Source organism: Micromonospora sp. NBRC 110009 (assembly GCF_030518795.1).
In the GTDB taxonomy this organism is placed as follows: domain Bacteria; phylum Actinomycetota; class Actinomycetes; order Mycobacteriales; family Micromonosporaceae; genus Micromonospora.
On sequence record NZ_CP130427.1, the window covers coordinates 6153977 to 6210642 of the forward strand.

At 73.2% G+C, this 56666-nt stretch carries 50 protein-coding genes, 7 tRNA genes and 1 pseudogene (2 of these 58 running past the window's edge); 18 read left to right on the plus strand and 40 right to left on the minus strand.

What is annotated here, in order from left to right; all coding sequences use genetic code 11:
* Window positions 1-2227: the 5' portion of a discoidin domain-containing protein gene (locus tag Q2K19_RS29045; protein ID WP_302765305.1), read on the minus strand. Its footprint begins 2 nt before the window's first position; the window shows 2227 of its 2229 coding nt (coding positions 1-2227); its start codon is at window positions 2225-2227; only part of the stop codon is in view: it crosses the left edge, with 1 base visible at window position 1.
* A gap of 690 nt (window positions 2228-2917) precedes the next feature.
* On the opposite strand from Q2K19_RS29045, the gene Q2K19_RS29050 reads away from it, so the two are divergent.
* The 4 genes and pseudogenes from Q2K19_RS29050 (at window position 2918) to Q2K19_RS29065 (ending at window position 6281) form a co-directional block, all read left to right on the plus strand.
* Window positions 2918-3949 carry a glycoside hydrolase family 3 N-terminal domain-containing protein gene (locus Q2K19_RS29050; RefSeq protein WP_302765306.1) on the plus strand — a complete coding sequence of 344 codons (1032 nt, stop codon included), beginning with the start codon at window positions 2918-2920 and terminating at the stop codon, window positions 3947-3949.
* A gap of 227 nt (window positions 3950-4176) precedes the next feature.
* A pseudogene (locus Q2K19_RS29055) lies at window positions 4177-4299 on the plus strand (PhzF family phenazine biosynthesis protein); the annotation flags it as partial.
* 166 nt (window positions 4300-4465) lie between these two features.
* On the plus strand, window positions 4466-5311 hold the full coding sequence (locus Q2K19_RS29060) for an alpha/beta fold hydrolase (RefSeq protein ID WP_446839748.1): 846 nt from the start codon (window positions 4466-4468) through the stop codon (window positions 5309-5311).
* 208 nt (window positions 5312-5519) lie between these two features.
* Window positions 5520-6281, plus strand: coding sequence for an SDR family oxidoreductase (locus tag Q2K19_RS29065; RefSeq protein WP_302765308.1), 762 nt, complete (start codon window positions 5520-5522; stop codon window positions 6279-6281).
* 148 nt (window positions 6282-6429) lie between these two features.
* Here Q2K19_RS29065 and Q2K19_RS29070 read toward each other — a convergent pair.
* The 8 genes from Q2K19_RS29070 to Q2K19_RS29105 all read right to left on the minus strand — a co-directional run bounded on the left by Q2K19_RS29070 (window position 6430) and on the right by Q2K19_RS29105 (window position 8531).
* Window positions 6430-6502 (minus strand) — tRNA-Arg (locus tag Q2K19_RS29070).
* 30 nt (window positions 6503-6532) lie between these two features.
* Window positions 6533-6605: transfer RNA gene (locus tag Q2K19_RS29075), tRNA-Leu, on the minus strand.
* A gap of 130 nt (window positions 6606-6735) precedes the next feature.
* A tRNA-Arg gene (locus tag Q2K19_RS29080) sits at window positions 6736-6808 on the minus strand.
* A 39-nt stretch (window positions 6809-6847) separates the two neighbouring features.
* Entirely contained in the window at window positions 6848-8047 is a 1200-nt protein-coding gene (locus Q2K19_RS29085) for an RtcB family protein (protein WP_302765309.1), read from the minus strand.
* A gap of 28 nt (window positions 8048-8075) precedes the next feature.
* Window positions 8076-8149 (minus strand) — tRNA-Gly (locus Q2K19_RS29090).
* Window positions 8150-8177: 28 nt separating this feature from the next.
* A tRNA-Glu gene (locus Q2K19_RS29095) sits at window positions 8178-8250 on the minus strand.
* A gap of 32 nt (window positions 8251-8282) precedes the next feature.
* Window positions 8283-8355: transfer RNA gene (locus Q2K19_RS29100), tRNA-Pro, on the minus strand.
* A gap of 104 nt (window positions 8356-8459) precedes the next feature.
* Window positions 8460-8531 (minus strand) — tRNA-Trp (locus Q2K19_RS29105).
* A gap of 350 nt (window positions 8532-8881) precedes the next feature.
* Here Q2K19_RS29105 and Q2K19_RS29110 point away from each other — a divergent pair.
* On the plus strand, window positions 8882-9490 hold the full coding sequence (locus Q2K19_RS29110) for a DUF6058 family natural product biosynthesis protein (protein WP_302765310.1): 609 nt from the start codon (window positions 8882-8884) through the stop codon (window positions 9488-9490).
* On the opposite strand, the gene Q2K19_RS29115 is transcribed toward Q2K19_RS29110, so the two are convergent.
* Together Q2K19_RS29115 and Q2K19_RS29120 are read right to left on the minus strand one after the other, a co-directional pair.
* Window positions 9471-11474, minus strand: a complete 2004-nt coding sequence (locus tag Q2K19_RS29115; RefSeq protein ID WP_302765311.1) for an elongation factor G — start codon at window positions 11472-11474, stop codon at window positions 9471-9473. The two genes, Q2K19_RS29110 and Q2K19_RS29115, sit on opposite strands and share 20 nt — an antisense overlap.
* Window positions 11475-11854: 380 nt before the next feature.
* Entirely contained in the window at window positions 11855-12247 is a 393-nt protein-coding gene (locus Q2K19_RS29120) for a hypothetical protein (protein ID WP_302765312.1), read from the minus strand.
* 205 nt (window positions 12248-12452) lie between these two features.
* On the opposite strand from Q2K19_RS29120, the gene Q2K19_RS29125 reads away from it, so the two are divergent.
* Window positions 12453-13229: an alpha/beta hydrolase gene (locus Q2K19_RS29125; protein WP_302765313.1), complete on the plus strand. Its 777-nt coding sequence runs from the start codon at window positions 12453-12455 to the stop codon at window positions 13227-13229.
* An 85-nt stretch (window positions 13230-13314) separates the two neighbouring features.
* Here Q2K19_RS29125 and Q2K19_RS29130 read toward each other — a convergent pair whose 3' ends face one another.
* Window positions 13315-13821, minus strand: a complete 507-nt coding sequence (locus Q2K19_RS29130; protein WP_302765314.1) for a DinB family protein — start codon at window positions 13819-13821, stop codon at window positions 13315-13317.
* Window positions 13822-13923: 102 nt separating this feature from the next.
* On the opposite strand from Q2K19_RS29130, the gene Q2K19_RS29135 reads away from it, so the two are divergent.
* Window positions 13924-14961 carry a M4 family metallopeptidase gene (locus tag Q2K19_RS29135; RefSeq protein WP_302765315.1) on the plus strand — a complete coding sequence of 346 codons (1038 nt, stop codon included), beginning with the start codon at window positions 13924-13926 and terminating at the stop codon, window positions 14959-14961.
* 39 nt (window positions 14962-15000) lie between these two features.
* On the opposite strand, the gene Q2K19_RS29140 is transcribed toward Q2K19_RS29135, so the two are convergent.
* The 4 genes from Q2K19_RS29140 to Q2K19_RS29155 form a co-directional block, all read right to left on the minus strand.
* Entirely contained in the window at window positions 15001-15834 is an 834-nt protein-coding gene (locus Q2K19_RS29140; RefSeq protein WP_302765316.1) for a M15 family metallopeptidase, read from the minus strand.
* A gap of 81 nt (window positions 15835-15915) precedes the next feature.
* Window positions 15916-17226 (minus strand): D-alanyl-D-alanine carboxypeptidase family protein, encoded by a 1311-nt coding sequence (locus tag Q2K19_RS29145; RefSeq protein ID WP_302765317.1) that lies wholly within the window; start codon window positions 17224-17226, stop codon window positions 15916-15918.
* A 100-nt stretch (window positions 17227-17326) separates the two neighbouring features.
* A complete protein-coding gene (locus Q2K19_RS29150; protein ID WP_302765318.1) occupies window positions 17327-18970 on the minus strand; it encodes an MFS transporter in 1644 nt (547 codons plus the stop codon).
* Window positions 18964-19659 carry an SDR family NAD(P)-dependent oxidoreductase gene (locus Q2K19_RS29155; RefSeq protein ID WP_302765319.1) on the minus strand — a complete coding sequence of 232 codons (696 nt, stop codon included), beginning with the start codon at window positions 19657-19659 and terminating at the stop codon, window positions 18964-18966. The genes Q2K19_RS29150 and Q2K19_RS29155 overlap by 7 nt, the downstream gene beginning before the upstream one ends.
* 216 nt (window positions 19660-19875) lie before the next feature.
* On the opposite strand from Q2K19_RS29155, the gene Q2K19_RS29160 reads away from it, so the two are divergent.
* On the plus strand, window positions 19876-21087 hold the full coding sequence (locus tag Q2K19_RS29160) for a low temperature requirement protein A (protein WP_302765320.1): 1212 nt from the start codon (window positions 19876-19878) through the stop codon (window positions 21085-21087).
* Window positions 21088-21117: 30 nt separating this feature from the next.
* Here Q2K19_RS29160 and Q2K19_RS29165 read toward each other — a convergent pair whose 3' ends face one another.
* The 6 genes from Q2K19_RS29165 to Q2K19_RS29190 form a co-directional block, all read right to left on the minus strand.
* Entirely contained in the window at window positions 21118-21840 is a 723-nt protein-coding gene (locus Q2K19_RS29165; RefSeq protein ID WP_302765321.1) for a polysaccharide deacetylase family protein, read from the minus strand.
* Window positions 21837-23045, minus strand: a complete 1209-nt coding sequence (locus Q2K19_RS29170) for an MGDG synthase family glycosyltransferase (protein WP_302772822.1) — start codon at window positions 23043-23045, stop codon at window positions 21837-21839. Before Q2K19_RS29170 ends, Q2K19_RS29165 begins: the two co-directional genes overlap by 4 nt.
* A 51-nt stretch (window positions 23046-23096) precedes the next feature.
* Window positions 23097-25442: a lysylphosphatidylglycerol synthase domain-containing protein gene (locus Q2K19_RS29175; protein ID WP_302765322.1), complete on the minus strand. Its 2346-nt coding sequence runs from the start codon at window positions 25440-25442 to the stop codon at window positions 23097-23099.
* A gap of 165 nt (window positions 25443-25607) precedes the next feature.
* Window positions 25608-26882 (minus strand): D-alanyl-D-alanine carboxypeptidase family protein, encoded by a 1275-nt coding sequence (locus Q2K19_RS29180; protein ID WP_302765323.1) that lies wholly within the window; start codon window positions 26880-26882, stop codon window positions 25608-25610.
* A 135-nt stretch (window positions 26883-27017) separates the two neighbouring features.
* The gene (locus Q2K19_RS29185) at window positions 27018-27452 is read right to left on the minus strand and encodes a protein-tyrosine phosphatase family protein (protein WP_302765324.1); all 435 of its coding nucleotides are present in this window, start codon (window positions 27450-27452) and stop codon (window positions 27018-27020) included.
* A gap of 84 nt (window positions 27453-27536) precedes the next feature.
* Window positions 27537-28766 (minus strand): glycosyltransferase family 4 protein, encoded by a 1230-nt coding sequence (locus tag Q2K19_RS29190; RefSeq protein ID WP_302765325.1) that lies wholly within the window; start codon window positions 28764-28766, stop codon window positions 27537-27539.
* Between the two features lie 147 nt (window positions 28767-28913).
* Between Q2K19_RS29190 and Q2K19_RS29195 the strand changes: the two genes are divergently transcribed.
* Complete coding sequence (locus tag Q2K19_RS29195; RefSeq protein WP_302765326.1) at window positions 28914-29468, plus strand: arsenate reductase/protein-tyrosine-phosphatase family protein; 555 nt, start codon at window positions 28914-28916, stop codon at window positions 29466-29468.
* On the opposite strand, the gene Q2K19_RS29200 is transcribed toward Q2K19_RS29195, so the two are convergent.
* Window positions 29449-30906 carry a tyrosine-protein kinase domain-containing protein gene (locus Q2K19_RS29200; protein ID WP_302765327.1) on the minus strand — a complete coding sequence of 486 codons (1458 nt, stop codon included), beginning with the start codon at window positions 30904-30906 and terminating at the stop codon, window positions 29449-29451. The genes Q2K19_RS29195 and Q2K19_RS29200 overlap by 20 nt on opposite strands.
* 478 nt (window positions 30907-31384) lie before the next feature.
* On the opposite strand from Q2K19_RS29200, the gene nhaA reads away from it, so the two are divergent.
* Window positions 31385-32704 carry a Na+/H+ antiporter NhaA gene (gene nhaA / locus Q2K19_RS29205; protein ID WP_302765328.1) on the plus strand — a complete coding sequence of 440 codons (1320 nt, stop codon included), beginning with the start codon at window positions 31385-31387 and terminating at the stop codon, window positions 32702-32704.
* 20 nt (window positions 32705-32724) lie between these two features.
* Here the strand turns inward: nhaA and Q2K19_RS29210 are convergent, their stop codons facing one another.
* From Q2K19_RS29210 to Q2K19_RS29245, 8 genes are all read right to left on the minus strand, one after another.
* Entirely contained in the window at window positions 32725-32928 is a 204-nt protein-coding gene (locus Q2K19_RS29210) for a hypothetical protein (RefSeq protein ID WP_302765329.1), read from the minus strand.
* A gap of 168 nt (window positions 32929-33096) precedes the next feature.
* The gene (locus Q2K19_RS29215) at window positions 33097-33684 is read right to left on the minus strand and encodes a TMEM165/GDT1 family protein (RefSeq protein WP_302765330.1); all 588 of its coding nucleotides are present in this window, start codon (window positions 33682-33684) and stop codon (window positions 33097-33099) included.
* A gap of 240 nt (window positions 33685-33924) precedes the next feature.
* Window positions 33925-34890, minus strand: coding sequence for an L-histidine N(alpha)-methyltransferase (egtD, locus tag Q2K19_RS29220; protein ID WP_302765331.1), 966 nt, complete (start codon window positions 34888-34890; stop codon window positions 33925-33927).
* 38 nt (window positions 34891-34928) lie between these two features.
* A complete protein-coding gene (gene egtC / locus Q2K19_RS29225) occupies window positions 34929-35678 on the minus strand; it encodes an ergothioneine biosynthesis protein EgtC (protein ID WP_302765332.1) in 750 nt (249 codons plus the stop codon).
* 33 nt (window positions 35679-35711) lie between these two features.
* Window positions 35712-37049 carry an ergothioneine biosynthesis protein EgtB gene (gene egtB / locus Q2K19_RS29230; protein ID WP_302765333.1) on the minus strand — a complete coding sequence of 446 codons (1338 nt, stop codon included), beginning with the start codon at window positions 37047-37049 and terminating at the stop codon, window positions 35712-35714.
* Window positions 37046-38281 carry an ergothioneine biosynthesis glutamate--cysteine ligase EgtA gene (egtA, locus tag Q2K19_RS29235; RefSeq protein ID WP_302765334.1) on the minus strand — a complete coding sequence of 412 codons (1236 nt, stop codon included), beginning with the start codon at window positions 38279-38281 and terminating at the stop codon, window positions 37046-37048. Before egtA ends, egtB begins: the two co-directional genes overlap by 4 nt.
* Window positions 38282-38452: 171 nt before the next feature.
* Window positions 38453-39181, minus strand: coding sequence for a hypothetical protein (locus Q2K19_RS29240; protein WP_302765335.1), 729 nt, complete (start codon window positions 39179-39181; stop codon window positions 38453-38455).
* A 16-nt stretch (window positions 39182-39197) separates the two neighbouring features.
* Complete coding sequence (locus Q2K19_RS29245) at window positions 39198-39839, minus strand: RNA polymerase sigma factor (protein WP_302765336.1); 642 nt, start codon at window positions 39837-39839, stop codon at window positions 39198-39200.
* Window positions 39840-40397: 558 nt separating this feature from the next.
* Between Q2K19_RS29245 and Q2K19_RS29250 the strand changes: the two genes are divergently transcribed.
* On the plus strand, window positions 40398-41768 hold the full coding sequence (locus tag Q2K19_RS29250; RefSeq protein ID WP_302765337.1) for a serine/threonine-protein kinase: 1371 nt from the start codon (window positions 40398-40400) through the stop codon (window positions 41766-41768).
* Between the two features lie 116 nt (window positions 41769-41884).
* Here Q2K19_RS29250 and Q2K19_RS29255 read toward each other — a convergent pair whose 3' ends face one another.
* The 7 genes from Q2K19_RS29255 to Q2K19_RS29285 form a co-directional block, all read right to left on the minus strand.
* Window positions 41885-44365, minus strand: coding sequence for an ABC transporter permease (locus Q2K19_RS29255; RefSeq protein WP_302765339.1), 2481 nt, complete (start codon window positions 44363-44365; stop codon window positions 41885-41887).
* A 5-nt stretch (window positions 44366-44370) separates the two neighbouring features.
* Entirely contained in the window at window positions 44371-45135 is a 765-nt protein-coding gene (locus Q2K19_RS29260; RefSeq protein ID WP_302765340.1) for an ABC transporter ATP-binding protein, read from the minus strand.
* A gap of 147 nt (window positions 45136-45282) precedes the next feature.
* Window positions 45283-45948 (minus strand): response regulator, encoded by a 666-nt coding sequence (locus Q2K19_RS29265; RefSeq protein WP_302765341.1) that lies wholly within the window; start codon window positions 45946-45948, stop codon window positions 45283-45285.
* Complete coding sequence (locus tag Q2K19_RS29270; RefSeq protein WP_302765343.1) at window positions 45945-47159, minus strand: sensor histidine kinase; 1215 nt, start codon at window positions 47157-47159, stop codon at window positions 45945-45947. The genes Q2K19_RS29265 and Q2K19_RS29270 overlap by 4 nt, the downstream gene beginning before the upstream one ends.
* 31 nt (window positions 47160-47190) lie before the next feature.
* The gene (locus Q2K19_RS29275; RefSeq protein ID WP_302765344.1) at window positions 47191-47631 is read right to left on the minus strand and encodes a hypothetical protein; all 441 of its coding nucleotides are present in this window, start codon (window positions 47629-47631) and stop codon (window positions 47191-47193) included.
* A 75-nt stretch (window positions 47632-47706) separates the two neighbouring features.
* Window positions 47707-48375, minus strand: a complete 669-nt coding sequence (locus tag Q2K19_RS29280; RefSeq protein WP_302765345.1) for an HAD family hydrolase — start codon at window positions 48373-48375, stop codon at window positions 47707-47709.
* A 190-nt stretch (window positions 48376-48565) separates the two neighbouring features.
* The gene (locus Q2K19_RS29285) at window positions 48566-49147 is read right to left on the minus strand and encodes a type 1 glutamine amidotransferase domain-containing protein (protein ID WP_089011398.1); all 582 of its coding nucleotides are present in this window, start codon (window positions 49145-49147) and stop codon (window positions 48566-48568) included.
* A 240-nt stretch (window positions 49148-49387) separates the two neighbouring features.
* Here Q2K19_RS29285 and Q2K19_RS29290 point away from each other — a divergent pair, with 240 nt between their 5' ends.
* Window positions 49388-50230, plus strand: a complete 843-nt coding sequence (locus Q2K19_RS29290; RefSeq protein ID WP_302765346.1) for an aldo/keto reductase — start codon at window positions 49388-49390, stop codon at window positions 50228-50230.
* Between the two features lie 253 nt (window positions 50231-50483).
* Here Q2K19_RS29290 and Q2K19_RS29295 read toward each other — a convergent pair whose 3' ends face one another.
* Window positions 50484-50960, minus strand: a complete 477-nt coding sequence (locus Q2K19_RS29295) for a DUF2267 domain-containing protein (RefSeq protein ID WP_302772823.1) — start codon at window positions 50958-50960, stop codon at window positions 50484-50486.
* Window positions 50957-51640, minus strand: a complete 684-nt coding sequence (locus tag Q2K19_RS29300) for a TMEM175 family protein (protein ID WP_302765347.1) — start codon at window positions 51638-51640, stop codon at window positions 50957-50959. Before Q2K19_RS29300 ends, Q2K19_RS29295 begins: the two co-directional genes overlap by 4 nt.
* 73 nt (window positions 51641-51713) lie before the next feature.
* Here Q2K19_RS29300 and Q2K19_RS29305 point away from each other — a divergent pair, with 73 nt between their 5' ends.
* The 6 genes from Q2K19_RS29305 to Q2K19_RS29330 all read left to right on the plus strand — a co-directional run.
* Entirely contained in the window at window positions 51714-52016 is a 303-nt protein-coding gene (locus tag Q2K19_RS29305; protein WP_302765348.1) for an alcohol dehydrogenase catalytic domain-containing protein, read from the plus strand.
* Between the two features lie 330 nt (window positions 52017-52346).
* Window positions 52347-53231 carry an SRPBCC family protein gene (locus Q2K19_RS29310; RefSeq protein ID WP_302765350.1) on the plus strand — a complete coding sequence of 295 codons (885 nt, stop codon included), beginning with the start codon at window positions 52347-52349 and terminating at the stop codon, window positions 53229-53231.
* Window positions 53232-53242: 11 nt separating this feature from the next.
* Window positions 53243-54418: a zinc-dependent alcohol dehydrogenase gene (locus Q2K19_RS29315; protein ID WP_302765352.1), complete on the plus strand. Its 1176-nt coding sequence runs from the start codon at window positions 53243-53245 to the stop codon at window positions 54416-54418.
* 102 nt (window positions 54419-54520) lie between these two features.
* Window positions 54521-54703: a hypothetical protein gene (locus Q2K19_RS29320; RefSeq protein WP_302765353.1), complete on the plus strand. Its 183-nt coding sequence runs from the start codon at window positions 54521-54523 to the stop codon at window positions 54701-54703.
* Window positions 54704-54859: 156 nt separating this feature from the next.
* A complete protein-coding gene (locus tag Q2K19_RS29325; protein ID WP_302765354.1) occupies window positions 54860-55768 on the plus strand; it encodes a hypothetical protein in 909 nt (302 codons plus the stop codon).
* Window positions 55769-56325: 557 nt separating this feature from the next.
* Window positions 56326-56666: the 5' end (the start) of a mechanosensitive ion channel family protein gene (locus Q2K19_RS29330; RefSeq protein ID WP_302765355.1), read on the plus strand. Its footprint extends 670 nt past the window's final position; the window shows 341 of its 1011 coding nt (coding positions 1-341); it begins with the start codon at window positions 56326-56328; its stop codon lies beyond the right edge, outside the window.

Sequence of the window (56666 nt, forward strand, 5' to 3'; positions counted from 1 at the left end):
AGCCTTGGCGCGTCGTAAATATCGCGGCGGCGCCGGCCGGCAGGCGGTAGGCGTAGGTCGTGTCTCCCCACGGCACATCGAACGCGGCGACCGAGCGGCCCGAGTTGTACACGACGAGAAGCTGTGTGCCGTCGGGCAGCACGGCCGTCTTGCGCTGCACGTCGATGTCCGAGCCTGCCGCCACGCTCGTCAGACCGGCGGGCCCGAGCACGTTCAGCTCGTGGATCGACCACCAGTTGCCGGCATCGCCCTGGTTCACCACCCGGATGTAGCGGCCGGTGACCTGCGGAATGAGAATCTTGGCCACCGGGCTGCCCGGTCCGGTCGCGATCGGCTGGCCCCAGTTCGTGCCGTCGTTGGACACAAAGAGCTCGTACCCCCGCGGGGAGTCGCCGCTGCTTCCGGTCGTGTCCAGAACGACCTGGTTGAACGTCTGCTGCGAGCCGAGGTCGACCTGGAACCAGTCACCGGACTCCATGCCGCGGCCGGTGCTCCACCGCGTGGCTGGGTCGCCGTCGATCGCACTGTCGGGTGGTTCGGTGGCATTGCTCGCCGACGCCGACACCGTCCACGCGTCGCGCGGCAACGGCACCGCGGACGTCGGCGGGGTGAGCGACGCGCCGGCGGGGAGCGTGTAGCCGAGCCACTGGTTGCCGACCCGCACCTGAGCCTGGTGCGCCAGCATTCCAGCGTCGTAGCTGATCAGCGCTCGGGTCCCGTCCGGGTTCTCGAGCGGAACGTCAACCGTGCCGATTGCGGCTGGGTCCACGGTGCCATGCTGGGTGCCGGTCCAGGTGAACGTGGCTGCCGCCCCGCCTGCGAGGCGGTAGGCGAACCACTTGTTGCCCCACTGCACCTGGAACGTCTTTGGTCTGTTCGCGGAGTTGAACGCGATGAGCGCCGTGGAGCCATCGCGGTTGACGAAGGCGACGTCTTGCACGTCACCGGCGCCAAGTGAGTTGGACGCCACCCGGCGAGCGCCCGGGCGTACGAACTTGCTGGCGTGACCGAGCGCCCAGTAGTCGACGGTCTTGGTGTACGACCAGTGGCCGGCTGCGTCCTGCGCGACCGTCACCACGCCGCGGCAGGTCAGGCAGCCACCGTTGGTCGGTCCGTTGTTCTGGTCCAGCGCCATGTTCCAGCGGATGACACCCTTTGCCCAGTCACGGGTGCTGTTGATGACCAGGCCCAGCGCCGCGGCGAAGCCGGCCTGCTCGTCGCCCTCCCACGTGCCGCCCGAACACTCCGTGTGCCACGCCGGCTTGTTGGGGTAGTCGTTGTGCGACAAAGCCTGGGCCCGCACGTCACCGCCGTAGCAGTGCCACGCCGTGCCCGCCACGAACCCAGTCGCGGCCGGGTCGGCGTACATGGTCTCCGGGTAGCTGACGACATCCCAGTTGTGGTCGTAACCAAGGATCCCGGTATGCAGCTTGCGGTCGCGTAGTGCCGGACCGAGGTAGTTCTTGATCAGGTTGTTCTGCTGCTCGGCGCTGAGCGACATACCCGGATATCCGGAGGGCACGTAGAGCGGCTCGTTCTGCGGGGTGATGTAGCGGACCGGAATCCCCGCCTCCGCGTAGCCTTCGAGGAACTTCGTGAAGTAGTCGGCCAGCGGCTGGTAGGCGTCCGGCTTGAGCGTCCCGCCGATCATCGAGTCGCTGGTCTTCATCCAGCCCGGCGGGCTCCACGGCGACGCCATCACGGTCAGCGCCGGGTTGAGCTGACGGGCTTGCTTGAGCACCGGGATGATGTACGCCCGGTCGTGGTCGATGGAGAAATGGGCGAGCGTCGGATCGGCCTGGCCCGCTGGCATGTCGTCGTACGAGTAGTTTCCGTTCACCGCGAAGTCACTGGAGCCCATCGGCTGACGCAGGAAGCTCAAGCCGATGCCCTGGCGGCTGAACAGGTCGCGCATCACCGCGTCGCGCTGTGCGCTGTCGAGGCGGGTGCCGACGAGCCAGGCGGAGGAATCGGTGAACGACGCCCCGAAGCCGGTCATCTCCTGATACCGCCGCTGGCTGTCGACGGTGATTGTCGGTCCCTGCGGGGCCTGCCCGCCATGCCACGACACGTCGGACTGGCGCGACAGGTAGGTCTTGGTGCCGAGGTCAGTGAGAAATACCGAAACCCCCGCCGGCGCGCTTGCTGCGGCGGGCGCATCGGCCGGCCAAAGCACGAGTAGGGACAGTGCAGCGGCCAGCCCGACGCCGAGCCCTCTTCGTAACACCTCGTGATCCCTTCGTTGCCGGCCTCGGCGGCGCCCGAACGGAACGTTCCGGGCGCAGCGCGAGGATTCAGGACTTCATTCAAGTGTCGAATTATTTACACATTTAATTTATGGCACCGTCAAGGGCCCTGACTGAGCGCCGCGTGTCCGACGGCGAGCGCGACCCCGTCGGTGCAGGTCAGGGAGCCGGGTGGCGAAGGCTTAGCCGAATGGCCGCGTAAGGCGATGATGTGGGCGACTAGTCACCGACGTATCTCCCGCACATACTGCTGATAGAGCCGCCGCACGGGGTCCGGTGACACAGGCAGGCGCAGCGCTGGCGATCGCCGCCGGAGCGGATGCACCGTACGTCGTCGCCGGCGGATGAGATCGGAACGCCGCAGACCGGTCACCGTCGACTGATCGTCGGGTCCCGTCAGGCGCACCGGGATCGGTGCGGGCTACGCGGAGGTGGTCATGTACTCGGCGGCGAAGGTTCGCACCATTCTGGCGATCGGGGCTCTCGGCCTTGCGATGGTCGCCTGCCAGTCCTCGCACACCCCCACGCCCGGGCGGTCCGCCCCTGATGCGGCACGCTCAACCTGGTCCGCGCCCGGTGGGTCGGGTGGCGGACGGGTGGCATCGCCGTCCATATCGACCGCCCCGCGGCCTACGAAGGCCTCGCCCACGTCACCCGCGCCGGTACCGTCCGTGCCGGCGCCGACCAGGTCGGCCGGCCTGACCAGGTGGCAACTGGCCGGGCAGCGGATCATCTACTCCTACCCCGGGTTGACACCACCGGCGAGCCTGTTGAGGATCATCCGCGCCGGTGAGGCCGCCGGGGTGATCTTCTTCGGGGAGAACATCGCCAGCACCGCCCAGATCAGCTCGGTGATCGCCCAGTTGCGACGAGCCCAGGCGCAAAGCCCGGTACAGGTGCCGCTGCTGCTGATGGTCGACCAGGAGGGGGGCCTGATCCGGCGGCTGCCGGGGGCGCCCGCGCTGTCAGAGAAGCGGATCGGCCAGTCCGCCGATCCGGTGGCCGCGGCGGCCGCGGCGGGCACCGGAGCCGGCCGCACCCTCGCCGCAGTGGGCATGAACGTCAACCTCGCCCCGGTTCTCGACGTCTACTCCACTGCGGGCAACTTCATCGACCAGTACCAGCGCTCCTACAGCAGCGACCCCGGCACCGTCGCGACCCTGGGGCGGGCGTTCATCAGCGCCCAGCAGCGCACCGGCGTGGCCGCCACCGCCAAGCACTTCCCCGGACTGGGACGGGCGGCAACGGCCCAGAACACAGACACCCGGCCGATCACCCTGTCCCAGTCGCTGGCCACGTTGCGCGGCACCGACGAGCTCCCGTACTCGGCCGCCGTCGCCGTCGGCGTCGACCTCGTCATGGTGTCCTGGGCCATCTACCCGGCGCTGGACCCGAACCGCCCGGCCGGCCTGTCGCCGACAGTGGTCAGGCAGGAACTGCGCGGCCGCATCGGGTTCACCGGGGTGACCGTCACCGACGCCCTGGAAGCCGGTGCGCTGGCTCATTACGGCAGCACCGGCCAGCGCGCGGTCGCCGCCGCAACCGCCGGCATGGACCTCATCCTCTGCTCCGCCCGTGACGTCAGCCAGGGCGAAGCCGCCACCGCCGCCCTGGTCAACGCCCGGACCGGGGGCCAACTCGACGCCGCCGGCTTCACCGCCGCGGCGGATCGGATCGCCGACCTGCGGGCCCGTCTCCACTGACCGCCTATCGCGACCGCACCTGGACCCCCACGGTTGGCCGGGTCAGTCTGCCTAACCCGGCCTGCGGCACGAAGCGAGCGATCCGACAATGGGTACGGACGGTGCGAACCCCTCGCGCAGGCCGCGCCTGGTCGGCGGCAGATGCCAGGGGTACGGGGCTGCTCTTGCGGCCGCGAGGGGTGGAGTGGCACTCGGACTTGGTGAGCTTCCGCCCTAGGATCGTGATCATGGGGATCCTGCGGTACGCCGCGTTCAGTGCCGATCCGGCTGGCGGCAACCCGGCTGGTGTTGTGCTGGATGCCACCGGGCTCAGCGACACGGAGATGCAGCGGGTGGCGGCCGAGGTCGGATGACGCGGGTCGTGGAGTCCTTCCCGCGTTCGCCCGATCCGGCCCATGGTTTACGCACTGCCGTCTAACATCGGGTAAAGCCGACATCGCGGGCGCGACCTGCGGCACCCTCTCTCGCAACATTTCGGCGGTCCTACTGCCCGGCGGTCCGTCCGGCATGCCGACCATGACGAATCGGAAGGGCAGCGGCATGAGCTACATCACCGCTAAGGACGGCACCGAGATCTACTACAAGGACTGGGGTGCAGGCTCGGTTGTCACTTTCTCCCATGGCTGGCCGCTGAACGCCGACGCGTGGGACGGGCAGATGCTGTTCCTCGTGCAGAACGGTTTCCGGGTCGTCGCGCACGACCGCCGTGGTCACGGCCGGTCCAGCCAGGCCTCCGGCGGCAACGACATGGACGGCTACGCCGACGACCTCGCGGCGGTCATCGAGGCGCTCGACCTCACCGACGCCACGCTGATCGGGCACTCGACCGGCGGTGGTGAGGTCGCGCGCTACATCGGCCGCCACGGGACAGGTCGGGTCGCCAAAGCCGTTCTCATCTCCGCTGTGCCGCCGATCATGGTGCAGACGCCGGACAACCCCGAGGGTCTGCCGATCGCCGTCTTCGACGAGATGCGCGCCAACCTGATGAAGGACCGGTCGCAGTTCTACCAGGACCTGGCGCAGATGTTCTACGGCGCCAACCGGCAGGGGGCGACGGTCTCGAAGGGAATCCTCGACCAGTTCTGGCTGTGGAGCATGCAGGCCGGCCTGTGGAACGCGTACGAGAGCATCAAAGCCTTCTCCGAGACGGACTTCCGCGACGATCTCGCCAAGTTCGACATCCCCACCCTGGTGCTGCACGGCGAGGACGACCAGATCGTCCCGGTCAAGGACTCGGCGAGGAAGACCGCCCAGCTCATCGCGAACGCCAAGGACATCTACTACCCGGGCGCGCCGCACGGCATCACGTCCACTCTCCAGGACCAGGTCAACAAGGATCTGCTCGCGTTCCTGAGGAGTTGACCTCAGGCGACCTAGCCTTTGGGTTCCCGAGCTGGCCAGACCCGACCCCTGCCCCACCCCTGACCAGATCCCGCCCGGCGGGCTGATGGCGTGTGCTTACATGCGGGACATGCGGCGGGCGGCGGGGCGGCGGGGCGATGAGCCATGCCAGGCTGACTGTTGCGCGGAATGGGAACCTGATGTCCGCATTGTGCAAGGAGATGCCAGCATGCGAGTAGCCGTGGTCGGGGCCACCGGGCGGATCGGATCTCTGACCGTCGCCGCTCTGCAGCGCGACGGGCACGACGTCGTGCCCATAAGTCGGACTCACGGCGTGGACGTCGTCGCGGGCACCGGACTCGACGAAGCCCTGGCCGGGGTAGATGCGGTCATCGACACCACCAGCATCAACGCCGCGACCGACGCCGAGGCCGTCGGCTTCTTCACCACCGCCGCCGCCAACCTGCTCGCCGCCGAACAGCGCGCCGGGGTCGTCCACCATGTCGTGCTGTCCATCGCCCGGGTGCGCACGGTGCCCGGCAACCCCCACATGGCGGGCAAGCGCGCCCAGGAGGCCGCCGTCGAGGCCGGGCCGATCCCGTACACCATCGTCCCCGCGACGCAGTTCTACGACTTCCCGGCGATGGCCGCCGGGTGGGTCGAACACGACGGGGTCGCGCAGCTGCCGCCACTGTTGATGCAGCCAATCGCCCCCGCCGACGTCGCCGACATCCTTGCCCGGGTCGCCGTTGGCGCCCCGCAGGGCCGCCACCGCGACATCGCCGGACCCGAGCCGCAAGACCTGATCGACATGGCTCACCGCACGCTCGCTGTCCAAGGCAAGAGCATCCGGCTCGTGCCGACCTGGCATGGCGGTATCTTCGACGAGACCGCGGCCGGAGACGCCCTGCTGCCCGCGGCCGACGCCGAGATAGCCCCCACGACCTTCGATGAGTGGCTGGCGGCTCAACGTGAAGTCAGCGGGGGTTGAGGTGGCCACGATGGCGCCGTGACGTGGCGCAGCGGGTGCGTGGTTGCTGGTTGCCGGGGTTACGGAACGCGTAGGCGTCGCGCGCAAGGTCGCCCGGTTCTGCGGACCGTTCCCTGGCCACTCGGGACTCGATCGTTGCTGGCACCAGTGCCCCCGGCTGGATTCGAACCAGCGGCCTTCAGGTTCGGAACCTGATGCGCTCTCCGCTGCGCCACGGGGGCATGAGCGGCGCGAGATCGTCCCGCCGTCCGTACCCGGGGTGCGATTCGAACGCACACTGACCGCTCCCTGAAAACGGTGCCTCTGCCGTTGGGCTACCCGGGCCTGAACACGTGCGTGCCCTCGGCGCGATTCGAACGCGCACTGCGCGGCACCTCATGCCGCTGTCTCTCCCTTCCAGAGAGGGACGTGCTGCCACTTGCACCAGCACGCATGGGATCCGCACCGCGGACCGTGCCCCGACCAGGATTCGAACCTGGGCTCTCCGGTTTCGTAGACCGGCGCGCTCTCCGCTGCGCCACCGGGGCGGGCGACCGGCGCCCACCCCCCTCGGGGCGCCGGTCGGTTCAACCCTTCACGCAGACGACCTGCTTGAGGTGGGCGACCACCTCGACCAGGTCTTCCTGCTGCGCCATCACCTTGGTGATGTCCTTGTACGCGCCGGGGATCTCATCGACCACGCCGGCGTCCTTGCGGCACTCCACACCGGCCGTCTGCCGGGCCAGGTCCGCGGTGCTGTACGTCCGCTTCGCCTGCCCCCGCGACATCCGCCGCCCGGCGCCGTGCGACGCCGAGCAGTACGCGTCGAGGTTGCCCTTGCCGCGCACGATGTACGAGCCGGTGCCCATCGAGCCGGGGATGATGCCCAGGTCGCCCCGGCCGGCGCGGATGGCGCCCTTCCGGGTCACCAGCACGTCCACCCCGTCGTAGGTCTCCTCGGCCACGTAGTTGTGGTGACAACTGATCGGCTCACCGAACGAGACCTGCGGGAACTCGTCCCGCACCACCCCGCAGAGCAGGGCGAGCATGACGGCCCGGTTGCGGCGCGCGTACTCCTGCGCCCACCACAGGTCCCGGCGGTAGGCGTCCATCTCCGGGGTGCCGGCGAGGAACACCGCGAGGTCCCGGTCGGGCAGGTCGGTGTTGTGCGGCAGGCCGCGGGCGACCGACATGTGCCGCTCGGCCAGTTCCTTGCCGATGTTGCGCGACCCGGAGTGCAGCATCAGCCAGACCTGACCGTCGTCGGGGCCGCCCTGCTCGAGGCAGACCTCGATGAAGTGGTTGCCGCCGCCGAGGGTGCCGAGCTGCCGCTGGGCCCGGGTCTCCAGCTGCGCCACCTTCCGGTCGAGGGTGCCGAAGCGCCGCCAGAAGTCGTCCCAGCCGCCCTGTTCCAGGCCACGGATCCGGCGCGGGTCGACCGCGTCCTCGCGCTTGGCGAAGCCGACCGGGATGGCCGCCTCGATCGCGGCACGCAGCGGCGCGAGGTCGTCGGGCAGGTCGGCCGCGGTGAGCGAGGTGCGGACCGCCGACATGCCGCAGCCGATGTCGACGCCGACCGCCGCCGGCGAGACGGCCTGCCGCATGGCGATGACCGAGCCGACGGTGGCGCCCTTGCCGAAGTGCACGTCCGGCATGACGGCGACGCCCTGCACCCAGGACAGCGCACCGATGTTGCGCAGCTGCTTGGCCGCCTGCTCCTCGATGGTCCAGGGGTCGGTCCAGACCCGGACCGGCGCCCGGGTACCGGCCAGCGGGGTGAAACCCATCGTCGTCTCCTTGTTCGTGGGATGTTCGAGCGGTTGGCCGGATTCGAACCGGCGGTCTTCACCGTGGCGAGGTGACGCGCTGCCTGACTGCGCTACAACCGCGAGGTGGTCCCGGGGCCGGGACCGGGCGTAGGCCGTACGGGACTCGAACCCGTAGCCTCCCGGGTGAGAACCGGGTGAGCTGCCAATTGCTCCAACGGCCCGTGCGGGACGGCGGATCGCCGTCGCCGCGGAGTCCGGGACCGCGGAATCGAACCGCGTGTCTCTCGCGCCCAAGGCGAGCGGGTCAGCCAGCTCCCTCGTCCCGGATGCCGGCCGGGCGCGCGGGGCGCCGGCCGGGATCGTGCTCATGCCGTCCACTGTGGAGTTGAGAAGGAGCGACGTCGCCGGCGGAAAGCCGGGACGGGTGAGGCAGGGGCGGCAGGATTCGAACCTGCGACCGTCGGGTTTGGAATCCGGTGCTCTTCCGTTGAGCTACGCCCCTCGGGCGCCGGTGACGAAAAAGCCGCCCGGTCCCTGATTGCGGGGCGGGCGGCTGCGCGGGTGTCGCGCCGGCGCTAGACGCGCCACCACCCCGGTTGCCACCGCTGCCGTCGGCAGCTGCCCAGGCCGCGTTCGGCCAGCAGGGCACCGCCGCGCGGCGTGGGCCGCGGGGCCTGGGTGCGGTTCTGCTGCGACACGGTGTGCTCCCTGGGTGGAACCGGTTGACGTTGCCCGTTCACGGTAGGGGCAGCGGGGAGGGCACCGCAATGGATATTCGCGAGGACGTTTCGGCGGCCCCCGAACGGTGCCGGCCCTAGCCTTGTCGGCGGCACGGGAGAAAGGGGGGCTGGCATGGAGTTGCGGCGACGGGTGGCGGAGCGGTTTCGCGAGGTCAACGGGGTGCACCCGATGACGGCGGCGGACGACGCGTACGTCAGCGCGCAGTTCGTGGTGCTCGACGAGTTGTGCGCGGCGACCGGGCGGGACCCGGACGACGTACGCGGGTTGATGCTGGACCGGCGGCTGCCGCTGCCGGGCTATCTGCGCTCGGACGGCGCGGAGATGGTCCCGGCGGAGCTGTTCGCGCTGGCCGAGCGGGCCGGCGGGGTGGCGCGGCTGGTGGACTGGTTCGTCGGGTGCTGGGCCGACCCGGTGCGGGGCGCGGCCGAGTGGGACGCCTACCTGAGCGGGCAGTACGTCTGCCTGCGCACGGTCACGCCGGAGACCATCCGGCGCAAGGACGAGCTGACCGCGGCGATCGAGGCGGCGCCGGCCGCGCCGGACGCCGGGTCGGCGGCCTGGCTCGACCGGCTGCACGCGCTGGTCGACGATTTGGACGCGCTGGAGCCGGCGTTCACCGGGTACGACCGCCTCCGGTTCGGCGGCCCGACCTCGCGGGACACCTGTGTCGACGAGGTGCGGGCCCGGTATCCGCGACCGGTCAGCCCGGTCGAGGGCTGACCCGACGGGCGACGGCCAGCAGGTACTCCTTCCGATGCAGCGGGTCGTGGTCCCAGCGAGGGCGGGTCGGCACGGGTCCGCGTACCGGCCGGTAGTGGTCGAACTCGGATTCGAGGGTGCCCTCGCCCCGGGTGAGGGACGGCAGGCGCTGCTCCAGGGCGTGCACCCGGCCGGCCGGCACCTCCCCGTCGAGCAGGTACGACCCGCCGCGCAGGGTCGCCGTGCCGGGCACCGCGTCCAGGGTGGCCAGCACGGGCAGCACCGTGCCGAGCAGATCGGCCGGCAGGTCGAGGCGGAACCGGTGGAGCGGTTCGTGGACCCGGGTGCCGGCCTGGCCGAGCGCAGCCATCAGCACCAGCGGGGTGAGGTTGCGGAAGTCGCCGGCGGTGCTGGACATGCTCTTGTCGAACACCCCGTGGGCGTGACTCTGCCGGGCCCAGTAGCCGCCGTGGGTGAGGGTGACCACGCAGTCGACGACCTCCCAGCCGTGCAGGCCCTGGCGCAGGGTGTCCCGGACGGTCTCCTCGATGGCCTTGAGGAAGGCCAGCGGCATCGAGCCGAGCTCGATGCCCAACCGGAACTCGACGCCACTGTCGATCGGCGCCGGCTCGATCCTCAGCCCCACCGTGCCGAGGAACGGGTTCGGGTCCTTGCCGATCCACTCGACGGCGGCGCCGACGCCGACCGGCCGTTCCACGCAGACGGTGGTGGTCTCCCGGAAGGTGACCGGGACGCCGTACTCGTCGGCGAGGGTGGCCTGGATGACCTCCTTCTGCACCTCGCCGTAGAGCGACACGGCGATCTCCCGGCGCAGGTCGTCCTGGCGCAGGTTGATCAGCGGGTCCTGCTCGGCGAGCTGGGCGAGGGCGGCGTGCAGCGCCGGCCGGTCGACGGCCCGCACCGGTTCGACCACCGTCTCCAGGGTGGGCGGGGAGAAGTGGTGCCGCGCGCCGGGCCGGTCGGGTGGGGTGCCGAGGGGGTCGCCGACGCGGACGTCGGTGAGGCCGTGCAGGCGGGTGATCCGCCCGGCACCGACGGAGTCGCTCGGCCCGGCGTCCCCGCCGTCGAAGACGTCGATGGCGGTGACCTTGGCCTCGTGGTCGCCCCGGTAGCGGATCCGGTCGCGGACCCGCACGCTGCCGGCGTGGATCCGGGCGTACGCGATCTTCTCGCCGGCCGGGCCGCGTTCGACCTTGAAGACGGTGCCGGAGAGCGGGGCGTCGTCGTCCCCCTCGGCGGCCGGCAGCAGCTCGGTGATGGCGGTGATCAGGTCGTCCGCCCCGGCACCGGTGATGGCCGAGCCGGCGTGGACGGGGTGCACCCGGGCCCGGGCCGTCTGCGCGGCGAGCGCCGCCCGCAGCCGGGCGCCGGTCAGCGAGCGCTCGTCCTGGACGTACGCGGCGAGCAGCGTGTCGTCGTGCGCGGTGAGCAGGTCGACCAGGCGGGTGGCGTGGCCGGGGTCGTCGGGCAGGAAGGGGCGCCAGCGGGCGGCCGGGGTGCCGGCGGCCTCGACCCGGCCGAGGGCGATCACGTCGGGGCTGAGCCGGTCGGCGATCTGGCGCAGCACCCGGTCCGGGTCGGCGCCGACCCGGTCCACCTTGTTGACAAAGATCAGGGTGGGGATGCCGAGCCGCTGCAGGGTGCGGGCCAGCACGCGGGTCTGGGCCTGGACGCCCTCGACGGCGGAGACGACAAGCACGGCACCGTCGAGCACGCTCAGCGCCCGTTCCACCTCGGCGATGAAGTCGGGGTGGCCGGGGGTGTCGATCAGGTTGAGGGTGATCCCGGCGACGGCAAAGGAGACCACGGCGGAGCGGATGGTGATGCCACGCTGCCGCTCCAGCGCCATGGTGTCGGTACGGGTGCTGCCGTGGTCGACACTGCCGAGTTCGTCGATGACGCCGGCGCTGTGCAGCAGCCGTTCCGTCAGGCTCGTCTTACCGGCATCGACATGGGCGAGGATTCCGAGATTGAGGGTCTTCACGCAGCGTCATGTCCTTCAGGTAGGCGATCGTTCCCTTCTGCTGGGACATGGACGCAGCTCGCATCGTGGTGCTCCTCCACTCGTGGATGTCGTTGCTCGAATTGCAGCAACCGGCGGAAGCGCCGGCAACCGATTAACCCGGACGGGTGACGGATGGCTGCGGGGCAGGATGTTGCCGCGCGGCAGCGCCGGAACAGGGTGGTCCGGACCGGGCCGCGCCTCAGGCGCGTGCGGGTCACGGCGGTTCAGCCGCCGGACGGATACGGCGTCAGCGGCGCGGGAACGTGCCCCGCGCGGTGGCGGTCTGCCTGGGGCCGGTCGGGTTCGGGTCGGCGCACCGGCTCAGCCGATGGCCGGGTCAGACACCGGCAGGACGGGGCCTAGCCGGCGTGGGCGACCGGGCGGCGCTTCATCTCCTCCATGAAGGGGAACCGCGCGGTCAGCTCGGCGACGGTCGTCCCGGCCCGCCACGCCGCGGCCACCTGGGCGACCTGGAGCAGGTCGGTGGCGTCGCCCCGGGCCTGGACCTCGCCGGAGACCCGCAGGTCGATCATGAAGTAGCGGGCCTGGGAGCCGAGGCCGACGCAGACCACGCCCCGGGGGGAGGTCAGCTCCGCACAGGTGAAGCGGGCCCGCCCCTGCTCGGGGGCGGTCACCTGGCCGACGTCGAGCTGGTGCCGGGCCGCCGTGTCGCTGAGCGCGGGGGCGAGACCGCCCTGCTCGACCAGGTCCGGGTAGAGGCGCACACCCAGCGCCGTCGACACGTCGCTCATGACTGACTCCCACTTCCTCGTGACAGAGACCAGCAGCACGCAGGTTACGGGGATGTTTCCGGCGCGCATGGTCATCCTGTCCCTCGGCCGGCCGCACGGCAATAGGAACCGTCCATTCGGCCTCGTTCGGAGGACCTTTCCTGCCCCCTGGAAGCGCCGAACTGCGCCCGGGCCGCCGAGCTGCACCGGCGTACGATCCAGCGTCATGGCGCGGACCCGGTGTGACTTCTTCTCCGAGGCGCTCGGCCTGGGCACGTCGATGACCGTGCTGCTGCCCGAGCGGAGTTCGTCCGGGATCGGCATGGCGGCCGGCGCCGTCGCCGGCGACCCACCGGTGCTCTACCTGCTGCACGGGTTGACCGACGACGACACCGTCTGGACCCGGCGCACCTCGATCGAGCGGTACGTGGCGCCGCTGGGACTCGCGGTGGTGATGCCGCAGGTCCAGCGGAGCTTCTACACCGACGAGACGCACGGCAACCGGTACTGGAGCTTCCTCAGTGAGGAACTGCCCGAGGTCTGCAAGTCGTTCTTCCGCCTCTCCGACCGCCGCCAGGACACCTTCGTGGCCGGCCTGTCGATGGGCGGCTACGGGGCGATGAAGTGGGCGCTGCGCCACCCGGACCGGTTCGCGGCGGCCGCCAGCCTCTCCGGCGCACTCAACGCCGCCCACCGGCGGAACCACCCGACCAGCCCGATGGATCCGGCGGTCTGGCACACCGTCTGGGGCGACCGGGAGACGGCGGGCGCCGACGACGACACGGTGGCGCTGCTGGAACGCGGCGACGACCTGCCCGCGCTCTACGTCGCCTGCGGCACCGAGGACTTCCTGTACGAGGACAACACCCGCTTCGTCGCGGCCGCCCGCCGGCGCGGGGCGCCGCTGACCGTGGACTTCTCCCCCGGCGACCACGACTGGGCGTACTGGGACGCGAAGATCCAGAACGTGCTGGCCTGGCTGCCGCTGCGGCGTGACCGCTGATTTCTCCCTCCACGCTGCTCGGGTGACGGGCCGTCGGGTTGGGCCTCCGTCGGGCTTCGGACACCCGGGCGCGGGCCGGCGACCCTCAGACGCCGACGGTGCCGTCGACGGCCTCGCGGAGGAAGTCCGCGTGACCGTTGTGCCGGGCGTACTCGTGCATCATGTGCAGCATCACCAGGCGCAGCGAGACGTCCTCCGCCCAGCGCGCGTTCCACGCGGTGACGTCGAGGGACTCCGCGTCGCGCTCGATGCGGCGGGCGTGCTCCACCTCGCGCCGCCACGCCTCGAAGGCCGTCGCGACGTCGGCGGTCCCCGCGTCGTACGCCTGCTGGAAGTCACCGGTCTCCGACCAGACCAGCGGGATGTCCTCGCCGTTGATCACCCGGCGGAACCACTGCCGTTCCACCTCGGCCATGTGCCGGACCAGGCCGAGCAGCGACAGCGTCGACGGCGGGGAGGACTGCCGGCGAAGCTCCTCGTCGGACAGCCCGTCGCACTTGAGTTCCAGGGTGGCCCGGTGGAAGTCGAGGAAGGCCCGCAGCATTTCCCGCTCCCCGGCCACCAGCGGCGGCCCGATCCGTTCGGTCTCCACGTGGTCCTTCCTCGCCGGCCGCCCGGCCTGCTCGTGGTTGCTTGGCAGTGATCCCGGCCGAGCCTAGTCTCAGCCCATCGATCCACCTCCGAAGGGATCTTGATGAACCCCCACATCCGACGCTCCGCGCTGGTCGCCTCGGCGGTCAGCGCGGCGCTGGTCGCCGGCGGCACGACCGTCCAGGCCGCCGGCGATTCCTACGACCACACCGCCACCGCGACGGTCTTCGCCCCGAACCCGGTGCAACAGCTCGGCGACGAGTCGCTGACCGACCAGAAGGACGCGGACTACCCGGCGCTGGCCGGCGCGTACCGGTCGGTGCTGCTGACCAACCTGGACGGCTCCGGCACCCTCACCGGAAAGTACGTCGTGGTGAAGAGCGAGACCGGCTCGCCGGCCCGCGCGGTCGACGGGTCCTTCCCGGCCTGGCACCGGGACGCCGACCAGTTCGAGCAGGTCATGGGCTACCACTGGGTCAACACCGCCCAGGCGTACCTGCAGTCGTTGGGCTTCGGCAGCACGCTGCGCCCGGTCAACCAGCGGCAGATCGAGCTGCGGGTCAACCAGTACGGCGGGGACAACTCGTTCTTCCGCGAGGACAAGGCCAACATCACCGTCGGCAAGGGCGGGGTGGACGACGCCGAGGACGCCGAGGTGATCGTCCACGAGTACGGCCACTCGGTGCAGGACGGCCAGGTGCCCGGCTTCGGCACCACCCTGGAGTCCGGCGCGATCGGCGAGGCGTTCGGCGACTACCTGGCGGTCGCGGTGACCAGCTGGGCGACCGGGGTGCCGACGAAGACCCCGGAGGCCTGCGTGGCCGACTGGGACTCCGTCTCCTACACCCGCAGCGCCCCGCACTGCCTGCGCCGCCTGGACGGCACCAAGGTCTACCCGGGCGACCTGCGCGGCGAGGTGCACGCCGACGGCGAGATCTGGTCCCGCGCGCTCTGGGACATCCGCAGCGCGCTCGGCGACCGCAAGGCCACCACGCTGATCGTGGAGGCACAGTTCGCCTTCGCCAAGGACACCACGTTCCGGGACGCGGCGCTGGCCACCGTGGCCGCCGCGCAGCGGCTCTACGGCACCCAGGCCGCCGCCGCCACCCGGGCCGCGTTCGCCGCCCGCGGCATCCTCTGACCGCCGCCGGTGGGCGCCGCCGCCGGGCGGGGGCGGCGCTCACCGGAGCGAGGACCGGGCCACCGGGAAGTCGAAGTACGTGTCCGGGTACGGCTCGTCGGTGTAGCGGTAGTGCCACCACTCCCGGGGGTAGTTCTCGAACCCCTGCGCGGTCATCAGCCGCTTGAGCAGCTGCCGGTTGTCCCGCGCGGCGCCGGTGATCCGGCTGTCGGCGGTGTGCGCGCGCGGGTCGAAGCAGTCGAATCCGGTGCCCATGTCGACGGAGTTGTCGGGGAAGCGGTGCCCGGCCGCCGCGGTGCACGGGACCAGCGGCTGCCCCGGCAGGTAGGCCGGCTGGTCGGGGGTGGGCACCGGCACCAGCGTGAGGTCGAGGGTGCTGCCCCGGCTGTGTGCGGTCGGCGCCCCGATGTAGCCGTCGGCGAAGAGCCGGGTCTTGGGCTCGTCGGGGTAGAACTCCCCCTTCATCTGCTGCTCCCCCGGCAGCTTCGCCCAGGCGACGAAGTCGTCGACCGCCCGCTGTGGGCGGTAGCAGTCGTACACCTTGAGGCTGCGGTTCTGGGCGAGTGCGGCGGCCTGCACCCGGTGCAGCGCCTCCGCCGCCTTCCTGGTCAGCAGGCAGAGCGGTGCCGGATAGCCGGTGACCGGCCGGCCGACGAAGTTGTGCGCGGTGGCGTACCGGATCTCGGTGCGGATGCTCGGGTCGGCGGCGGCGAGGTCGACGAAGTCGGCCGGGGCGCGCGGTCCCGGCGGGGTGGCGGACGGCGCGGCCGACGTCGGGGCCGGCGGCGGGCGGGGCGCGGGCCGCTGGCAGGCGGCGGCGAGCGCCGTGGCCAGGACCGCCAGGACGGCTGCGGCTCGTCTCCCGCTCCCCACCCTGCCGTGTCTACCAGGCTCGCCCGGTCGCCGGGACGGCAACCGGTCAGCCGTCGAGCGCTGACCCGACCGGCCGGCCGCTCAGCCGTCCTCCGGACGTTTCGCGGCCGGCGGGCCCGCCGGCGGCGGCATGGCGGCGAGGGCGGTGGCGTGCCGGCGGCGGCGCGCCAACAGCACCGCTCCCCCGGCCACCAGCACGACACCGACCCCCACCGACGGGGCGGTGCCCGGCCAGCCGCCGCCGGCCCCGGAGGCGGTCCCGTGCAGCCCGGCGCCGCCGGCGAGCGCCGACGCCGCCACCGTCGGCGCCGGGCTGGCCGAGCTGAGCTCGCCGGGTCCCACCAGCCGGCCGACCGAGGCGTTCCGGGGCAGCCCGAAACCCCAGTCGAGCAGGGCGGCGCCCTGCTGCCAGCCGCGCTGGATGGGGATCTCCGCGCCGAGCAGGGTCACCACGAGCCGCCGTCCGCCCCGCTCGGCCGCGCCGACGTACGTGTGTCGGGCCAGGTCGGTGAAGCCGGTCTTGCCGCCCAGCGCGCCCGGGTAGTGGGTCAGCAGCTGGTTGTCGTTCTGGATCTGGAACGGCTTCTCATGCAGTGCCAGCTGGCCGGGGATCTCCGCCGTCCGGGTGGCGGTGTAGCGCCGGAAGGCCGGATCGGCGAAGCAGGCGCGGGCGATCAACGCCAGGTCGTACGCGCTGGTGAACTGGCCGGGCGCGTCCAGGCCGGACGGGGTGACGGCGTGGGTCTGCAGCGCGCCGAGCCGGCGGGCCTCCTCGTTCATCGCGCGTACGCCCCCGGCCTGCCCGTCCGGGCCGCCACCGAGCCGGGCCAGGGCGTTGGCCGCCTCGTTGCCGGACTTGAGCAGCAGGCCCAGCCAGATCGTCTCGATCCGGTACCGCCCGCCCTCGGCCAGCCCGACCGCCGAGCTGCCCGGCTCGATGGCCAGGTCCTCGGCGGTCACGGTCACCTCCTGGTGCGGGTTGAGCCTCGGCAGCATCGTCGCCGCCAGCAGCAGCTTCTGCACGCTGGCCGGGACCCCGTACTCGTGCGGCCCGCAGCCGCCGAGCACCGCGCCGCTGTCCAGGTCGGCAACCAGCCAGGAGGTCGCGGTGACGGCCGGCGGAGCGGGCGTCGCCGGTGGGACGACCAGCCCGTCGGTGGCCAGCGCCGCCCCGCCGACGGCCCGCGCCGCCGGGTCGGCCGGCGGCGGTGGCTGCGGCGGAGGGGTCGCCGGTGCGGGCACGTTGGGGCAGGGCGGCGGGCCGGCCGGCAGCCCGGTCCGGCCGCTCCGGGCGGTCGACGCGCCGGCCCGGGCCGCCGCCAGGGCGGGCGTCGGGAGGGCCAGCGCCGCCACAAGCAGGGCGGCGGCGAGCGCCGTGGGCAGGCCTCTCATGTCCCCGGAGGCTAACCAGGCCGACCCGATCGGGTCGCCTGCTCGGGCGTTCACGTCCGGTGGCCGGAGGCGATCGCTAGGCTGCCCGAGGCCGCCGGGATCACCCGGAGCCCGGCATCGGCGAACCGGCGGCGGCCGTCCACTCGGCGGCGGCCGGCAGCAGGTGCCGCACCGCCGGGGTGCACTCGGACAGGTCCCGCGCCCGCTCCTCGGCCCGCTGGTCCGCCTCGGTCAGCCGGCCACCGTGCTGGCGCAGATGCTCGTCCCAGGACGGCACCAGGTAGACCTCGGTGAACTCGTCCGGTGTCTCGCCGGCACGGAACAGCCCCCAGCGCATCGCCCCGGTACGCTGCCGCGCCCCCCGGACATGCTCCATCGCCTCCAGGAACTCGGACTCCTGCTGCGGCTGGATGGTGTAGGTGACGGTCACCAGCACCGGCCCGACCCGGGGATCGGGCTGCAGCGCCAGCGAGAGGGGCGGCCGGTAGGCGGTCGGGTCCTTGACCATTCCCCGCAGGTCGGGCAGCGGCCAGATCTGCGACGTCACCGCCCCGACGAGCATCAACGCGGCCGCCACCAGGAAGGCGCCGACCAGCCCGCCGACGTCGGCGACCACACCCCAGATCAGGGCGCCGACGGCCTGCCCCCCGCCCTGGACCACCTGGTAGACGGCGAGACCGCGGGCGCGTACCCAGCCGGGCAGGAAGAGCTGGATCTCCGCGTTGACGTTGGCGAGCACGGTCACCCAGGCCACCCCGGCCGGCAGCAGCGCGACCAGCACCACCGGGACGCTGCGGACCGAGGCCACGACGATCAGGGTCACCCCGTACATGGCCCCGGCCAGCAGCAGGAACCGGTTCGGGCTGATCAGGGTGCGGATCCGCGGCATCAGCAGGGCACCCAGGATGGCGCCCACCCCGAGCGCGGCCAGCAGCAGGCCGTACCCGCTGGAGTTCAGGCCGAGCCGGCGGCTCGCCACCAGCGGCAGCAGTGCCCACAGCGCGCTGGCCGGGATCACGAAGACCAGCGCGCGGCGCAGCAGCCGGCGCACGATCGGCGAGTGCCGCACGTAGCGGCCACCGGCGCGCAGCGCCGCGGTGAACCGCTCCGGCACCTCCACCGTGTTGGCGTCCCCAGGCCGCCACCGGACCAGCGCCAGCGCGAAGACCAGGAACGCCACCGCGTTGAAGCCGAACACCGGGGCCACGCCCACCTGCGAGATGAGCACACCGGCGGCGGCCGGACCGACGGCCCGGGCCACGTTGACGCTGATCGAGCCGAGCGCCGACGCCGCGCGCAGCTGCGCGCGTGGCACCAGCTCCGGGATCACCGCGGCCCACGCCGGCAGGGTGAGCGCCTGGCCCACGCCGAAGGCGAAGGTGAGGGTGAGCAGCAGCGCCGGCGGCATCCGGCCGGTCGCCGTGAGCACGGTCAGCCCCGCGGCCACCGCCACCAGGAACAGTTGGACGGCGATCAGCAGGTGCCGGCGGTCGAAGGTGTCCGCCAGCGCACCGGCCGGCAGGGCCAGCAGCAGCATCGGCAGCAGGCTGGCGGTCTGCACCAGGGCGACCAGGGTGGAGGCGTTGGCCTGGTGCACCAGCAGCCACTGGGCGCCGACCGTCTGCATCCAGGTGCCGATGTTCGCCGCGAGCAGGGCCAGCCACAGGCTGCGGTAGGTCGCCGTGCGCAGCGGCGACCACGCCGAGACCGAGGGCTCGGCGCCGGGGTCGACCGCGGTCACCATCGCCCGTCCGCGCGCAGCACCTGCTCTCCGGAGACGTAGAGCGCGTCGGGGGCCAGCCGGAGCAGTCGTACGACCTCGGCGGCGACCTGCTCGGGCAGGGCGTACACCTCGTCGAGGAACCGGTCGCCGACCCGCTCCTGCAGCCGGGTCGGCATCGGACCGGGATGCAGCTGCATCACCTTGATCCGGTTGCTGTGCTGCGCCTCGGCCAGGGACTCCACCAGGCTGTTGCCGTAGCTCTTGGTGGCCCGGTAGAGCGGGATGCCGGGGCGCGGCTTGGTCACCGCCAGCGCGCCGACGTAGACGACGTTGCCGAAGCCCTGCCGGTGCAGGTGGTGCAGCGCCTCCCGGAGCACGTACGTGGTGCCCAGCGCGTTGACCTCGACCACCCGGCGGATCCGCTCCGGGGACAGCTCGGCCAGGTCACCGCCGCCCCACATTGAGGCACAGTCGGCCACCCCGTCGATCCCGCCGTGGCGCTGCACCACCTCGGCGAAGGCGTCCCGGACCTCTGGATAGAGGGAGATGTCGCAGGCGATCCCGGTGCAGCCGAGGTCGTCGGCCGTCGCGGCCACCTCGCTCGCCACGTCGCCGAAGATCACCACCTGGTCCTCCGCCACGAGCCGGCGGGCGACCTCCTGACCGAGGCCGCTGGTTCCCCCTACCACGATGAACGTCCTGGCGCCCATGCCTCCCCCAACGTCGTGGCGCACGAGCGGTTCGCGGGTGCGTTGCGCCGCCTGGCTACCCGCTGACGTCGGCGCCACACCAGGGCGTCGGGACCGGGCCGAGCCGGGCCGGCGAGTTCCGCTCGTGCCGGGTGCGGGCAGAAGCTCCCCGGCCGGCCCCGCTGGACGTAGCGTCCAGACCGTGGACAGCGGTGGCCGGAGGGGGGGTGACGTGCCATGTCGGACGGGGCTGGCGGCCGACGCCGCCGTGGGCTCCGCTTCCCGGTCAGCCCGACCGGCGAGGGCCAGACCGTGACCCGGTTCGAGCTGCTGTTCGACCTGGTGTACGTCTTCGCGATCACCCGCGTCTCCGAGTACATGGCGCACGCCCACAGCGCGCCCGGGCTGGTCCAGGGCCTGCTGCTGCTCGCCTTGCTCTGGTGGACCTGGTCCGGGTACAGCTGGCTCGGCAACCAGGCGCGGGCGGACCAGGGCCTGCTGCGGGCGGCCATGTCGGTGGCGATGGCGGCCATCTTCGTCGTCGACCTGACCATCCCCGAGGCGTGGCACGACGCGCCGGGCGGCCTGTACGGCCCGCTGGTGCTCGTCTGCGCCTACCTCATCGTCCGGTGCGTACACCTGGTCGTCTACTCGGTGGCGGCGGCCGGCGACCCGGGCCTGCGCCACCAACTCGCGATCACCTGGGTCCCCACCGCGGCCGGTGCCGCCCTGCTACTGGTGGGGGTCCTGCTCGGCGGCTGGCGGCAGACGCTGTTCTTCGCCGCCGCACTGGCCGTCGACTGGGGCGTCGTCTACCTCACCTCCCGCCGCGGCAACTGGCGGATCCACAGCGCCACCCACTGGACCGAGCGGCACGGGCTGTTCGTCATCCTGGCGATCGGCGAGTCGATCCTCGCCCTCGGGGTCGGGGCCACCAACCAGCCGGTCAGCACCCCGATCCTGGTGGCGGCCGTGCTGGGCATCGCCGTCGCCATCGGCCTGTGGTGGCTCTACTTCGACCTCGTGTCGCCGGCCTACGAGCACCGGTTCCGGGAGGCGCAGGGCCAGGCCCGGACGATCCTCGCCGCCGAGGCGTACACCTACGGTCACTTCCCGATCGTGGCCGGCATCGTCCTCGCGGCGCTCGGCGTCGAGGGCGTGCTCGCGCACGCCGGCGAACACCGACCACTGGGCGTCTTCTACGCCGCCGCGCTGTGCGGCGGAACGGCGCTCTACCTGGCGGGGCACCTGGCCTTCGCCAACCGCATGCACTATGCGCTGCACGTCGGGCGGTTCGTCACCATGCTCGCGCTGCTGGCCTGGCTGCCGGCCGCCGCGGTGCTGCCACCGCTGGTCGGGCTCACCGGCCTGGCGCTCATCCTCGCCGCGCTGATCGTCGTGGAGACCATCCGGTACGCCGACATCCGGCCGTCCCTGCGGGGCGAATGAGCCGCGCGCGGCGCGGCGCCACCGCCCGGATCACCGGGCGGGGTCCCGGTGCTCGCCGAGCGGACCGACCGTCCAGCCCTGACGGTGGCACTCGGACAGCAGCCGTGGCAGGGCGGCCAGCGCGGCCCGCCAGGCACCCGGGACGGCGGTGCACGAGGAGTCGTGCAGCAGGATGGTGCCCCCGCCGGAGAGGCCGGCCCGGACCGTCCCGTACACCGTGTCGCCGGTGGCCGACCGGGTCCAGTCCCGACCCCAGCAGCTCCACAGCACCGGCTCCAGCCGCAGCCGGCGCGCCGCCACCAGCGTCGCCCCGGTGAGCACGCCGTACGGCGGACGCAGGAAGCGGGGCGTCCGCCCGGTCACCTCGGTGATCACGGCCGTGGCCCGGCCGAGGTCGCGTACGGTCGCCACCGGCCCGCGCAGCAGCAGGTTGCGGTGCTCCCAACCGTGCACCGCCACCTCGTGACCGGCGTCGGCGAGCCGGCGGCCGAGGTCGGGTGAGCGGCGCAGCATCGCGCCGAGCAGGAAGAAGGTGGCCCGCACCCGGTGGGCGGCGAGCACCTCCAGGAACCGTGGCGTGGACTCCGGGTCGGGCCCATCATCGAAGGTGAGGGCGACCCGGTCCGGCCGGCCGAGGCCGTGCAGGCCGGGCAGGAACCGCGCCCGGACCGCCGGCACCGCGGTCAGGGCCGGCGCCAGGTGCAGCAGCGGAAGCGCCAGCCCGCCCAGGGCCCAGCGGGAGCCACGGTTCACCGGAGTCCGCCGGTGGACTGGAGCAGCGCGGCGACCACGGCCACCGCGTCGCCGACCGAGTCGACCAGGGCTCGGCGGTTGCGTTCGTCCACGCCGGCGCTGCCGGCCCGGCTCGCCGCCTCCGCGACGAGGTGTGCCGGATCGGCCCGCTCGCCGCCCGCATCCACGGTGTGCGGCGTCCGGCCGTCCACCCGGCGGGGGCGATCGCCCGGGCGGCCGTCGCCGACCAGCGCGGCCAGCACCGAGCCCAACTGGTCGGGCCCGGACACCCATCGGGTGAGGCCGGACCGGGCGAGGATCGAGGCGTTCGCCCGGCCGTGCCCGGGCAGCGGCCGGTAGGTCACCACCGGCACGCCGCAGGCGAGCGCCTCCTGGCAGGTCAGGCCGCCGGCGTTCTCGACCACCACGTCCACCGCGCGCATCAGCGTCGGCATGTCGTCCACCCAGCCGAACACGTGCTCGTGGTGGGCCCGCAGCCGCTGGTGGAGCTCCGCGTTGCGCCCGCACACCACGACCGGGCGGACGCAGCCGGTCGCCCGGATCTCCGCGACCGTCCGCTCGACGTCGCCGGTGCCCCAGGCGCCCGCCACGATCAGCGCCAGCCGGTCGTCCGGGGGCAGGCCGAAGCGCCGCCGGGCGCGCCGGCGGTCGGTGGCGGCCGGGACGGCGAAGGCCCGGGAGACCAGCGGCTGCACCACGGTGACGTCGATGCCGTCGGCCGGTTCCGTCTCGGCGTGCCGGATCGCGCAGTAGACGTCCACGCCCGGGGAGAGCCAGGTGGGGTGGACGACGAAATCGGTCACGTAGGTGATGACCGGGACGGCCAGCCGTCCCTGCCGGCGCAGCGGTCCGAGGAGCTGGTTGGCGAACGGGTAGGTGGTCACCACCGCCCGGGTGTCCGGGGGGATCGACCGGCGCATCCGGCGCCGAACCGGCCGGAGCAGCATACGGAGTACCGATACGGACAACCGGGACCGGCGGGTCAGCACGAAGAGCAGCTCGTAGCCCCACGGCAGCCACCGCAGGACGCCCCGGTACGCCTCCCTTATCGCCCGGTGCGCCGGGCGCGGCAGTATTTCCAGCAGGTTCATCCGGTCCACCAGGAAGCCCCGGCCGCGCAGCCGCCGCGCCAGCTCGGCGGCGGCCGCGTCGTGGCCGGCGCCGATGTCCGCGGAGACGACCAGAATGCGTCCCGGGCACTCCATGCCGCGGCGCTTACCCGAGGTCACGGCATCCACGCTTGGCCGGTTCCGCCCTCAGACGGCGTGTCGACGCACCAGCCCGCGCAGCGCCACGTAGCCGGGCAGCACCGGCAGCCAGAAGGTGGCCAGCCGGTAGACCAGCACGCCGGCGACCGCGGTCTCCGGCCGCACGCCGTAGAGCAGCAGGCCGGAGACCAGGGCCGCCTCGGTGGCGCCCAGGCCGCCGGGGGTCGGCGCCGCCGTCGACAACCCCTCCCCCACTATGCAGACCAGCACCACCGGCGCGATCAGCGCCGGGTCGGCCGGCAGGCCGACGCCGAGCAGGGCCAGCCAGAACGCCGCGGCGTAGGCGAGGGTGAGCGCCACGCTCACCGCCAGCAGCGGGACGATCCGACCGCTGCGGGCGAGCGCACGCAGCGCCTCCACCGCCTGCCGCCGGGCCGCGCGCACCCGGGTCCGCCACCGGGGTACGGCGAACACCACGGCGGCCAGCAGCAGCACCGCCAGCACGGTCAGCAGCACGGCCAGCCCGCGCCCGGTCGCGGCGCTCGCCAGATGGCGGCGGGTGCCCCGGGCGAACGGCAGCAGGACGGGCAGCAGCAGCGCGACGCCGAGCACGCCGGCGACCCGGTCCACGGCGACCGCGGTGGCCGCGGCCGGCACCGTCAGCCCCTGCTGGCGCAGATAGCGGACGGTCAGCGCCGCACCGCCGAGCGCGCCCGGGGCGAGCGGGTTGACGAAGGACGCGGCGAACTGGACCGCGAGGGTCCGGCCCGGCGGCAGCCGGCTGGCGGCGGCGAGCCGCAGCGCCTCGGCGCTGAGCAGGTAGGTGGCGGCCGAGGCGAGCAGCGCACCGGTCACCGCGAGGGGGTTGGCATGCAGGACCGCGTGCAGCGCGGCCCGTACCGCGCCGATCTGCGGCAGCAGGAAGTGCACCAACAGGCCGAGCATGACCAGGAGGAACACGTCCCGCCGGGTGATCCGGACGACGCGGGCGAGATGGTCGGACCGGCCGGGGCAGCGCCGGGCGATCTCGTCCCGCAGGTCGTCGAGGAGGCCGGGCCGGCTGTCGGCGAGCGCCCGGCCGGCGCGGGACAGCAGGGCCGGTTGCAGCCAGGGCAGGGTGTCGGCCACCGGGCCGGTGCCGAGCTGCCCGGTCGCGGCGTCGACCGCCGCCGGCACACCGGCCAACGCGGCCAGCGTGACCAGCAGTTCCACCAGGTCGCGGGCCCGCTGGTCGGCGGTGGCCTCGTCGGTGCCGTGGCTGAGGCCGACCAGCCAGGCCGTAGCACCGGCGACCAGCAGGTTGGCCGCCCGCAGGTCCCGGTGGGCCAGGCCGGCCCGGTGCAGCCGGGCCACCTGCCGGCAGACGTCGTCGAGCGTGTCCCGGTCCAGTTCGGCCGGGTCGAGCGCGTCGAGCGGCCGGCCCGGCGCGAATTCCTGCACCAGCAGGGCGTCCCCGCCGGGGTCGGTGGCGGTGGTGACCAGCCGGGGCGTACGCACGCCGGCCCGCTCGGCGCGCATCAGCAGGTACGCCTCGTGCGTGCACTTCTGCTTCGCGGTCAGGTACGGTGGCTCGTCGGCGATGCCCCGGTAGCGCAGCCGGCGGTAGAGCGTGTAGAGCCAGTCCGCGTCCCGCTGGCTGCCGCCGGTGACCTTGACGAAGCGGCGCCGCCCGCCGGTGGTGGTGACCTGCCAGGGGCGGGAACCCCGGGCGTCCCCGGCGACCGGGGTCAGCTCGGCCGCCTCGATGCCAAGGCCGAGGAGAACCTGCCGCAGCCGCCCCGCCGTGCCGCGGGGGCCCACGTCTCCGACGGCCACCCGGGTGAGGCTGGCGGCGAACCAGCCGGCCAGGAAGCCGCCCAGCACGTCGACGGGCAGGTGCGCGCCGACGTAGAGCCGGGCCGTCGCGACGAGGGCCACCGCCAGCCACAGCAGCCCGCGCAGCCGGCGGGGCACGGCCGGGGCGAGCACCACCGCCAGCGCGGTGGCCACCGCCACGTGGCCGGAGGGGTAGCCGAAACGCCCGCCGACGGCCTCGTGGAACCGGACGTCGGCCAGGAAGCCGGCCGGGCGGGCCCGGGCGACCAGCAGCTTGGCGAGCGCGGCCGCCCAGTAGGCCAGGTTGCCCGCGATCAGCAGGTCGCGGGCCAGCCGCCACTGCCGGGCGGCCACCGCGCCGACCGCCGCGACCAGGATCGCCGGGTACGCGCCGAGCTGCATCACCAGCAGCAGCACCGGACCGACCGGTCCGGGCAGCTGGTTGACCAGCACGAAGAGGTCCCGCTCCCAGCGGCCCGGCGGCCGGTGTCGGGCCCAGGAGCTGACCAGCGTGAACAGCGCGCCGGAGACGACCAGGCCGAGGACCAGCGCCGGGGACGGACGGTGGCTCCGAGGCATCGCCGGAGTCAGCGTACGGTCGGCGGACGAGCGACCCTGGGACGCGCGGCCGCGCCCGTCGTCCCGGCGGCCGCCCCGCTGTCCCGCATGGGTCGACCATAGGGCGGCCGGGCGCCGTCCCGGGCGGCAACGCGGGCGATCCGCCCGGCCGGTCGACCCGGCGGGTCAGGCGCGGCGGCGGCCGGACCGGCGGGACCGGCGGCGGGCGGCGAGTGCCGCGACGAGACCCCCGACGGTCAGCGCGAGGAGGCCGGAGACGGGCACGATGACGCTCCAGTCGCCGTCGGCCATCCGCCGCAGGGCGGTCCCGGCCGGCCCCCGCCATTCCGGCGGCGAGGCCGGCGTGGGGGCGGTCGGGGAACCGCTCGGGGCGGCCTCCGCCGCCAGCTCGCCGGGCTCGACCAACCGGCCCACCGAGGCGTCCCGCGGCAGGGCGAACCCCCAGTCGAGCAGCTGGGCACCCTGCTGCCAGCCGCGTACCGGACGGGCCTCGGCGCCGAGCAGGGTGACCACCAGGCGGCGGCCGCCGCGCTGGGCGGCGCCGACGTAGCTGTGCCGGGCCAGCTCCGTGAAGCCGGTCTTGCCGCCGAGGGCGCCGGGGTAGCGGTAGATGAGCTGGTTCTCGTTCTGGATCTGGAAGCCGCCCTTCTTCAGGGCCGGCTGGGCGGGGATCTGGGTCCGCTCGGTCAGCGTGTAGCGGCGGAACAGCGGGTTGGCGAAGCAGGCCCGGCCGATCAGCGCGAGGTCGTACGCGCTGGTGAACTGCCCCTTGCCGTCCAGCCCCGACGGGGTGACGGCATGGGTCTGCCGGGCGCCGAGGCGCTGGGCCTCCTCGTTCATCGCGCGGACCCCGCCGGCCACGCCGTCGGCCCCGCCGCCGAGCCGGGCCAGCAGGTTGGCCGCCTCGTTGCCGGAGTTGAGCAGCAACCCCAGCCAGACCGTCTCGACGGTGTACCTGCCGCCGACGAGCAGGCCGACGGCCGAGCTGCCCCGGGCGATGTTCAGGTCGCCCCGGGTGACCGTGACCACCTGCTTCGGGTCGAGCCGGGGCAGCATGGTGGCCGCCAGCAGCAGCTTCTGGGTGCTGGCCGGGGTGCCGTACTCGTGCGGGCCGCAGGCCCCCAGCACGGCGCCGGTGTCGAGGTCGGCGACCAGCCAGGACGTCGCGGTGACGGCGGGCGGGGCGGGCGCGCCGTCGGGCGTGACCAGCCCGGGGGTGTCGAGGCGCGCGCCGCCGACGACGCGGTCCGCCGGCACGGCCTTCGGCGGCACGGGCCGGGGCGGCCGGGAGACCTTCGGGGCGGGCGCCCGGGGACAGGGCACCGGGGCGGGGGCGGCGTGCCGGGCGGGCGCGGGCGGCGCGGCGTGCGCGGCCGGGACGGCCGTGCCGGTGCCCAGGAGGACGCCGGCGGTGGCGGCGGCCAGGACCCGAGCTCTCATGACCAGGGAGACTAACCGGCAAGATCGTGGCCCGGTGGCACCGGTCACGTCCGCTACGGCAGGTCGACGAGGCGACCGCGCAAGGTGACCGGCCGGACAGGCCGAGGACGGTCAGCGGGGCGCCAGGCCCACCGGTCACCGGTCGGTTCCGCCGACCCGGCGCAGCCACCGGCGCTGCCAGGGCGTCTCCACGGCGCGGGGGTGGTGGTGCGCGCGCACCCAGGCGACCGCCTGTTCCGGACTCATCCCGTCGAGGACGGCGAGCGCGGCCAGTGCGGTGCCGGTCCGGCCGACGCCGCCCCGGCAGGAGACCTCCACCCGCTGGCCGGCGTACGCCCGCCGCCACGCCTCCCGCAGGGCGTCCAGCGCGTCCACCGGATCGCGCGGCAGCCAGAAGTCGGGCCAGCGGATCCGCCGGTGCGGCCAGGCCGGTGCCGGCCCGGGCGCCAGCAGCAGGGCGAAGTCGGCGGGTCCGGGCGGCGGCGCGCCGAGGCGCCGACCGCGGACGGCGGCCCCGCCGGGCAGCACCACAAGTCCCTGCCGCTCGGTCCACACCTCGCCCGCGCTCACCCGGCCATTGTGCGGTGCCGGGCCAGGGAGAGCAGCCGGCATTCCACGGTGAGGTTGCCGGCGCCGTGCCCCTGCGGCGAGGCGCTACCGACCCGTTCGGGCGGTCCCCGCCGAGACGTCGTGGAGCAGCTCCTCGATCCGGTCGACACCGGCCCGCAGCGACATCTCCCGCAGGTAGGCGTCCCGCCCCCGCTGACCCATGTCCACCCGGGCCGCGGGCGGGATCGCCGAGGCCAACCAGAACCGGTCCGCCAGTGCGGCCCAGTCCTCCGGCGGGCAGGACAGCCCCGCCCGGGCCCGCTCCACGAGCTCCACCGTGTCCCCGCCGGCCGAGGCGACCACCGGGGTGGCGCAGGAGAGCGCGGCCTGGAGCTTCCCGGGCACCATGCCGCGCAGCTCCGGCAGGTCCCGCAGCATCACCAACTGGTAGTCGGCCGCCGCGTAGAGCTCTGGCATGTCCAGCGGCGAGCGCCGCTCCACGAACCGGACGTTTCCCGCCTTGAGATCGGCCGCGAGCCCCCGCACCCGCCGCTCCTCCGCTCCCGAGCCGACCAGGACCAGGTCCATCCGGTCCTCCACCGCGGCCGCCGCCCGCACCGCGGTCTCCAGGCCCTGGCGTACGCCGATCGTGCCGGCGTGCATCACCACGCACCGGCCGTCCCGGCGGATCAGCCGGCGGGCGGCCTGGCTCGGCTCGGTCGGCCGGAAGATGCGCTCGTCGGTCCAGTTCAGCACCACCCGCACCCGATCCGGGTCGGCCCCGCCGGACACCACCAGGTCGCGCATCGACGGCGCGGTGACGGCGACCGCCCCGGCCTCCTGGTAGATGCGGCGCATGGTGGCGTCCAGCCGGCCCGACCACCGGCGGGTCTCACCCGCCCGGGCCGGCTCCTCCTCCGGCCAGACGTCCTGCACGTGCAGCACGGTCGGCACCCTGCCGAGCAGCCGCAGCAGGCCGGCGGCGGCGAAGGTGACCGCCGGGAGTTGGAAGACGTAGAGGGCGTCGACATCGCTGAGGTAGCGCCGGCCGGTCAGGGCCACGCTGCCCGCGAAGGAGAGCCAGCTGGCCATCCGTGCCTTGGCGGAGCCATCGCCGGCGGCGTACCGGGGCACCCGGCGGACGGTCAGCCGCTCGCTGTGCGTCTGGTGCCGCCAGCGTTGCCGCCAGCCCGGATAGACGTGCCCGCCCGGGTAGTCCGGAAAGCCGGTCAGCACCCGCACCTCGTGGCCCCGGGTGGCCAACTCCTCGGCCAGGCTGCCCGGGATGAAGGCCGGCTCCGGCGGGAAGTGGTAGGAGAGAATCCCGATCTTCATGGCCGGGCTCCCGGCGCGGCTTCGGGACACCCGGCCGCCGGCACCCCGTACGATGCCCCCATCCCCTCCGCGTCCAGCCGTGCCGGCCGGACGACGCCCGCCGTCGCGGCGAGCCGTCCCGCGACCGTGCCGACTGGAGGGGTGCAGATGGTCGACGAGATGCTCTTCGTCTGCCACGCCAACATGTGCCGGTCCCCGATGGCGGAGTACATCGCGCGCCGGCTCCTCGCCGCGCATCCGGTCACCGTGGCCAGTGCCGGCACCGACGCGCTCGACGGCGCGCCCATGCACCCGTACGCGGTCGACGTGGCCGCCGGGACCGGCGCGGACCCGGCGGCCTTCCGCACCCGCCGGCTGCGTGCCGAGCACCTGGCCAGCGCCACGCTGGTGCTGACCGCGACCCGGCGGCAGCGCTCGGTCTGCACGTCGCTGGCCCCGGCCGCGCTGCACCGGACGTTCACGATCCGCCAGTTCGCCCGGTTGGCCGCCGCGACCGAGGCCCACGCGGCGCGCGACGGATCCCCGCTGCGCGCCGCGGTGGCGGCGGCTGCCCTCGCCCGGGGGCGGCTGCAACCAGCCGCCCCCGACGCGGACGACCTGCGCGACCCGGTCGGCGGCTCGCCGGCCGACTTCCGGCGCTGCGCCGAAGAGATCGAACGGTCGATCCGACCCGTGCTGGCACTCATCGCGACAGCCGGCTGAATTCCTGGGTACGGTCGCGACCGGCCGCGGCGCGTCGACCGCGACGGGCGACAGCGGCGCGGTCGCTGGGCACCGAGGGTCCGTCCACCGGCACGGCTACCTTGTACGCCTCGTACTGGTAGGCGTCCGCCTTGGCCACCTTCGCCCAGTTGAGCACGCAACCGAGCATGCGCACCGAGACCGAGTGCAGCGCGCGGGCCGCGGCGGCCACCTGGCTGCGCGAGGTACGCCCCTGCTGGGTGACCAGCAGCGCGCCGTCGGCCTGCACCGCCACCACCACACCGTCGGTGACGGCGAGCAGCGGCGCGGTGTCGATGATCACGATGTCGGCCGACTCGCGCAGGGCGACCAGCAGGTCCGCCATCGCCTTGGAGCCGAGCAGTTCGCTCGGGTTGGGCGGGGTGGCACCGCTGGGGAGCACGAGCAGCGACTTGTCGCCCCACCGCTGCACCACGTCGCCGACCTCGATGTCGCCCACCAGCACATCGGTGAGGCCCAACCCACCGTCGAGACCGAGGTAGTCGGCGATCTTGGGTCGGCGCAGGTCGGCGTCGATGAGCAGCACCCGCCAGCCCGCCTCGGCCAGCGCGATCGCCGTGTTGCAGGCCAGGGTGGTCTTCCCCTCGCCCTGCAGGGCGCTGGTGATCGCGATGACCCGGGCGGGCTCGTGCACGTCCACGAAGCGCAGGTTGGTCCGCAGCTTGCGGACCGCTTCGGCGCGCAGTGAGTTGGCCGCCTCGCCTACGATCAGCGGAGCCGCCTTGGCGCTGGACTCGAACGGGACCTCGGCCAGCAGCGGGCTACCGGTCACCCGCTGGAGCGCGGCGGCGTCCCGCATCCGGACGTCCGCCACGCCGCGCAGCACGGCCAGCAGCATCCCGAGCAGCAAGCCCAGCAGTCCACCGATGACCAGGTAGCGCACCGGCTGCGGGGACACCGGGCTGGAGCTCACCCGGGGACCGCTGACCACCTCGACCTTGACCGGCGGCGCCGTGCCGTCCGGCGGCGTCTCCACCCGCTGCACCAGCTCGACGAACTCGGCGGAGAGCGTCTCGGTCGTCTTCAGCGCCCGCGTCTGATCGGTGTCGGTGAAGGTGGCGTTCAGCAGCACGGTGCCGGTTTCGGCAGTGGTGCTGATCCGGCGCCGCACCTGGTCGGCGGTGAGACCGAGCGGACTCTCGGCCACGACGCTCTGGGCCAGCCGATCGCTGGTGATCAGGTCGGCATAGGACTTCACCCGCTGCTGGAGGAACAGGCTGCCCTGGTAGGCGTCGGTAACTCCCTGGCTGGGCGTGGTGACGAAGAAGGTCACCGAGCCCTGGTACTTCTCCGGCGTACGGACTGTGACCACGGCGGCGGCACCCAGGGCGACCAGCACGGTGATCAGCACGATCCACCAGTGGCGTCGGACCAGGCGCAGGTAGCTGAGAACGTCCATCACGTTCCCCCTCGCGACACGCCGATCAGCCGATAGAACTGCACGAAAGCCCCCTAAACCGCCCAGTTAACGTCCGAGTGTCCGAAATGCCTATACAACACGATAGATGCCTAGGCGAATGTAAACGAGTAGAAGCGCCCATAGGGTCTAAATCCTTACATTCCCGGATCCGACGCAGAGGCAACCATGGATCGCGAAGCCACCGCCGCCGAGGACGCTGCCGGGCGGCCCGCACCTGGGCCACCCATCGCCGTCACCCTGTCTGTCTTAACGGCCGCCGCCCGCTGACCGTCGCGCTCGCCTGCACCGCGCTGTTCGCGGCACACCGCGCGGGACTCACCAGGCCGCGCCTCCGGATGCACGGGCTGCCTGAGTCGAACGGCGGCGGGGTGCCCGGCCGGATAGGGTTGGACGCGGTGTGCCGGGAAGTCTGGTCGGCGATCCCTTCGCCGACGCCTGACCCCGAGGTGGACACCGCATGACCGACCGCACCCCGCACACCGGGCCGCCCCGCCGGTCCGACCGTCTCCTGTCCCGCCGATCGTGGCCGGAGGCGCGCTTCCTGGCCGAGGTGCTGCGCACCGAGACGGTCGGGGGCGGGCTGCTGCTGCTCGGCGCGGTGGTCGCGCTCCTCTGGGCGAACTCGCCCTGGCGGTCCGCGTACGCCCGGCTCGGTGACTGGGTGCCGTGGCCCGGCGGCCACGGCCTGCACCTGGATCTCAGCCTGGCCGCCTGGGCGGCCGACGGCCTGCTGGCCATCTTCTTCTTCGTGGTGGGCCTGGAGCTGAAGCGGGAGTTCGTCGCCGGGGACCTGCGGGACCCGCGCCGGGCGGCGCTGCCGGTGGTGGCCGCCATGGGTGGCATGCTGCTGCCGGCGCTGTGCTACGTGGCGGTGGCCGTCTCCGCCGACGGCTCCGGCCTGCGGGGCTGGGCGATCCCGACCGCCACCGACATCGCCTTCGCGCTGGCGGTGCTCGCGGTGCTCAGCTCCCACCTGCCGCAGGGCCTGCGGGCCTTCCTGCTCACCCTCGCGGTGGTGGACGACCTGTTCGCGATCGTCATCATCGCGGTCTTCTACACCGCCGACTTCCGCCCGCTGCCGCTGCTCGGGGCGCTCGCCCCGATCGCCGTCTTCGCCCTGCTGGTGCAGCGACGGCGGACCTGGTGGTGGGCGCTGCTCCCGCTCGCCGTGGTGGCCTGGACGCTGGTGCACGCCTCCGGGGTGCACGCCACGGTCGCCGGCGTGCTGCTCGGCTTCACCGTGCCGGTGCTGCCGTCCCGCGGCGGCGGGCCGGGGCTGGCCGAGCGTCTGGAGCATCGGTGGCGCCCGGTCTCCGCCGGCCTGGCGGTGCCGATCTTCGCGTTCTTCGCGGCCGGCGTGTCACTGGTCGACGTCGACCTGGCCGGCGTGCTCACCGACCCGGTGGTGATCGGGGTGGTCGCCGGGCTGGTGCTCGGCAAGACGGTGGGGGTGTTCGGGTCGACGTTCCTGCTCGCCCGGTTCACCCGGGCCGAGCTGGACGAGGAGATCACCTGGGCGGACCTGTTCGGGCTGGCGCTGCTCGCCGGGATCGGGTTCACCGTCTCGCTGCTCATCGGTGAGCTGGCCTTCGGGGCGGGCAGCGCCGAGGACGAGCGGGTGAAGGCGGCCGTCCTGCTCGGCTCGCTGGTGGCGGCGACGCTCGCCGCGACGGTGCTGACCCGACGCAACCGGGTCTACCGGCGGATCTCCGAACGGGAGGCCCGGGACAGCGACGGCGACGGCGTGCCGGACGTCTACCAGGAGGAGACCGCTTAGCCCGGCACGCCGCGCCGGGGTCACCGCCGGCGTTCGGCGCGCTCCTCCTCCGTACCGTCGGTCTCCTCCTCCACCGCGTCGGCGTACGGGTCGAGCAGGTCGTCGCCCGGCACCGCGATCGCCTCGGCCCGGTCCTGCTCGTCGGTGCGCCCGCCGGCCGGGGGCTCCGGAGCCGTGGGGTCTCCGGCGAAACCGTACTCGTTGGGCTCGTCGTGCCTGCTCATGCGCGGAACCTCCCGGTCGTCCTGGTTGCTCTGGTGGCGCCCGCCCGGGCGGTGGTCACTCCGCCGCGGCGCGGCCCAGATGTTCATACCCAGACACGCCGCCCACGATCATTCCGAGCCGGGATTCCGCCGTCGCGGCCGCTGACCGGCCGCGACGGCGGAACGGACTCAGGCGAGCTCGTTGACCGCCTCCAGGATCAGCCAGAGGCCGGAGATGGCGAAGAGGATCGCCGCGCCGTACCGGATGGCCTTCTCCGGCAGGTGCCGGCCGAGCAGCCGGCCGATCATGATCGCCAGCGCGTCGGCGGCCACCATGCCCAGCGTGGAGCCGAGCCAGGTGCCGAACCAGCCGTACTTGGTGGCCAGGGTGATGGTGGCGAGCATGGTCTTGTCGCCCAGCTCGGCCAGGAAGAACGCGACACCGACGGCGACGATGGCGGACTTGCTGGTCTTCTCCGCCTTGCGCTGCTCCGCCTCGGTCAGCTTGTCGCCGCGCAGCGTCCAGGCACCGAAGCCGAGGAACGCCAGGCCCGCGATGAGCGAGATCCAGCCGGTCGGCAGCGCCGCGTGCAGGCCGTACCCGATCGCCACCGACGCCAGGTGCACGATCGCGGTGGCGACGGTGATGCCGATGAGCACCGGCACGGGCTTGAACCGCGTGGCGAATGTCAGCGCCATGAGCTGGGACTTGTCGCCCAGCTCGGCGACGAAGATGACGCCGAAGCTGATCACCAGCGCGACGAGGAAACCGTCCATGTGAACCTTCCCGATCAAGCCGGGAGGAGGTACAGGGGCGCCCTCGACCCGGCTGCGACAGCCTGAGTCGAAGGTCTCGCCCGCCCCGGCGGACCGGGGCCGCGTGGCCGGATGCGGGACGCATCAGTATGTCGACCACGACATTGGGGGCTACTCCCCTTCGCGCCGCCCAGCCTAGCCCACCCCGGCCGGCGCGGCCGCCGCGGGTGCGCCGCCTCACCCGCGGCCGCCCCCGACTGCTCAGTCGGCCCGGGCGAGGGTCACCCCGAACAACCCCTCCGGGTCGGTCCAGAATGCCCGCCGCGCGAAGCCGGCGGCGGCCAGTTCCGCCGCGATCCCCTCCGGGCGGAACTTCGCCGAGACCTCCGTACGCAGCTCCTCGCCGGCGGCGAAGTCGACGGTCAGGTCCAGCACGTGCGCCCGGATCGGGCGCTCGGCACGCAGCCGCATCTCGATCCACTCGTGCTCCGGATCCCAGACCGCCACGTGGCGGAACGCCTCCGGGTCGAAGTCCGCCCCCAGTTCCCGGTTGATCACCCGCAGCACGTTGCGGTTGAAGTCGGCGGTCACCCCGGCCGCGTCGTCGTACGCCGGCACGATCACGTTCGGGTCCTTGACCAGGTCGGTGCCGATCAGCAGCCAGTCGCCGGTCTCCAGCGCGGCGCGCATCGCGGTGAGGAACTCGGCCCGCTCCTGCGGGAGCAGGTTGCCGATGGTGCCGCCGAGGAACACCACCAGCCGCCGGCCGCCGGTGGGCAGCCGGTCGAGCTGCCGGGTGAAGTCCCCGACGATGCCGCGGACCCGCAGCCGGGGGTAGGCGGCGGCGATCTGCTCGGTGGACTGGCGCAGGGCGCTCACCGAGACGTCCAGCGGCACGAAGGTGCCCAGGCCGCCGTGGCGGGCGAAGGCGTCCAGCAGGAGCCGGGTCTTCTCCGACGAGCCGGAGCCCAGCTCGATCAGCGTCTTGGCGCGGGTCTGCCCGGCGATGTCGTCGGCGTGTGCGGCCAGCACGGCCCGCTCGGCGCGGGTCGGGTAGTACTCGGGCAGCCGGGTGATCTCCTCGAACAGCTCGCTGCCCCGGGCATCGTAGAACCATTTCGGCGGTAGCCACTTGGGCGTGGCGGTCAACCCGATCCGTACGTCCTCGCGCAGGCTGCGCCCGAGGTCCTGCTCCTCCAGGTAGATCTCCAACGGCTCCGCGCTCATCAGCTGTCCCTTCTTGTCCCACCTGCGGAAACGGCGTCTCAGGCAGCCATCAGCTCCCGGGTGTCCAGCCCGGCGGCGGTGGCCACCACCAGCTGCCCGTCCGGCACGGAGCGCCAGCCGGGCTCGTCGTCGAGGGGTTCGGAGGCAAGCAGTACCGACCGGCCGGTGGCCCGGACCGACAGCGCGTGCCCGACGACGCTCGCCACCGCCGTGGCGCCGTCGGTGAGCAGCAGGTTCAGCCGGGAGCCGGGGGCGACCGAGGCCACCGCCGCGACGGTCTCGGTCACCGCCCGCGCCGGGTCCTCCCCGGCCCGCAACCGGTGCCGCACCAGGGCCCAGAGCAGCGCGGCGTCGGTGGGCGCGTCGAGGGTCAGCAGGTCGCGGACCGGCAGGTCGGCGGCGAGCGGCGCCACCGCGTCCGGCCAGCCGCGGATCACGCCGTTGTGACTGAACAACCAGCGCCCCTCGGCGAACGGCGCGGCGGCGGTCTCCTGCACCGGCATGCCGACGGTGGCCGAGCGGACGGCGGCCAGCACGCCGCCGGTGACGGTGGCCGCCGCCAGCCCGGGCAGGGTGGCGTCGTTCCACAGTGGCTGCGCCCGCCGGTACCGGACCGGGTCGCCGCCGCCCGGCGGGTACCAGCCGACGCCGAAGCCGTCGGCGTTGATGGTGCCGCCGCCGCGCATGTCCCGCGGCGCCCAGGACTGCCGCAGCAGGCCGTACGGCGGGTCGTACAGCAGGCTGCCCAGGCTGACCGGCGGCCCGAGGTAGGCCAGGTGGCGACACATCAGGCGGGACCGTCGCTCACGCCGCCGCCTCGCTCACGCGGCCGCCTCGTCCGGGCGGGCGTCGCGGGCGCAGCGGAAGCCGCTGAAGATCTGCCGCCGGATCGGGTAGTCCCAGTTGCGGAAGGTGCCCCGGCAGGCCGACCGGTCGGTGCCGAACGAGCCGCCGCGCAGCACCCGGTAGTCGTCGCCGAAGAAGACCTCCGAGTATTCCCGGTAGGGGAACGCGACGAAGCCCGGGTGCCCGCGGAAGGTGGTCGAGGTCCACTCCCAGACGTCGCCGATCAGCTGGTGCACGCCGAGCGGCGAGGCGCCCGCCGGGTACGCCCCGACCGGTGCCGGCCAGAGGTGCCGCTGGTCCAGGTTGGCGTGTTCGGCGCTCGGGTCCTCGTCGCCCCAGGGGTAGCGGCGGGAGCGGTCGGTCGCCGGGTCCCAGCGGGCCGCCTTCTCCCACTCCGCCTCGGTGGGCAGCCGCTTGCCGGCCCAGGCCGCGTAGGCCTCCGCCTCGTACCAGCAGACGTGCACCACCGGTTCGTCGTCGCGCACCGGCGACCAGCGGCCGAACCGCCGGTACGCCCAGCCGTCGCCGTCGCGGCGCCAGTGCATCGGGGCGCTCAGCCCGGCCTCCCGCCGGTGCCGCCAGCCCGCCTCGCTCCACCAGCGCGGCTCGTCGTAGCCGCCGTCGGCGAGGAAGGCGCGGTACTGCCCGTTGCTGACCGGCGCCGCGTCGATGACGTACGCGGGCAGGTCGACGGTGTGCGCCGGCCGCTCGTTGTCCAGCGCCCACGGGTCGGTCGAGGTGCCCATGGTGAACGGCCCGGCCGGCACCAGCACCTCGCCGCCGACCCGGACCCCTGGCTCGGGCGGCGGCGGCGCGTCCAGCACCGGCGCCCCGGCGCGCAGCTGGTGGGTGGCGAGCATGGTCTCGTCGTGCTGCTGCTCGTGCTGCACGATCATGCCGAACGCGAACCCCTCCTCGACCAGCTTCCGGTCGGTGAACCGGATCCCGTCGAGCAGGTCGTACACCTTGTCGCGGACGGTGCGCACGTAGGCGCGGGCCTCCGCTGGGGGCAGCAGGGGCAGCGCCGGGCGGTCCTTGCGGGGCTGCTTGAACGCGTCGTACAGGTCGTCGATGTCGCGGCGCACCGGCTCCCGGCCGCCGACGTCCCGGACCAGCCAGAGCTCCTCCTGGTTGCCGACGTGCGCCAGGTCCCAGACCAGCGGGGACATCAGCGTGGAGTGCTGCCGCATCAGGTCGTCGTCGTCCACCGCGTCGGTCAGCTCGGCGGTACGGGCCCGGGTGCGCTCCAGCTCCGCCGCGATCAGGCTGCGCAACCGCTCGCTCTCCGTGCCCGGCCGCTCGGTCGTGGTCACCGGTGCCTCCTCTCCACGGCGGCGCGGCGCCGCCGGATCGCTCGGCTCGTCTCCTCGTGCATCCCGGCCGGCAGGTCCAGCCGGGGCAGGGCGGCCACGGCCAGGTCGAACAGGCCGGTGGCGGCGACGGCCAGCGGCCGGTCGCCGAGCCCGTGCCGGGCGGCGGCCGGCCAGCGGTCGGCGACCGGCGCCGCGACCGCGAGGGCCTCCCGGGTGGTGGCCGGGTCGGCGAAGAGCGCGGCCAGCACCGCGAGCGGCACCGTCCAGTCCCGGCCGGGCTGGGCGTCCAGGTAGCGGATCTCCAGGTAGCCGCGCGGGCGGACCGGCGGGAAGAGCGTGCTCACGTGGTATTCCAGGTCCTCCGTGGTCGGCGGCCGGGGCAGCGCACCGGCCAGCCAGTCGGCGAAGGTGACGCCGGGTGGCGGGGTCCAGTCAGGACCGTCGTCGCGCACGCAGAGCAGCGGCGCGGCGAGCGCGTACGCGCTCCAGGCCGCGACCGGGTCGTGCTCGGCGCGATCGGGCGACCAGACCGGCCGGGTCCGGGCCGGGTCGATGGCGAGCCAGGCCGCCATCCGGGCGGAGGCCCACCCGGTGTGCCGGCCGGCGTGCCGGTCCGCGGTGGCGAACGCGGCCAGCAGCGGCGGCCCGACGGCGTGCGCGGCGGCCCACCGCTGCGCCAGCTGCCGTGGCTCCCCCGCGTCCAGGCAGACCTGGAGACCGGCGGTGCTGTACATCATGGCGCGACCGGCGGGGCCGCGCCGGTCGAAGACGCAGCGCATGGCCTGGTAGCGCGGGGTTTCCACGACCGGGCGGGGAGCCCGCCAGGGGTCGATGCCGGTGCGGCCCAGGGCGAGGCCGGCGGCCTCCAGCAGGGCGGTCAACTCGGCGATGTCGGCCTCGGTGGCCAGGATCAGCGCGGCGAGCGAGGGTCGCGGCGCGGAGGAGATCTCCACCTGCCCGCCCGGCTCCACGGTCACGGCGCCACCGTGCCGGAGCTCTTCGGCGGGGCTGGTCGGGTCGATGGTCACGGGGCTGTGGCGCCCGAGGGCCCGGCGGAGCCGCTCGCGATCGACCGGGCGGGTCGGGTCCCCGGCGTCGTGCACGGTCCATTCCAGCTCGACACCGGTGAGGGTGGGTGGCCCGGTCTTGAAGCAGATCCTGGCGATGTGCCCGGCGGCCGCGGCCTCGTCCCGCAGGACGGTGGTCCGGTCCAGCTCCGGTGACATCACCAAAAGACGGCTCCTCTCCCGTACGGGCGGCGACCACGGCGTCGCCCCGTCGTCACCGCCCGGCACCGGCCGGGCGGGCGCGGTCCCACCATCTTCTGTCTAGCAGACGGAATCCGCGCGCCCAGGGAGATGAATTTTTGTCCGGAATCGGGTTGCGCCGGCCTGGCCGCGCGCTCAGCGGTCGGTGCTCGGTTTGCCCGTGCGGTGGGCCGGCGTGGGCCTGGTGGCGCCGGGCGACGGATTGCCGCGCGGGCTCGGTGACGCCGCGTCCGGCACCAGCCGGAGGCAGTACGCCTCGACCTGCTCCGCCCCGCCCGCTGCGGCGGCCAGGTCGGCGAAGGCAGGCGTCTCCAGGGCCGTGGCCCGCTGCGGGTCCGGCTGGGCCAGGTACGCCCGGCACAGCCCGGTGAGCTGTTGCACTTTCGCCGGCTGACCGGGTCCACCGGTGCCGGTCGCGGGCGCGCCGGTGGACGGGGCGGGGCCCGCCGTCCCGGTGGTGGGGCTGCTCCCGGTCGGCGACGCCGCGCTGCTCCCGTCGGTGCCGGCCGGGGTGGTCGGGGGCGCCGGCTGCTCGGGCCGATCAAGGCTCACCGCCGCGAAGGCCACGCCGGCGGTGGCGGTGGCGGCGAGCCCGGCCGCCCAGGCCGCCACGCCGAGCCGGAGTCGGCGTCGCCGGGGCGCCCGGGCGGGCACCGGCGCGGGTTTGGCCCGGGCGGCCCGGAACGCGGCGAGCGCCCGCTCCTCACCGGCGAGCTCGCCGGGGTCACCCGGTGCGGCCGCTGCGGCGAGCACGCGGGCCAGCGGATCGGCCCCGGGCCCGGGGGCTCGCCCGGCGCGGACCGCGTCGAGGAGACGCTCGGACTCCGCCCGGTCGGCGGGTCCGTCGGAGCGGCGAAAGCTCATCCAGGTTCCCCTCACGTCATCCGTCCGCCGGTTCGGCCTTGGGCGCGCTCGGCGCCTGCCGTCCCCGGCCGGAACGCGGGCGGGGCGGCGTGGCTGCCGCGGCCCGGCCCGTCGGCTGTGCCATGTCGGAGCGTTCCAGCAGCGCGGCGAGGCGACGCAGGCCCCGGTGCGCGGCGGTGCGGACCGCCCCCGCCCGGCGGCCGAGCACCCGCCCGGCGGTCTCGGCGTCCAGCCCGATCACCGCGCGGAGCAGCACCGCCTCCGCCTCGCGGGGCGGCAGGGTGGCGATCAGCGCGAGCGCGCTCTCGGTGCCGATCGTCTCGCCGGCCCGCTCGGCGGTGTCGGCGTCGCCGGCGAGTTCGCTCAACGCCTGCACCGGCACCGGCAGGGACGGCCGCCGGCGCTGGCGGCGGAGGTGGTCCATGGCCCGGTTGCGGGCGATGGTGACGGTCCAGGCGCGGAACTCGCCGCCGGTGAAGTTGGGCAGGTCCCGGGAGATCTGCAACCAGGTCTCGGAGGCCACGTCCTCGGCGTCGGCACCCACCAGCGCGGTGAGATAGCGCAGTAGTCCCGGCTGGAGGCTGCGGTAGAGGAACCGGAAGGCCGCCTCGTCGCCCGCCTGCGCCGCGGCCACCGCCTCGCTCAGCTCACCGGTCATGAACCTGCCGTTCCCACCGTGCCAACGTCCCGGACCGGCGTTCGCCGGTGCGGTGACCGACGCCCGCCGGGTCCGGTGACCGGACCTGCCACCCGCACCATCGGCCCCCCACTGACCTCATCCGCCGCCCGCCTACCGGAGCGTACGGGCACGCGTGTGGACATGTGCCGCTGAGTACGGCGTCGGCGGACATACCGTACCGGCGTCACGGGGCGGCTGAGAGCCGGGCCAACGCTAGGAGTGGAGAGTCGGGTGGACAAGCCGCCACCCGAGGGCGAAAGAGTGAGAATTCTCTACCTGAACGGACGGCGGGTCGGCGTAACGGCGAGCGTCCGCGGGACGCTGCCGGGAGCGGCGCAGTCCCGAAAGCCGCAGCCCGGAAACCGGACGGACGAAGCGGGGAACGCCCTTTCCTGGCGGTTCGTGCCCGGATCGTCACCGTCAGCCGAGCGTCACGGTACCCGTTGACCGTTCGGCCGGGAGCGTAGCGCCACCTGCTGGTCGCGACGGGAGAGATTGCGGGAAATACTTCCCCCCGCCTCTGGGTACGGTATGGAGGTGTTGTCTTCGGAGGTCGTACTCAGCGGTCGGTACCGCCTGGATGACCGTGTCGCCACCGGCGGCATGGGGGACGTCTGGCGGGCCACGGACCTGGTGCTCGGCCGTCAGGTCGCGGTGAAGGTCCTGCTTCCCGCGCTGGTCTCCGACCCCGACTTCATCGCCCGCTTCCGCGCCGAGGCGCGGATCATGGCAGCCCTGCGCAGTCCGGGCATCGTGCAGGTCTTTGACTGCGGCGAGGACGAGCTGCCCGACGGCAGCCGGGCCGACTACCTGGTCATGGAGTTCGTCGAGGGCGAGCCGCTGTCCAAGCGGATCGAGGCGGCCGGCCACCTCGAGGTCGCCGAGACGATGTCGATCGTGGCGCAGGTGGCCCAGGCCCTGCACGCCGCGCACGCCCGGGGCATCGTGCACCGCGACGTCAAGCCGAGCAACCTCCTGGTGCAGGAGGACGGCACGGTGGTGCTCGTCGACTTCGGGGTGGCCCGGTCGACGAACGTGACCAGCATCACCAGCACCAACGCGGTGCCCGGCACCGCCCTCTACATGGCACCGGAGCAGGCCGCCGGCCGCCCCGTCTCCGGCGCCACCGACATCTACGCGCTCGGCGCGGTGACCTACTGCTGCCTCACCGGCACGCCGCCGTTCACCGGCGACAACCCGCTCCAGGTGGCCGTCCGGCACCTGGACGACGAGCCGCCGGAGCTGCCCGCCGAGATCCCGCCCTCGGTCCGCGAGCTGGTAGCCCGGGCGCTCGCCAAGGACCCGGCCGACCGCTACCCGACCGGCGCGGCGATGGCCCAGGCCGCCCGAGCGGCGATCGCCGAGGCGCCCACCGCCATGGTGCCCATGGCGCTGCGGGGCGCGGCCACCACCCAGGACGACCGCACCGCCGCCGCACCGCTCGCCGCGACGGCCCCGCGCGCCCGCCGGGCCCGACGCGGGACCCTGGTCGGCGCGCTGGCCGCGGTGCTGGTGGCGCTGACCGCCCTCGGCGCGGCGCTCGGCGCGGCCCGCAACACCGGCGAGCCGGCCACCACCATCCAGACGACGCCCCCGGCGTCCGCCCCCAGCGACTCCGTCGCGGACACCGCCGTCACCGAGGCACCCCCGACGGACTCTGGCGGGCGCACCTACCGGCCGGCCGGGCCGGCCCGGCCGTCCGCGTCGGTCTCGGCGACGCCCAGCCCGTCCGCGAGCGCCTCGGTGCAGCCGACGCCCTCGCCGGACCCGACCACCGCGCCGACCACGCCGACCACGGCGCCGACCACGACGCCGCCGACGGACTCGACGCCCACGACCGACCCACCGACGAACACTGACCCGCCGCCGGCCGACGGCGGCGGTGGTCAGGCCGCCGAGGCCAACTGAGGCGCCGCCGCACCATCACCGGAACGGACCGGCCGGGCCGCACGGGGTGACGGCCGAACGTCGCTGACCGCGCGGCTCCGGCCCCACCGTCCCGGTGGGGCCGGAGCGGCATCCGGTCACTCCGCCCCGAGCGCAACCACCACCGGGCGGGACAGCGCCCGCCGGGCCGGCAGAACGGCGGCGGCCAGGGCGGCCAGAGCCGCCACCGCGATGATCAGGCCGAGCCGGCCCCAGGGCAGCACCAGCGTGAACTCGCCGCCGATCCGGGCGACGACGGCCATCGCGGCGGCCGCCACCCCGGTGCCCAGCGCCACGCCGAGCAGCGTGCCGACCAGCGCGGTGAGCACCGCCTCGACCGCCAGCACCGCCCGCATCCCGCCCCGGGTCAGGCCCACGGCCCGCAGCACGGCGTTCTCCCGGGTCCGTTCCACCACCGACAGGCTGAGCGTGTTGGCCACCCCGACCAGCGAAATCACCACGGCCAGGCCGAGCAGCGCGGTGACGAAGGCCAGCACCAGGTCCACCGTGCCGGTCAGCATCTTCTTGTACGCGCCCTGGTCAAGCAGGTTCACCGTCGGGTAGTTCGCGAGCACCGACTCGAGGGCGGCCCGGGCGGTGTCCGGGGAGACACCGTCGGCGGGATCCACCTCGGCCAGGTAACCCCGCTCGGCGGGGAAGAGCCGCGCGAAGTCGGCGTCGACCACGTCCACCACGTGCCCGGCGGGCACCGGGCTGCCGGCCAGCGCCGGCCCCTCGTCGGCGACGACGGCCGCCACCCGGAACGGCCGACCGGCCAGCGTGACCGTCGCACCGACCGTCCAGCCCTCCGCCGCCGCCAACTCGCGGTGCACCAGCACCGATCCCGGCGCCAACCGGGCCGGGTCGCCGGCGTCCACGGCGGTGAGCGTGCGCCGGACCAGCGCCGGGTGGGCGGACCGCAGCTCGACGCCGCCGACCACCCGGCTGCGCTGCTCGTGCACGACACCCAGTTCCGGGCGGGCGGCCAGCTCGTGAAGCAGCGGGGCGGGCAGTTCCCCGCCGATCCCGGTGACCAGGAAGTCCACCCCGATCTGCCGGTCCACGGCGCCCTCGATGCTGGCCTTCGCGCTGCCGGCGCCGACGACGAACGCCGACACCAGGCCGATCCCCATCACCATGGCGGTGGCCGTCGCCGCCACCCGGCGCGGGTTGCGGACGGCGTTCGCCACCGCCAGCCCGGCGGTGGCGCCGAGCAGCCGGCGGACCGGCCGTCCGAGCGCCCGGAGCAGCGCCGGCACCAACACCGGACCGAACAGCACGATGCCCAGGAAGGCGAGCACGCCGCCCGCCGCGACCAGCGGCACCTGACCGGTCCGACCGGCGCCGACCAGCGCCGCCAGCCCGGCGGCGAGGACCACCGCGCCGGCCACCAGCCGCACCCGCCCGGCCCCCCGGGCCGGCCGCACAGCCGCGTCGGTCAGCGCGGCCACCGGGGCGATCCGGGTGCCCTGCCACGCCGGCACCGCGGCGGACACCACGGTCAGCAGCGTGCCGAGACCGAGGCAGAGCAGCACCGTACGGACGGTGACGGTGAGCCCGCCGGCGACCGGGGCGTCCAGCGCGGACAGCAGCGCGCCGAGCCCCACCGCCAGCCCGACGCCGGCCAGCACACCGACGGCCGAGGCGAGCAGTCCAGTCAGCGCCGCCTCCGCCAGCGCGGCCCGGAAGACCTGTCCCCGGGTGGCCCCGACCAGGCGCAGCAGCGCGGTCCGCCGGGTCCGCTGGGCGAGCACGATGGCGAAGGTGTTGGCGATCACGAAGCCGGCCACCACCACCGCCACCGCGGCGAACGTCATCAGGAACAGCCCGAACTGCCGGCCGCCGCGGACCGCGTCCTCGACCGCCTCGTCGAGGATGGCCTGCCGGTCCTTGACCGGCACGCCCGGGCCGACGACCGCGCGGACCCGCTCGGCCAGCGCCGCCCGGTCCACGTCCGGCCGGGCGGCCACCATGATCCGGCCGTACCCGGGCTCGCCGCCGACGCTCAGCGCGTCGGCGCCGACCAGCCCGAGGTACGGGCCGCCGACGTCGCGGGTCGTGCCGGCCACGTCGACCGTGCCGACCAGGGTGTACGGCCGCGCCGGTCCCCCGGACCCGCCGATCCGCACCGGGCCGCCCAGGATGAAGCCCTGGTCGGCGACGGTGGGGGCGTCGAGCACCAGCTCACCGGGGCGCTGGGGCAGCCGCCCGGCGACCACGTCGTACGACTGGAGGGCCGGCTCGGTGGGAACTGCGGCCAGGACGGCGTAGCCGAGCACCGGCCGGCCGTCCGCGCCGACGATCCCCGCGGTCCCGGTCACCTCCCCCGCGGCGGCCGCCACCCCGTCCACGGCACGGATCCGGTCGACCAGGGTGGGCGGCAGCGGCTGCTGCCCGGCGTACGCGGCCAGGTCGGTGTGCCGGTCGAAGGCGCCCGCCCGGGCGGACGCCCCGGCGCGCATGCCGTCGGTGAAGATCAGGGTGCCGGCGACGAAGGCGACGCCGAGGACGATGGCCAGCGAGGAGAGCAGCAGGCGCAGCCCGTCCGCGCGGACCTGGCGCAGGGTGAGACGCAGCATGCCGGTCACCGCCCGACCGGCACGCCGGCCGGCTCCAGCCGGGCGAGCGCGTCGAGGACCTGCGGGGCGGTCGGCGCGTGCAGCTCGTCGACCAGCCGGCCGTCGGCGAGGAAGACCACCCGGTCGGCGTGGGCGGCGGCCACCGGATCGTGGGTAACCATCACCACGGTCTGGCCGAGGATGTCGACCGCCTGGCGGAGCAGCCGCAGCACCTCCGCGCCGGAGCGGGAGTCGAGGTTTCCGGTCGGCTCGTCGGCGAAGATCACCCACGGTCGGGTGACCAGGGCGCGGGCCACGGCCACCCGCTGCTGCTGGCCGCCGGAGAGCTCGGCGGGCCGGTGGCCGAGCCGGTCGGCGAGGCCGACCGCAGCCACCACCTGCCGCAGCCAGGCGGGGTCGGGCCGCCGGCCGGCGATGGCCAGCGGCAGCACGATGTTCTCCTCGGCGGTGAGGGTAGGCAGCAGGTTGAACTTCTGGAAGACGAAGCCGACCCGGTCCCGCCGGAGCAGGGTCAGCCGCCGGTCGTCGAGCCGGGCGAGGTCGGCGTCGCCGATGCGCACCGTCCCGGCGGAGGGCCGGTCCAGGCCGGCCAGGCAGTGCAGCAGGGTCGACTTGCCGGAGCCGGACGGGCCCATGATGGCGGTGAAGCGGCCGGCGGCGAGGTCGAGGTCGACACCGTCGAGGGCGACGACCCGGGACTGCCCGGAGCCGTACTCCTTGCGCAGGTCGCGGGTGGTGACGGCGACGCCGGTGGGCGGGGTTGCGGACACGTGGTGCTCCTGTCGGACACGATCATCTTTCGCATCCGACGCTATGCCCGACACCCCGTTGTCGATCTCCACCTGCGCGCTCGACCTCGGTACGCCCCGGGTCGCCCCGGACCGGGCGGACCCGTACGACTCAGGTCGTACGCCGGGTCAGCCGCCCGGGGTGACCAGCCCGCTCTCGTACGCCAGCACCACCGCCTGCACCCGGTCGCGGAGCTGCAGCTTCGCCAGGATCCGGCCGACGTGCGTCTTCACCGTCGCCTCGGCCACGTGCACCCGGGCGGCGATCTCGGCGTTGGACAGCCCCTGCGCCACGAGCAGCAGCACCTCCCGCTCCCGCTCGGTGAGCTGGGCCAGCCGGGGGTCCTCGGCGGGGCCGGGGCCGAGCTGGCCGGCGAACCGGTCGAGCAGCCGCCGGGTCACCGACGGGGCCACCACCGAGTCGCCCTCGGCGACCACCCGGATCGCGGCGAGCAGCTCCTCGGGCGGCACGTTCTTCAGCAGGAAGCCGCTGGCACCGGCCCGCAGCGCGGCGAACGCGTCCGCCTCGGTGTCGAAGGTGGTGAGCACCAGCACCCGGGGCCGGCGGTCGGCCGGCCGGGCGGCGATCCGGCGGGTCGCCTCCACCCCGTCCATCGTCGGCATCCGCAGGTCCATCACCACCAGGTCGGCCTCGACCCGGTCCAGCACGCGCAGCGCGTCGGCGCCGTCGATCGCCTCGCCGACCACCGCCAGGTCGGGCTGCGAGTCGAGCACCATGCGGAACCCGGCGCGCACCAGCGCCTGGTCGTCGACGATGACCACCCGGACCGTCATGCAGCCTCCTCCTCGGCTCCGGCTGCCGACGGTAGCGGCAGCCGCGCCTCGACCCGCCAGCCCCCGGCCAGCGCCGGCCCCGCGGTGAGGGTGCCGTCGTACACCCCGACCCGCTCCCGCATCCCGACCAGGCCGTGCCCGCCCGGCGGTGCCGGCCGGACCGCCGGACGGCCGCGGCCGTCGTCGACGGCCCGGACCACGACGGCGTCCGGGGACCAGGCCAGGTCCAGCGCGACGGACGCGCCCACCCCGGCGTGCTTGAGGGTGTTGGTCAGCGACTCCTGCACCACCCGGTAGACGGTCAGCTCCAGGCCGGGCGGCAGGGCCGGCGGCTCACCGGTGGTGGCGTAGGTGATCTCCAGGCCGGCGGCGCGGAACCGGTCCAGCAGGTCGGGCAGCTCGACCACCGCCGGTCGGCGGTGCGCCGGCTCGGCCGCCGCGCCGGGCGCGGCTACCGGCTCCGGCCGGCTCGGCTCCCGCAGTACGCCCACCAGCCGGCGCATCTCCTCCAGCGCCTGCCGCCCGGTGTCCGCGACCACCTTGGCCGCCTCCCGGGCGGTGGCCGGGTCCCGGTCGATGGTGAACCGCACGCCGTCGGCCTGCACGATCATCACCGCCATGCTGTGCGCGACCACGTCGTGCAGCTCCCGGGCGATCCGGGTGCGCTCCTCGGCCACCGCGGCCCGGGCCTCGGCCTCCCGCTCCCGTTCCAGCGTGGCGGCCCGCTCCTCGAGGGTCAGCACGTAGAGCCGGCGGGTCCGCACGTTCAGGCCGACCAGCCAGACCGCCCCGGTGACCGTCCCGAACCAGATGGCGCTGGCCCACCACGCGGCCGGTCCGGGCACCTGGAGCGCGGCGAGCACCACGCCGACCGCGGCCACCGCTCCGGCGATCACCCCGTCCCGGAGCCGGTCGGCGTACTTGATCACGCTGTAGAGGGCGATCAGCACGGCGACGTCGTAGCCGAGCGGACCCCAGTGGGCGAGCACCTGCGTCAGGGCGAGCGCGCCCACCACGACCGCCACCGTCGACGGATGGGTCCGCCGGAACAGCAGGGCCGCCCCCATCGCGACCCCGACGGCGCTGGCCGGCCAGCCGCCGGGCTGGGCCACGACCCCGGCGACGGCGAAGAGCGCCACCAGCCCGGCGACGGCGACGTCGAAGGCGACGCTCCGCAACGGGCGGCCGAAGATCACGCGGTCCACGGTCACCCAGCGTACGGGGTGGGCTGCCCGTCGATGCCTACCGAGCTTGATCGGCTGGGTCCTGGAGCTTCGGCGGATGTGGACCGGTGCCGCAGGCGACGATCAGGGCGGCGGTGACCGGAAGCAGGAAGAGCCCGATGGACGCCATCGCCAGCAGGTTGAACCCGGCCACCAGCCTGGTCAGCACCCACGCGGACGGCATCGAGCGCAGCCACAGCGCGCACCCGACCAGGGCGGTCGCCAGCAGCGGCACCCCGAGTACGACGGCGGCACCCGGGCCGTTCACCTCCACGACCGTGCCCGATCCTGGCGTGACGTCGCCCGACGCCGACACCGTCTCCGAGCGGTAGACCGGAAGCACGAACCCCGCGACGACGAGCACGATCCCGTAGGCACCGGCAAGCAGCAACGCGACGGCAGCGATGCGACCCAGGCGGTTGCGAGCCGAGTGCACGAGGCGCGACCTGCTGCCCTTCACGACCCCATCCTCCTCTCCCGCTGCCTCGTCGTCAGCACCCGAACGGGACGAGGCCAACGTAGGCGGCGGGAAGCGTCAGGAGTGCCACCGGTCGGGTCGCAACACCACCTCGACCAGCTCCGGGAAGGCGTGGATGAAGGCGCTGACGTGGCGGACGTCGAAGTCCGCCCGCTTTCGCACCCCGCTCTGCAGACAGGCGATGAAGTGTAGGCCGGCACCGGCGGCGGCCTGCGCGTCTCCCGGGGAGTCGCCGACGTACACGCACTGCTGCGGAGCCAGCCCGGTGGCCGTCAGCAGCTCGTCGAACACCCGGGGGTCCGGCTTGCCGAATCGCGTGTTGTCCGCGTGGTAGACAGCGCTCACCCGCTGCGCCAGGACGTGATCCGGCGCGAGCAGGTGTTCGACCTCGGCTGCCGTACGCGAGGTCAGGAGCATCACCGTCCGGCCAGCCAGCACGAGTTGGTCCAGCGCATGGAGGTTCTCGGGGGCCATCGTGTCGAGCCGGCCGTCGATGACATAGCGCCGCAGCACCTGCTGATAGGCCGTGGCGAACTGACCGACATCCAGCCCGAGGGACCGCTTGGGCATCGCACCGAGCAGGGGCTCACCCCAGGTTTCCAGGTGCACGGCGCGGGACATCGGTTCGCGGCCGAGGCCCGCCAGCACCTCGTTCTCCAGATCGAAGCACGCCGCCTCGGTGAGGCAGAGCGTGTCATCGACATCGACAATCACGGCCTGGATCACAGCCGCGAGCCTAACCCGAGGATGGTGCCGAGCCAGACAGCACCAAGCCGATGATCCAGACGTTCCCGCCCCCTCCCGGGGGCCTCACCGCGGAAAGCATCCCAAGCGGCGCCAGATCCGGTTGGCGGGGATACCCGCCGGGTCGGGGCTCCAGGCCGGGCTGATCCTCCCGGCCTGGAGCCCCACCGGGTCAGGCTGTCGCCATCTGGCGGACGTGCTTGCCCTCGGCGAACTCCTCGACCATCTTGGCGCAGAAGGCCGGAAGGTCACTGGGGCTGCGGCTGGTGACCAGGCCGTTGTCGACCTGCACCTGTTGGTCCACCCAGTTCCCGCCCGCGTTGCGGATGTCGGTCCGCAGGCTGGGGAACGAGGTGACGGTCCGGCCGTTGACGATCCCGGTCTCGACCAACGACCAGGGGCCGTGGCAGATCGCCGCCACCGGCTTCTGTTGCTGGAAGAACGCCCGGACGAAGTCCATCGCCTGCGGGTTCATTCGGAGCCGGTCGGGGTTGACCGTCCCGCCCGGCAGCAACAGGGCGTCGTAGTCGGCCGCATTGGCCTCGTTCACGGTCCGGTCCACCCGATAATGGTTGGCCGGATTGATGTCCTGGTTCATCGACTGGATCTCGCCGGATTTCAACGAGATCAGGTGGACCTCGGCCCCCGCCTGCTCCGCGGCGGCCCGGGACTGGGTGTACTCCACGTCCTCCACCCCGTCGGCGGCGAGGCAAGCGACTCGCTTGCCGGTCAGTGGCTGCTGGCTCTGCGCCATTTCTGCGGCCTCCCTTCGCAGCGCCGCCCCGTCGGCGGCGCATCGCTCGCTCGGGGTCGCCTTCCCGGTGCGGGCACCAGCAAACGGGCCAGCGAACGCCGCTCGAGGGCGGATAATCCGGCCACGTGCCCACTGCACGGCGAGGGCCTGCGCGGAGAAAGGTCGCGCTACGAGGGTGTGCTGCCTGTCGTAGCGGGTAACGCAGGCAACCCACTGGTACCCAGGCTCTCGGAGGTCGACATGACCCTCGCTGCCGGCGCGATCGAGCTGCCGTCCGGCCAGACGATGCCCGTGCTCGGCCAGGGAACCTGGTACCTGGGCGAGCGCCCCGCGAGGCGGCGGGACGAGATGGCCGCCCTGCGCACCGGGCTCGACCTGGGCATGACCATGATCGACACTGCGGAGATGTACGGTGACGGCGCTTCCGAGGAACTCGTCGGCGAGGCGATCATCGGACGACGCGCCGACGTCTTTCTGGTCGACAAGGTGCTGCCGTCCAACGCCAGCCGACGGGGAACCGTGCAGGCCTGCCGCCGCAGCCTGCAACGACTCGGCGTCGACCACATCGACCTCTACCTGCTGCACTGGCGCGGCACGCATCCGCTCGGGGAGACGATCGAGGCGTTCGCCGAACTCGTCGACGCCGGTGACATCGGGCAGTGGGGCGTAAGCAACTTCGATCTTTCCGACATGACGGAGCTACTCGAGGCGGGCGGGAACTCCTGCGCGACCAATCAGATCCTGTACAACCTCACCCGCCGCGGTCCCGAGTACGACCTGCTGCCGTGGCTACGCGAGCACCGAATCCCGGTGATGGCGTACTCGCCGATCGAGCAGGGCCGACTGCTCGGCCACCCCGAGGTCGCGGAGGTCGCCGCCCGGCACGGGGCCACGCCCGCTCAGGTCGCGCTTGCCTGGCTGCTGCGGCAGGAGATGGTTGCGGCCATCCCCCGATCGTCCAATCCCGAACACACCCGGGAGAACGCGGAAGCGCGCGACCTGCATTTGACCGAGGAGGACGTGGCGGCACTCGACACGGCGTTCCCGCCGCCCGCCGGCCCGCAACCGCTGGAGATGTTGTAGCGTCCCGCGGCACTGGTGAGCGCGGCGATGCAGGCGAGGAGAAACCCGAGTGCCCTGACCCATCTCGACGTGGTCGGCGCCGACCCGCTTCCGTACCGGGCATGAAGACATGGGTCGCGGGTCGCCACCCTGGCGCCGCCCTTCGACGGGCAGGACAGCCGCAGGTAGCCTCCCTCGCCGCCGATTCCAAACGGACCGTAGCGGCGCCTCCGCCGCTACCGCCCGAGCTTTCTGGCCGGTCCGCCCGCCCGAGCTAGGTGCCGACCCGGCGGGGCTCGAGCCGTCCCGTCCCCGGCCCGGTCAACTGCCGGAACTCCTTCGGCAACTGGTCGACAAGGTCCCCGTACTCCTTCGCGCTGGCCGACTCACGAAGGGTATCCAGCACGGCCCGTGCTCCGTCGGTGGCCACCTGGCGGTCCACCCCGACCCGTGACTGCACCCGTACGAAGAATTCGGCGAGCCCGAACCGTTCCGGATCTTCGGTGGGCCCATCCACCAGGCCTCGTAGCTCCTCGGGAGCGGGGAGGCGACGTCCCTCGCCTGGCCGCCAGTGATCCCAACGTCTCGAGCATGGCGCGGGTGATCGCTTCCGCCTGCCCCGGCGGAACCTTCGGTCGCGCTGCCACGGACTGCACGAACTCGGTGTAGCCCACCTCGGATCCCCTCTCGAACCGGATTGCGGCGGGTGTCCACGCCCAGCAGGGTGAAACGGCGGTTCGCCCGCCCTCAGCCGCGGGGTGGCGGAGAGCGGTGGGTGATCCGGCGGGTGACCCGAAACTGGTACAGGCCGGCGCTGGTGACCGCGTAGAAGACGGGCAGGAGGACGAAGATGGCGAGGCCGACCAGCGGCGTCACCAGGTAGCCGAGCACCCCCGCGAGGACGTACAGGACGACCCCGGCGAGGGCCCGGATCCGCTCGACGTGGAAGAACTCGTCCTTGACCTGTTCCTTCAGCAGGTCGGGGTGCCGGGCCAGGTAGTGGTAGAACGCCAGCCAAGTCGCGCACAGCACGGCACCGATCAGCGCGTAGAAGGCGATGGCCACCCGCTGGTCCGCGTTGTCGTGCTCCTGCAGGGCGTGCGACACGACGATGGTCGGAAACGGCAGCAGCGCCGTGGTGAACAGCACGAACAGGTTCATCCAGTGCAGGCCGCGATCGACCTGCTGGATGCGATTGAACGCCGCCTTGTGGTTGAGCCAGACGACGGCCACGTACGAGTAGGACGCGAGATACGCGACGTACGACGGCCACTGGCTGAGCAGTCCCGACAGGAGGCGACCGGGCGGGACGTTCGGCACCCGGAGGTCCAGGACCAGCAGCGTGATGATGATGGCGAAGATGGCGTCGCTGAACGCCACGGCACGGCTGGTGTCCGACCGGGTGCCCAGGTCCGTTTCTGGCCCGCTCACCGAGCGGGCCTACCCAGGGGCGTCCGCGGTAAACAGCCGGACACCGCCGCCCCAAGATGCGAATCAATAGTGCATGAGCATGAAGGAGGTGCCGGACGCCCGGATAGAGCGACCGACCGACGCTCTCGTCCGGATCACCACGACCAACATCTGCGGCTCTGACCTGCCCATGCACGACGGACGTACGGACATGCAGCCGGGCCGGGTGCTCGGGCACGTGAACCTCGGCGAGGTGATCGAGGTCGGCGCCGGCGTCGATCTCGTGAAGGTCGGGGACATCCTGTGCCTGCCCTTCAACGTCTCGTGTGGCTTCTGCGCGGGGGGCAGACCATGGGCACCGGCCAATGCAACGTCAAGAACTACAACCGCCAGCTGATGAACCTCATCGCGGGAGGCAAGGCGAAACCCTCGTTCATCGTGTCCCACGAGCTGACGCTGGACGAGGCGCCGCAGGGATACGAGAACTTCGACCGCCGGGTGCAGGGCTGGACGAAGGTGCTGCTGCACCCCGACGGTCGCCGCTGACTCGATGCGTGAATCCCGCGGTTACGGGAAGCCTGCGCCGGGCTGACACCGAAGACGTCGTCGGTCGGACTGAGATGGGGATGAGATGGGTCGGAAGAGCACGATGGGTGTCCGGTCGGTGACCGACGCCCTGGGCATCGAGCGGGAAACTCCTGACCGCCGATCACAAGGCACAGCCCGGATGCTGGGTTGGTTCAGTCTCGGCCTCGGCGCGGCCGCCTTCGCCGCGACGCCGAGGCTCAGCCGCCTGTGCGGCGTCGACGACTCCCGCACGGCGCGGACCGTGCTGCGGGCCGCCGGGGTACGGGAGCTGGGCCACGCCGCCGCACTGCTGATTCCCCGCCGGGCCGGGTGGGGGACGTGGACGCGGGTCGCCGGGGACATCATGGACCTGGCGGCCTGCGGTCGGGCCATGAGCCGCCGCAGGGGGGAACGACGACGACGCCTGATGTACACCACCGGTGCGGTCGCCGGGATCACCGTCGTCGACCTCTACACGGCGCTACGGACGACGCGAGGCCGCCCGATGACAGGGCGCAACCGGGTACGTGGCGCGGTGACGATCAACCGAAGCATGGAGGAGGCGTACCGGTTCTGGCACGACTTCGAGAACCTGCCTCGCTTCATGTACCACCTCCAGTCGGTGCGGATGACCGGGGTCCGGCAATCGCACTGGACGGCGAAGGCCCCGGCCGGGCGGAGCGTGGAGTGGGACGCGGAGATCATCGAGGACCGGCCCAACCAGTTGATCAGGTGGCGCTCGGCCGAGGGCGCGACCGTGCCGAACTCCGGATGCGTGCGGTTCATGCGCGCGGCCGGCGGCCACGGCACGGAGGTGCGGGTCGAGCTCGAGTACTCGGTGCCGGGGGGCAAGCTCGGGGCCATGGTCGCCAAGGTCTTCGGCGAGAACCCCCAGCAGCAGGTCTGCGACGACCTGCGGCGATTCAAGCAGGTGATCGAAACGGGCGAGATCGTGCGCTCGGACGGGAGCCCGCAGGGGACCAGCATGCAGCAGCAGGCGAAGCAGCGGCCGGCGCGGCCGCTGGCGACGCCGCGGGTCGGCTGAGGAGGAGATCGATGAGAGCCAACTGCTGGGTCCACCCGAACAAGGTGGCCGTCGAAGACGTCTCCGACCCGCAGATCCTCAACCCTCGAGACGCCGTCGTGCGGGTGAGCTCGGCGGCGATCTGCGGCTCCGACCTGCACCTGCTCGATGCCTTCATCCCGGCAATGAAGAAGGGCGACATCCTCGGGCACGAATTCATGGGCGAGATCGTGGAGCTCGGCCCCGGCGTACGGGACGGGCTGAGCATCGGCGACCGTGTGGTGGTCGGGTTCCCGATCGCCTGCGGCAACTGCACGTCCTGTCAACGGGGCCTGTACTCCATCTGCGAGAACTCCAACCCGAATGCCGCGATAGCCGAGGTGGCAATGGGCCACTCCCCGGCCGGCATCTACGGCTACTCCCATCTGATGGGTGGATACGCGGGGGGCCAGGCACAGTACGTGCGGGTGCCCTTCGCCGATGTCGGTGCCCTGAAGATCGAGGACGACCTGCCGGACGAGAAGGTGCTGTTCCTGTCCGACGTGCTGCCGACCGGGTACATGGCCGCCGAGATGTGCGACATCAAACCCGGGGACATCGTCGCCATCTGGGGTGCCGGGCCGGTCGGCCAGTTCGCCGCCGTCAGCGCGTACCTGCTCGGGGCGGAACGGGTCATCGTCATCGACCGGTTCCCGTACCGGCTGCAGATGGCGCGGACGAAGGCGGGCGCGGAGACGATCAACTACGAGGAGACCGACGTCATGGACGCGCTGCGGGACATGACGGCCGGCCGCGGGCCGGACGCCTGCATCGACGCGGTCGGCATGGAGGGACATCACCCGTCCGCGGCGCTGCATGCCTACGACCGGGCCAAGCAGGCGATGAAGGTGGAGACGGACCGCCCACACGCGCTCCGGGAGGCGGTGCTGAGCTGCCGCAACGGCGGGACCATCTCGGCCATCGGCGCGTACGGCGGGTTCATCGACAAGTTCCCGATGGGGTCGTTCATGAACCGCTCCCTGACCATGCGGTCGGGACAGGCGCACGTACAGCGCTACATGCGGCCGCTGCTGGAACGCATCCGCAAGGGCGAGATCGACCCGAGCTTCATCATCACCCACACGATGCAACTGGAAGACGCCCCTCGCGGCTACGACATCTTCAAGAACAAGCAGGAGGACTGCGTCAAGGTGGTGCTCAAGCCGTAGCGGTTCGCCTCGTCGTCGCCTCCGGATCACTCTGCCGGGGGCGACGACCAACTGCGCGGAAGAGTGGGTTCGGCCCAGACGGGGCGCCCGTGTTTGGTATCGGTGCAGATCGGCGCCCCCGACGTGGCCTTTCCCCGGCTGAACGGCATCGCCTACTGGCTGTACCTGTTCGGCGGTCTGATCGTGCTGGGTTCGTTCGCGACGCCCGAAGACGCAGCGGACTGGGCCATGCTCATCACCGCGCAGGTGCTCACCTGCTCGCCCCTCGCTGTCAGGCGCAGCTGATCCGGCGTCTCCTCGGCCGCACGCCCGAGCCGTTTGATGCGTCGGCACACGGGTAGACCGCGACCTGGTCCGAGGGGGTGGGCCGAGGATCGGAGCCACATACCGACGGTGGGCTCCATCCGGTCCGCATGCTAGGCGAGGCCCGAGGAGTGCGGGATGGCCGAATCGGAGAGCCGGGACACGGGCGCACGGGAGTCGCCCGCGCAACCGCGCGAGCAGGTCGATCGGCAGCGTGACGCCGAGGAGGGCGCGGAAGGCGCCGGTCGGGGCCAGAACCTCGGTCCCGCCGGCGGGCCAACGGGTGCCGAGCCCGGCGAACGCCCCGCCGCCCCACAGCGTGGTGAACACGACCTTCCCCAGCCGGTTGGCGGGCACAGCAGCAAGACGATGTCAGATCCGGACGTCGTCCTCCAGCTCCCGCAGGTCAAGGTCGAACAGATCTACGTCGAGGTCGACAACCTGGACGCCTCCGTCTCACTGCGAGCCCGGCTGGGTAGCCTGCTCCAGCTCGACGTGGGCGTTCAGGCGCATCTCGGCACGGTGAAGATCGACATCAAGGGCGTCGAGACCGAGGCGATGCTCGAGGTTCGGCTCGAGGAGCTCCGCGGCATTCTCGACAGCGCCCTGCGCACCATCGAGCGCAACCCGCAGATCATCGAGTCGCTGGTGAAGACCGTGGACACCGCCGTGAACCAGGTCGGGCAGACAGCTCAGCAGGTGCTCGGACCGCAGGGGCCGCTGGCCCGGACGCTCGACCACGTCGGGCAGACGGCGCAGGAGGCGCTGGGGCCCAATGGGCCGCTGTCGCAGACGCTGCAGCAGGCCACCCAGCAGGTCGGTCAACAGCTCGGGCAGACCACCCAGCAGCTCGGACAGACCACCCAGCAACTGGCTCAGAACAGCGGGGCGGCGGCTGGCGGCGGTGGGGGTCTGGGCGGCGTGCTGGGCGGATCTCCGGCCCGAGCGGCGTGGCAACGGATGAAGAAGATCGTCAACAGCAGCCAGCCACTGAGGCAGGTCACGGCGCGGCTGGTAGGACCGCAGGGGCAACAGCCGCAGAGCTGATTGCGGCAGGCGTGCCGCAGCAAGTTGGCCTCGTCGGACCACAGCTTCACGATCGCCGGGCGTCGGCAGATCGTCTTGATCTTTCCCGTGGTGGAGGCCACCGTCTTCGACGGGTTGTTGTAGACGAACCGCCGGGTGTCTCCCTTGCGGCGGTGACGCTGGATGCGCCAGCCGAGGAAGTCGAAATCGTCGATGTGCGTGATCAGGGTCTTGGTCACCGACAGGTGTAATCCCATCGGGGCCAACAGCGCCGCCGTTTGCTCCCGCAGGGCCCCTGCGTGGGCGCCCTCGCCGCGGACCAGGATCAGAAAGTCGTCCGCGTAGCGGACGAAACTCCAGGTGGGCCAAGGCCATCAGCGCCTGCTGCAACGCCTCGGCTGCCTCTCACCCCGGGCGCCGGCGGCTATGAGTGCCACCCGGAAGGGGTGTTCTTGGCAGGAAATACTCCGTATCCTCCCGGTGTGCATAGGGTCAGGCCGTAACCCGTCCTCTGTACGTCATGACGTGGGCGAGGAGCGCAGCGGGATGACGGTCGAGACCACGGCGGTCGCCGCCTGATGCGCGCGGCGTTGATCATGCTGGCCACGCTGGCGGTGGCCGTGCTGCTGGACATCGGCACACGCAGGCTCGTCCGTCGCGTCGACCACGGTCGCTACCGGTGGGTCCTGGGACCACTGCGGAACGCCTGCCGCCGTCCGACGGCCGCCGTGCTGCTCCTCACCGGGCTGTACCTCGCACTGCCGCCGAGGCCGACCGGGTGGCTCGGCGACGTCCGACACGCCATCGGGCTGTTGCTCATCGGCAGCGTCGCCTGGCTGGTGATCAAGGCGTTGCACGTCGCCGAGGGCGTCACCTTCAGCCGGCTGCCGCCGGAGGTGGTCGCGGACCGCCGGATCCG

Bases quoted from the DNA above. Each gene is read 5' to 3' on its own strand.
- Q2K19_RS29170 (WP_302772822.1), bottom strand. From the start codon at position 23,045: ATGGAGTGCCCGGGACGCATTCTGGTCGTCTCCGCGGACATCGGCGCC.
- Q2K19_RS29110 (WP_302765310.1), top strand. From the start codon at position 8,882: ATGGAGTTGCGGCGACGGGTGGCGGAGCGGTTTCGCGAGGTCAACGGG.
- Q2K19_RS29305 (WP_302765348.1), top strand. From the start codon at position 51,714: ATGAGCATGAAGGAGGTGCCGGACGCCCGGATAGAGCGACCGACCGAC.
- egtD (WP_302765331.1), bottom strand. From the start codon at position 34,890: ATGAGCGCGGAGCCGTTGGAGATCTACCTGGAGGAGCAGGACCTCGGG.
- Q2K19_RS29285 (WP_089011398.1), bottom strand. From the start codon at position 49,147: ATGGCGCAGAGCCAGCAGCCACTGACCGGCAAGCGAGTCGCTTGCCTC.
- Q2K19_RS29135 (WP_302765315.1), top strand. From the start codon at position 13,924: ATGAACCCCCACATCCGACGCTCCGCGCTGGTCGCCTCGGCGGTCAGC.
- Q2K19_RS29065 (WP_302765308.1), top strand. From the start codon at position 5,520: ATGCGAGTAGCCGTGGTCGGGGCCACCGGGCGGATCGGATCTCTGACC.
- Q2K19_RS29245 (WP_302765336.1), bottom strand. From the start codon at position 39,839: ATGACCGGTGAGCTGAGCGAGGCGGTGGCCGCGGCGCAGGCGGGCGAC.
- Q2K19_RS29255 (WP_302765339.1), bottom strand. From the start codon at position 44,365: ATGCTGCGTCTCACCCTGCGCCAGGTCCGCGCGGACGGGCTGCGCCTG.
- Q2K19_RS29175 (WP_302765322.1), bottom strand. From the start codon at position 25,442: ATGCCTCGGAGCCACCGTCCGTCCCCGGCGCTGGTCCTCGGCCTGGTC.
- Q2K19_RS29265 (WP_302765341.1), bottom strand. From the start codon at position 45,948: ATGACGGTCCGGGTGGTCATCGTCGACGACCAGGCGCTGGTGCGCGCC.
- Q2K19_RS29155 (WP_302765319.1), bottom strand. From the start codon at position 19,659: ATGGGCGCCAGGACGTTCATCGTGGTAGGGGGAACCAGCGGCCTCGGT.
- egtC (WP_302765332.1), bottom strand. From the start codon at position 35,678: ATGTGTCGCCACCTGGCCTACCTCGGGCCGCCGGTCAGCCTGGGCAGC.
- Q2K19_RS29315 (WP_302765352.1), top strand. From the start codon at position 53,243: ATGAGAGCCAACTGCTGGGTCCACCCGAACAAGGTGGCCGTCGAAGAC.
- Q2K19_RS29060 (WP_446839748.1), top strand. From the start codon at position 4,466: ATGACGAATCGGAAGGGCAGCGGCATGAGCTACATCACCGCTAAGGAC.
- Q2K19_RS29160 (WP_302765320.1), top strand. From the start codon at position 19,876: ATGTCGGACGGGGCTGGCGGCCGACGCCGCCGTGGGCTCCGCTTCCCG.
- Q2K19_RS29120 (WP_302765312.1), bottom strand. From the start codon at position 12,247: ATGAGCGACGTGTCGACGGCGCTGGGTGTGCGCCTCTACCCGGACCTG.
- Q2K19_RS29180 (WP_302765323.1), bottom strand. From the start codon at position 26,882: ATGAGAGCTCGGGTCCTGGCCGCCGCCACCGCCGGCGTCCTCCTGGGC.
- Q2K19_RS29085 (WP_302765309.1), bottom strand. From the start codon at position 8,047: ATGGGTTTCACCCCGCTGGCCGGTACCCGGGCGCCGGTCCGGGTCTGG.
- Q2K19_RS29240 (WP_302765335.1), bottom strand. From the start codon at position 39,181: ATGAGCTTTCGCCGCTCCGACGGACCCGCCGACCGGGCGGAGTCCGAG.
- Q2K19_RS29150 (WP_302765318.1), bottom strand. From the start codon at position 18,970: ATGGTGACCGCGGTCGACCCCGGCGCCGAGCCCTCGGTCTCGGCGTGG.
- Q2K19_RS29215 (WP_302765330.1), bottom strand. From the start codon at position 33,684: ATGGACGGTTTCCTCGTCGCGCTGGTGATCAGCTTCGGCGTCATCTTC.
- nhaA (WP_302765328.1), top strand. From the start codon at position 31,385: ATGACCGACCGCACCCCGCACACCGGGCCGCCCCGCCGGTCCGACCGT.
- Q2K19_RS29145 (WP_302765317.1), bottom strand. From the start codon at position 17,226: ATGAGAGGCCTGCCCACGGCGCTCGCCGCCGCCCTGCTTGTGGCGGCG.
- Q2K19_RS29290 (WP_302765346.1), top strand. From the start codon at position 49,388: ATGACCCTCGCTGCCGGCGCGATCGAGCTGCCGTCCGGCCAGACGATG.
- Q2K19_RS29310 (WP_302765350.1), top strand. From the start codon at position 52,347: ATGCTGGGTTGGTTCAGTCTCGGCCTCGGCGCGGCCGCCTTCGCCGCG.
- Q2K19_RS29325 (WP_302765354.1), top strand. From the start codon at position 54,860: ATGGCCGAATCGGAGAGCCGGGACACGGGCGCACGGGAGTCGCCCGCG.
- Q2K19_RS29190 (WP_302765325.1), bottom strand. From the start codon at position 28,766: ATGAAGATCGGGATTCTCTCCTACCACTTCCCGCCGGAGCCGGCCTTC.
- Q2K19_RS29210 (WP_302765329.1), bottom strand. From the start codon at position 32,928: ATGAGCAGGCACGACGAGCCCAACGAGTACGGTTTCGCCGGAGACCCC.
- Q2K19_RS29200 (WP_302765327.1), bottom strand. From the start codon at position 30,906: ATGGACGTTCTCAGCTACCTGCGCCTGGTCCGACGCCACTGGTGGATC.
- Q2K19_RS29125 (WP_302765313.1), top strand. From the start codon at position 12,453: ATGGCGCGGACCCGGTGTGACTTCTTCTCCGAGGCGCTCGGCCTGGGC.
- Q2K19_RS29195 (WP_302765326.1), top strand. From the start codon at position 28,914: ATGGTCGACGAGATGCTCTTCGTCTGCCACGCCAACATGTGCCGGTCC.